51 protein-coding genes and 1 pseudogene (2 of these 52 running past the window's edge) are annotated in these 57,671 nt (G+C 53.4%); 40 read left to right on the forward strand and 12 right to left on the reverse strand.

Features of this window, described 5'->3' with window-relative positions; translation table 11 throughout:
- The 21 genes and pseudogenes from tssH to HED65_RS00635 form a co-directional block, all read left to right on the forward strand.
- Positions 1–696, forward strand: the end of a protein-coding gene (tssH, locus tag HED65_RS00540) for a type VI secretion system ATPase TssH (RefSeq protein WP_114976970.1). 1,920 nt of this gene lie to the left of the window's left edge; only the last 696 of its 2,616 coding nucleotides appear in the window; the start codon falls outside the window, past its left edge; the stop codon is at positions 694–696.
- Between the two features lie 24 nt (positions 697–720).
- Complete coding sequence (locus HED65_RS00545) at positions 721–2,154, forward strand: serine/threonine protein kinase (RefSeq protein WP_114976971.1); 1,434 nt, start codon at positions 721–723, stop codon at positions 2,152–2,154.
- A 36-nt stretch (positions 2,155–2,190) separates the two neighbouring features.
- Entirely contained in the window at positions 2,191–3,609 is a 1,419-nt protein-coding gene (locus HED65_RS00550) for a Tle-like phospholipase domain-containing protein (protein ID WP_114976972.1), read from the forward strand.
- On the forward strand, positions 3,606–4,367 hold the full coding sequence (locus tag HED65_RS00555) for an ankyrin repeat domain-containing protein (RefSeq protein WP_114976973.1): 762 nt from the start codon (positions 3,606–3,608) through the stop codon (positions 4,365–4,367). The genes HED65_RS00550 and HED65_RS00555 overlap by 4 nt, the downstream gene beginning before the upstream one ends.
- Before the next feature lie 3 nt (positions 4,368–4,370).
- Complete coding sequence (locus tag HED65_RS00560; protein ID WP_114976974.1) at positions 4,371–5,126, forward strand: ankyrin repeat domain-containing protein; 756 nt, start codon at positions 4,371–4,373, stop codon at positions 5,124–5,126.
- 14 nt (positions 5,127–5,140) lie between these two features.
- Positions 5,141–5,896 carry an ankyrin repeat domain-containing protein gene (locus HED65_RS00565; protein WP_114976975.1) on the forward strand — a complete coding sequence of 252 codons (756 nt, stop codon included), beginning with the start codon at positions 5,141–5,143 and terminating at the stop codon, positions 5,894–5,896.
- A 14-nt stretch (positions 5,897–5,910) separates the two neighbouring features.
- Positions 5,911–6,678 carry an ankyrin repeat domain-containing protein gene (locus HED65_RS00570; RefSeq protein ID WP_114976976.1) on the forward strand — a complete coding sequence of 256 codons (768 nt, stop codon included), beginning with the start codon at positions 5,911–5,913 and terminating at the stop codon, positions 6,676–6,678.
- Positions 6,675–7,136, forward strand: a complete 462-nt coding sequence (locus tag HED65_RS00575) for a hypothetical protein (RefSeq protein ID WP_114976977.1) — start codon at positions 6,675–6,677, stop codon at positions 7,134–7,136. Before HED65_RS00570 ends, HED65_RS00575 begins: the two co-directional genes overlap by 4 nt.
- Positions 7,137–7,177: 41 nt before the next feature.
- The gene (locus HED65_RS00580; RefSeq protein WP_114976978.1) at positions 7,178–7,525 is read left to right on the forward strand and encodes an immunity protein Tsi6 family protein; all 348 of its coding nucleotides are present in this window, start codon (positions 7,178–7,180) and stop codon (positions 7,523–7,525) included.
- Between the two features lie 96 nt (positions 7,526–7,621).
- Positions 7,622–9,544 (forward strand): type VI secretion system Vgr family protein, encoded by a 1,923-nt coding sequence (locus tag HED65_RS00585; RefSeq protein ID WP_114976979.1) that lies wholly within the window; start codon positions 7,622–7,624, stop codon positions 9,542–9,544.
- A 10-nt stretch (positions 9,545–9,554) separates the two neighbouring features.
- The gene (locus tag HED65_RS00590) at positions 9,555–10,031 is read left to right on the forward strand and encodes a hypothetical protein (protein ID WP_223256793.1); all 477 of its coding nucleotides are present in this window, start codon (positions 9,555–9,557) and stop codon (positions 10,029–10,031) included.
- A 76-nt stretch (positions 10,032–10,107) separates the two neighbouring features.
- Positions 10,108–10,653, forward strand: coding sequence for a hypothetical protein (locus HED65_RS00595; RefSeq protein ID WP_223256794.1), 546 nt, complete (start codon positions 10,108–10,110; stop codon positions 10,651–10,653).
- Positions 10,654–10,655: 2 nt separating this feature from the next.
- Positions 10,656–11,735 carry an Ivy family c-type lysozyme inhibitor gene (locus HED65_RS00600; protein WP_114977451.1) on the forward strand — a complete coding sequence of 360 codons (1,080 nt, stop codon included), beginning with the start codon at positions 10,656–10,658 and terminating at the stop codon, positions 11,733–11,735.
- Between the two features lie 69 nt (positions 11,736–11,804).
- Positions 11,805–12,245, forward strand: coding sequence for a DcrB-related protein (locus HED65_RS00605; RefSeq protein WP_114976981.1), 441 nt, complete (start codon positions 11,805–11,807; stop codon positions 12,243–12,245).
- A gap of 3 nt (positions 12,246–12,248) precedes the next feature.
- Positions 12,249–16,628 (forward strand): RHS repeat-associated core domain-containing protein, encoded by a 4,380-nt coding sequence (locus HED65_RS00610; protein ID WP_223256795.1) that lies wholly within the window; start codon positions 12,249–12,251, stop codon positions 16,626–16,628.
- Positions 16,607–17,077 (forward strand): Imm26 family immunity protein, encoded by a 471-nt coding sequence (locus HED65_RS00615; protein ID WP_114976982.1) that lies wholly within the window; start codon positions 16,607–16,609, stop codon positions 17,075–17,077. Before HED65_RS00610 ends, HED65_RS00615 begins: the two co-directional genes overlap by 22 nt.
- A 43-nt stretch (positions 17,078–17,120) precedes the next feature.
- Positions 17,121–17,564, forward strand: a complete 444-nt coding sequence (locus HED65_RS00620) for a DUF6386 family protein (protein WP_114976983.1) — start codon at positions 17,121–17,123, stop codon at positions 17,562–17,564.
- 720 nt (positions 17,565–18,284) lie between these two features.
- Positions 18,285–18,767, forward strand: coding sequence for a competence protein ComJ (gene comJ / locus HED65_RS00625; RefSeq protein ID WP_114976985.1), 483 nt, complete (start codon positions 18,285–18,287; stop codon positions 18,765–18,767).
- Between the two features lie 137 nt (positions 18,768–18,904).
- A pseudogene (locus tag HED65_RS22975) lies at positions 18,905–18,997 on the forward strand (RHS repeat domain-containing protein); the annotation flags it as partial.
- A 60-nt stretch (positions 18,998–19,057) separates the two neighbouring features.
- The gene (locus tag HED65_RS00630) at positions 19,058–19,576 is read left to right on the forward strand and encodes a hypothetical protein (protein ID WP_114976986.1); all 519 of its coding nucleotides are present in this window, start codon (positions 19,058–19,060) and stop codon (positions 19,574–19,576) included.
- 392 nt (positions 19,577–19,968) lie between these two features.
- Entirely contained in the window at positions 19,969–20,262 is a 294-nt protein-coding gene (locus HED65_RS00635; RefSeq protein WP_114976987.1) for a YciI family protein, read from the forward strand.
- A 54-nt stretch (positions 20,263–20,316) separates the two neighbouring features.
- Here the strand turns inward: HED65_RS00635 and ychF are convergent, their stop codons facing one another.
- Together ychF and pth are read right to left on the reverse strand one after the other, a co-directional pair.
- Positions 20,317–21,411: a redox-regulated ATPase YchF gene (ychF, locus tag HED65_RS00640; protein ID WP_010432886.1), complete on the reverse strand. Its 1,095-nt coding sequence runs from the start codon at positions 21,409–21,411 to the stop codon at positions 20,317–20,319.
- Positions 21,412–21,537: 126 nt separating this feature from the next.
- Positions 21,538–22,122, reverse strand: coding sequence for an aminoacyl-tRNA hydrolase (pth, locus tag HED65_RS00645; RefSeq protein WP_023336005.1), 585 nt, complete (start codon positions 22,120–22,122; stop codon positions 21,538–21,540).
- A 274-nt stretch (positions 22,123–22,396) separates the two neighbouring features.
- On the opposite strand from pth, the gene ychH reads away from it, so the two are divergent.
- Both ychH and HED65_RS00655 read left to right on the forward strand, forming a co-directional pair.
- On the forward strand, positions 22,397–22,672 hold the full coding sequence (gene ychH / locus HED65_RS00650; RefSeq protein ID WP_114976988.1) for a stress-induced protein YchH: 276 nt from the start codon (positions 22,397–22,399) through the stop codon (positions 22,670–22,672).
- 120 nt (positions 22,673–22,792) lie between these two features.
- A complete protein-coding gene (locus HED65_RS00655; protein WP_114976989.1) occupies positions 22,793–23,851 on the forward strand; it encodes a MerR family transcriptional regulator in 1,059 nt (352 codons plus the stop codon).
- Here HED65_RS00655 and dauA read toward each other — a convergent pair.
- From dauA to lolB, 4 genes are all read right to left on the reverse strand, one after another.
- Positions 23,837–25,516: a C4-dicarboxylic acid transporter DauA gene (gene dauA, locus HED65_RS00660; protein WP_114976990.1), complete on the reverse strand. Its 1,680-nt coding sequence runs from the start codon at positions 25,514–25,516 to the stop codon at positions 23,837–23,839. The two genes, HED65_RS00655 and dauA, sit on opposite strands and share 15 nt — an antisense overlap.
- Before the next feature lie 124 nt (positions 25,517–25,640).
- Positions 25,641–26,588, reverse strand: coding sequence for a ribose-phosphate diphosphokinase (gene prs / locus HED65_RS00665; protein WP_003856663.1), 948 nt, complete (start codon positions 26,586–26,588; stop codon positions 25,641–25,643).
- A 125-nt stretch (positions 26,589–26,713) separates the two neighbouring features.
- On the reverse strand, positions 26,714–27,583 hold the full coding sequence (gene ispE / locus HED65_RS00670) for a 4-(cytidine 5'-diphospho)-2-C-methyl-D-erythritol kinase (protein ID WP_114976991.1): 870 nt from the start codon (positions 27,581–27,583) through the stop codon (positions 26,714–26,716).
- Positions 27,580–28,191: a lipoprotein insertase outer membrane protein LolB gene (lolB, locus tag HED65_RS00675; RefSeq protein ID WP_114976992.1), complete on the reverse strand. Its 612-nt coding sequence runs from the start codon at positions 28,189–28,191 to the stop codon at positions 27,580–27,582. Before lolB ends, ispE begins: the two co-directional genes overlap by 4 nt.
- Positions 28,192–28,392: 201 nt before the next feature.
- Here lolB and hemA point away from each other — a divergent pair, with 201 nt between their 5' ends.
- Genes hemA through kdsA form a run of 6 tightly spaced genes read left to right on the forward strand, consistent with a single transcriptional unit; the run spans position 28,393 to position 33,696 of the window.
- Complete coding sequence (gene hemA / locus HED65_RS00680; RefSeq protein ID WP_028018745.1) at positions 28,393–29,649, forward strand: glutamyl-tRNA reductase; 1,257 nt, start codon at positions 28,393–28,395, stop codon at positions 29,647–29,649.
- 41 nt (positions 29,650–29,690) lie between these two features.
- Complete coding sequence (prfA, locus tag HED65_RS00685; RefSeq protein ID WP_114976993.1) at positions 29,691–30,773, forward strand: peptide chain release factor 1; 1,083 nt, start codon at positions 29,691–29,693, stop codon at positions 30,771–30,773.
- Entirely contained in the window at positions 30,773–31,600 is an 828-nt protein-coding gene (gene prmC, locus HED65_RS00690) for a peptide chain release factor N(5)-glutamine methyltransferase (protein ID WP_114976994.1), read from the forward strand. The genes prfA and prmC overlap by 1 nt, the downstream gene beginning before the upstream one ends.
- Positions 31,600–31,992 carry an invasion regulator SirB2 gene (gene sirB2 / locus HED65_RS00695; protein WP_114976995.1) on the forward strand — a complete coding sequence of 131 codons (393 nt, stop codon included), beginning with the start codon at positions 31,600–31,602 and terminating at the stop codon, positions 31,990–31,992. The genes prmC and sirB2 overlap by 1 nt, the downstream gene beginning before the upstream one ends.
- Positions 31,993–31,995: 3 nt before the next feature.
- Complete coding sequence (gene sirB1 / locus HED65_RS00700; protein ID WP_114976996.1) at positions 31,996–32,805, forward strand: invasion regulator SirB1; 810 nt, start codon at positions 31,996–31,998, stop codon at positions 32,803–32,805.
- A 36-nt stretch (positions 32,806–32,841) separates the two neighbouring features.
- Positions 32,842–33,696 carry a 3-deoxy-8-phosphooctulonate synthase gene (gene kdsA / locus HED65_RS00705; protein ID WP_114976997.1) on the forward strand — a complete coding sequence of 285 codons (855 nt, stop codon included), beginning with the start codon at positions 32,842–32,844 and terminating at the stop codon, positions 33,694–33,696.
- A 47-nt stretch (positions 33,697–33,743) separates the two neighbouring features.
- On the opposite strand, the gene chaA is transcribed toward kdsA, so the two are convergent.
- Positions 33,744–34,844, reverse strand: a complete 1,101-nt coding sequence (gene chaA, locus HED65_RS00710) for a sodium-potassium/proton antiporter ChaA (protein WP_008499517.1) — start codon at positions 34,842–34,844, stop codon at positions 33,744–33,746.
- A gap of 270 nt (positions 34,845–35,114) precedes the next feature.
- Here chaA and chaB point away from each other — a divergent pair, with 270 nt between their 5' ends.
- Both chaB and HED65_RS00720 read left to right on the forward strand, forming a co-directional pair.
- Positions 35,115–35,345, forward strand: a complete 231-nt coding sequence (gene chaB / locus HED65_RS00715) for a putative cation transport regulator ChaB (protein ID WP_114976998.1) — start codon at positions 35,115–35,117, stop codon at positions 35,343–35,345.
- Positions 35,346–35,522: 177 nt separating this feature from the next.
- Positions 35,523–36,218: a gamma-glutamylcyclotransferase gene (locus tag HED65_RS00720; RefSeq protein WP_028018752.1), complete on the forward strand. Its 696-nt coding sequence runs from the start codon at positions 35,523–35,525 to the stop codon at positions 36,216–36,218.
- 30 nt (positions 36,219–36,248) lie between these two features.
- Here HED65_RS00720 and HED65_RS00725 read toward each other — a convergent pair whose 3' ends face one another.
- The 3 genes from HED65_RS00725 to HED65_RS00735 all read right to left on the reverse strand — a co-directional run bounded on the left by HED65_RS00725 (position 36,249) and on the right by HED65_RS00735 (position 38,944).
- The gene (locus HED65_RS00725) at positions 36,249–36,488 is read right to left on the reverse strand and encodes a DUF1883 domain-containing protein (RefSeq protein WP_010432930.1); all 240 of its coding nucleotides are present in this window, start codon (positions 36,486–36,488) and stop codon (positions 36,249–36,251) included.
- Positions 36,489–36,699: 211 nt separating this feature from the next.
- On the reverse strand, positions 36,700–38,484 hold the full coding sequence (locus tag HED65_RS00730; protein WP_114976999.1) for a methyl-accepting chemotaxis protein: 1,785 nt from the start codon (positions 38,482–38,484) through the stop codon (positions 36,700–36,702).
- A gap of 106 nt (positions 38,485–38,590) precedes the next feature.
- A complete protein-coding gene (locus HED65_RS00735) occupies positions 38,591–38,944 on the reverse strand; it encodes a DsrE/DsrF/TusD sulfur relay family protein (RefSeq protein ID WP_114977000.1) in 354 nt (117 codons plus the stop codon).
- Positions 38,945–39,015: 71 nt separating this feature from the next.
- Between HED65_RS00735 and nasR the strand changes: the two genes are divergently transcribed.
- From nasR to HED65_RS00770, 7 genes are all read left to right on the forward strand, one after another.
- Complete coding sequence (gene nasR / locus HED65_RS00740) at positions 39,016–40,200, forward strand: nitrate regulatory protein NasR (protein WP_114977001.1); 1,185 nt, start codon at positions 39,016–39,018, stop codon at positions 40,198–40,200.
- Positions 40,201–40,430: 230 nt separating this feature from the next.
- Positions 40,431–41,678, forward strand: a complete 1,248-nt coding sequence (locus HED65_RS00745) for a CmpA/NrtA family ABC transporter substrate-binding protein (protein WP_114977002.1) — start codon at positions 40,431–40,433, stop codon at positions 41,676–41,678.
- Positions 41,679–41,680: 2 nt separating this feature from the next.
- Positions 41,681–42,559 (forward strand): nitrate ABC transporter permease, encoded by an 879-nt coding sequence (gene ntrB, locus HED65_RS00750; protein ID WP_114977003.1) that lies wholly within the window; start codon positions 41,681–41,683, stop codon positions 42,557–42,559.
- Between the two features lie 9 nt (positions 42,560–42,568).
- Positions 42,569–43,357 (forward strand): ABC transporter ATP-binding protein, encoded by a 789-nt coding sequence (locus tag HED65_RS00755; protein WP_114977004.1) that lies wholly within the window; start codon positions 42,569–42,571, stop codon positions 43,355–43,357.
- Between the two features lie 13 nt (positions 43,358–43,370).
- Positions 43,371–47,357, forward strand: a complete 3,987-nt coding sequence (gene nirB, locus HED65_RS00760; RefSeq protein WP_114977005.1) for a nitrite reductase large subunit NirB — start codon at positions 43,371–43,373, stop codon at positions 47,355–47,357.
- A complete protein-coding gene (locus HED65_RS00765) occupies positions 47,354–49,843 on the forward strand; it encodes a nitrate reductase (RefSeq protein ID WP_114977006.1) in 2,490 nt (829 codons plus the stop codon). The genes nirB and HED65_RS00765 overlap by 4 nt, the downstream gene beginning before the upstream one ends.
- Before the next feature lie 146 nt (positions 49,844–49,989).
- The gene (locus HED65_RS00770; protein ID WP_114977007.1) at positions 49,990–51,396 is read left to right on the forward strand and encodes a YchO/YchP family invasin; all 1,407 of its coding nucleotides are present in this window, start codon (positions 49,990–49,992) and stop codon (positions 51,394–51,396) included.
- 3 nt (positions 51,397–51,399) lie between these two features.
- Here HED65_RS00770 and narL read toward each other — a convergent pair whose 3' ends face one another.
- The gene (gene narL / locus HED65_RS00775; RefSeq protein WP_028018756.1) at positions 51,400–52,050 is read right to left on the reverse strand and encodes a two-component system response regulator NarL; all 651 of its coding nucleotides are present in this window, start codon (positions 52,048–52,050) and stop codon (positions 51,400–51,402) included.
- Positions 52,043–53,839, reverse strand: a complete 1,797-nt coding sequence (narX, locus tag HED65_RS00780; RefSeq protein ID WP_114977008.1) for a nitrate/nitrite two-component system sensor histidine kinase NarX — start codon at positions 53,837–53,839, stop codon at positions 52,043–52,045. The genes narL and narX overlap by 8 nt, the downstream gene beginning before the upstream one ends.
- Before the next feature lie 309 nt (positions 53,840–54,148).
- Here narX and HED65_RS00785 point away from each other — a divergent pair, with 309 nt between their 5' ends.
- Together HED65_RS00785 and HED65_RS00790 are read left to right on the forward strand one after the other, a co-directional pair.
- Positions 54,149–55,546 (forward strand): NarK family nitrate/nitrite MFS transporter, encoded by a 1,398-nt coding sequence (locus tag HED65_RS00785; RefSeq protein ID WP_114977009.1) that lies wholly within the window; start codon positions 54,149–54,151, stop codon positions 55,544–55,546.
- A gap of 379 nt (positions 55,547–55,925) precedes the next feature.
- A protein-coding gene (locus HED65_RS00790; RefSeq protein WP_114977010.1) for a nitrate reductase subunit alpha crosses the window boundary here: on the forward strand, positions 55,926–57,671 show its 5' end (the start). Its footprint extends 1,998 nt past the window's final position; 1,746 of the gene's 3,744 nt are visible here — the first part of the coding sequence; it begins with the start codon at positions 55,926–55,928; its stop codon lies beyond the right edge, outside the window.

Genomic DNA, 57,671 nt, shown 5'->3' on the forward strand with positions numbered 1-57,671 from the left:
AGTGAGTTTCAGGAAGCGCACACCGTTTCCACCTTAAAAGGTGCGCCTCCGGGATACGTAGGGTATGGTGAAGGCGGAGTGTTAACCGAGGCCGTACGCCGCCGCCCGTACAGTGTGGTGTTGCTGGATGAAATTGAAAAAGCGCACCCGGACGTACACGAGATCTTCTTCCAGGTCTTCGACAAAGGCTGGATGGAAGATGGCGAGGGGCGCCACATTGATTTCCGTAACACCATAATTATTCTGACGTCTAACGTTGGCACCGATCTGATCAGCGCCATGTGTGCCGATCCGGATCTGATGCCGGAGCCAGACGCCCTGAGCGGCGCGCTTCGCCAGCCACTGCTGGAAGTATTCCCGCCAGCGCTGCTGGGCCGCCTGCTGGTGGTGCCGTACTACCCGCTCAGCGACGAGATGCTGGGGTTGATTGTTCGCCTGCAGCTCAAGCGCATTCAGCGTCGTCTGGAAGAGAATCACAGCATTATTTCTGAGTTTGACGACAGCGTGGTGGAACAAATTGTTCAGCGCTGTACCGAGGTGGAGTCTGGTGGTCGCATGGTGGACGCTATCCTGACCAATACCCTGCTGCCTCAGATGAGCCAGATCTTACTTACCGCCAGCCGCAGCGACGAGCAGTACCGACGTCTGCATGTCACCTGCGAGCAGGGCGAGTTTCACTGTCAGTTTGCCGCGTAATAATCATCAAGAGAACTGTAAAAGATGACGGATAATGATAACAATCGGACTGTTCCAAACGCGCTCCCGGTCGGGTATCGCTTCAACGAGTTTGAAATCAAAGAGGTGATCGGCGGCGGTGGATTCGGCATCGTCTATCGCGCGTGGGATCACCAGCTCGAACGCACTATCGCTATCAAAGAATTTATGCCTTCTTCGCTCGCCGTGCGTGGCGACGACATGACCCTCGTGCTGCGCAGTGAGCGCTTTGGCAAAGCCTTTTCCGCAGGCCTGAACAGCTTTATTCAGGAAGCCCGTCTGCTGGCGCGTTTTAACCACCCGAACCTGCTGCACGTCCTGCGTTTCTGGGTACAAAACGACACAGCCTATATGGGGACGCTGTTTTACAGCGGTACCACGCTTTCTCGCCTGCGTGAAGAAAAGCCGGAGCTGATTAACGAGGCCTGGATCCGTCGTACGCTGCCGATGCTGTTTGGCGCGATTAAGACCATCCATGACGAGGGCTATCTGCACCGCGACATCTCCCTGGATAACATTCAAATTCAGGAGAACGGTCTGCCGGTACTGCTCGATTTCGGCTCCGCACGTCGCACTATTGGTAACCTTTCTGACGAAACGGAAACCATGTTGCGCCCGGGTTTTGCGCCGATTGAGCAGTACACCGACGACAACGAAAGCGAGCAGGGCCCGTGGACAGATATTTATGCCCTCGGCGCGGTGTTGCGTACGCTAATCGTGGGATCACCGCCGCCAGTCAGCGTGGTGCGTTCGATCCAGGACACCTGCAAACCGCTGGTCGAGTTGATGCCGCAGGGCTATTCCATTCCACTGCTGCAGGCCATTGACCGCGCGCTGTCGCTGCACATGGAAGACCGTCCGCAGTCAATCGACGAGTTCGCCGCGCTGATTGAGATGCCGGTCGCCGGTATCAACGACGTACTGACGGCGAAAAAACCTGGCACGATGCTGGTTCCGGTGGAAGAGGAAAAACCGGCTTCTGTACTCGACTGGCGTCGCTACAAGATCCCTGGGATGGTTGCCGCAGGTGTGCTGGTGGGTGTTGTCGCCGGAGCGATGCTGTTTAGTGGCGGCCATGATGCGCCGGAGCAGGCTGCGCAAGCACCGGAAGCGTCTCGCCCGACGGAAACCGCATCTAACGCGCCAGACGTAAAACCGGAAACCGAGAAGGTGAGCGAGCCAGCGGCAACGCCTGAGACCGCGCAACCGAGCCCGCCACCAGTTGAAGCCAGCCCGATAGCTCTGGTTTACATTCGCATTCTTGATGGCGAGACGTTGAAAGTGAACGGCGAGACAAAAGCGCTGCGTCCGGCGACTAACGGCTATGCATCGCTGAAATTGCCGGCGGGTGAGATCAGAATTGAACTGGAAGGGAATGGAAGAACCCGTACCCAGACGCTGGATATTGCGAAGCCTGGCACCTGGCTGGTGAATCCATAAGTAAGGTAGACAGGGACAGGTAACAGGACGGAGCGAATGTATAACATTAAGTTTGTCTATCTTTTCAACGAGAATGTCTCGCCAGCGCTTTTTGCGAAAATTATCCGCCCGTCCGTTGCCGGGCAGTGGATTATGTCGGTTCCTGACAATTCGCTGCGCTCCCTGTTCACACGCTACGATTTGCTGCACGCCATCACTGGCGCGAATCCTTATCAGTCAGGGCGTGATACCCGTAAGCTGATTGTGCAGGATCTCGATATGGGCAGGGTCGTTGCTATCGACGAAAGCTATCGCAACTGGTCGTCGGTGACGGAGATGTTTTATATCAATTCTGATGGCCGTCTGCAGGCCGCCTCGTTGAACGGTCTGGGCTGGTACCCGGTAAGCACTATTGTCGATCGTTACGAAACGATGGTGCGAACCTATGGTTCTCGCCCTGCGCCAACAGTGCTGCCGAAGCAGGTTGTGAAATCCAAAACGGCACAGATGCCGGATAAGCCGACACCGGGCAAAGACGGTAAAACCTACGCGGCGCAACTGCAGGAGATGACCAAGGCAGAGCGTTGGCAGGCACGTAAGGATCTGATTGCGAAGGGAAGCAATAGCGTGTATCCCGACGCGCAGATTGCGGCTAAACGCCTGGCGGCGAATAATATCGCGGTAGAAAAAGCGAAACTCGCGGAGAATGTATATAAGACCGTGAACCCGCTGGAAACCACGCCTGGGGTGCCTGAGGGGTGGAAGGATATTAGTAATGATGCAAATGCGTTGAAGAAATATGGTCTGGAAAAGGAAGTTCTTTTTGATCATGCTGATACGCCTGATTTCCTGGCGCGAGTTTATCAACCTGATTCTGCGGTTTTTGGCAGTGACATGAACCCAACATTAGTGTTCAGAGGATCAAGGCAACCTGAGTTTTTTCCCACGAAGAACATGTCTGACTGGATAAACAATGGTGCGCAGGGTTTAGGTATGGAGTCGGATTATTATAAGCGGGCAGTACGTTTGGGATCACGTCTAGCTAAGTCGGTATCCAAAATTGATATCGCAGGCCACTCTCTGGGAGGTGGGTTGGCTTCTGCTACCTCTATTGCAAGCGGTCAAGCGGGATGGACATTTAATGCAGCTGGTTTGCATTCAAGCACTGTTGAAAAATATGGCGGAAGCTTGCTGGGTGAGTCGGATAATATTCAGGCTTATCGCGTTGAAGGCGAACTGCTGACAAAAGTACAGGAAGTTAATCTTGCGGAAGACTATAAAATGTTGAAAGGTCACATACCAACACTTATAGCCAAAGAAGAAATCTCTGCCATTATGCCCAATGCTGCCGGTGTCGTACACGATCTTCCCGGTGGGACAGGAGGTCCGTTGGATCGCCATGGGATTGGTCAGGCAATAGATTGCATTGAACAGCAAAAGGATGAAGACATTTCAATTATCAGGAGTCGAGTATGAAATCATTCTTATCGGGCTGGATAATGCTTTGTTTGATTTTAATGGTTCAGGGGTGTAAACAAAATATGGATTTAAAACCAGATAATTATTTTAGCGGACAACAGCTCACATTAGCTCGTGCAATCCAGAATGGTGAAGTTGATGGGGTTATTAAATTAGCTTCAGAGGTGGATTTAAATAAGCCCGGTAAAGAAGATATGACATTGTTATTTTGGGCTGTAATGAATTCGATAAATAATAAAAAAACACCGAAGCAGTTAAGCATTATCACCAGTCTGATTAAAGCGGGTGCAGATCCTCTGCAACCGAGACCACAAGGAAAAAATAGTCCAGCTGAGTTCGTTTTAATGGCAGATAGTGCAGACTGGATCAAGGCGATGTTGGATGCAGGGTTATCGCCTAATGCAGTTGATAAAACCTTCGACAAACCGATAATTTTCCAAACTCTTGAAGCCAAAAATACTGAGACGTTGCAGGCTATGCTTGATAAAGGTGCCGATATAAATGTCACCGATTCTTTAGGAAATACGTTACTTATTGATGCCCTGGATTTCCACTCGTATGATCATGTTCTTCTTTTACTTGAACGTGGAGCTGACCCTGAAATCAAAGCAGATAATGGATGGACGATGGGTAATCAATTGCAGCGTTTCCTGAGCAGGGCGAAGGAAGGCAGCGACGAATATAAAAAACTTAACGAAATTAAAGAGGCTCTTATTCAACATGGCGGGAAATGGCCGCCGGCTCCGGTTAGATAGCATATGCATTTCACTGCTCGCCTGATGCTGATTTTCATCGTTCTGTTACAGGGATGTAGACAGAATTCAGATCAAAACCCACAAGACTACTTCAGCGGCCAGCAACTTGTTCTGGCTCAGGCTATTGAAAGCGGCAAGATAGATGAAGTTAAAAAACGTCTAACGGGAACCGATCTCAACAAGCCTGGTCAGCGTGATATGACGCTGCTTTTTTGGGCGCTGATGAATACGCTCTATGATAAGAAAACGCAACCGCGCCTACAGATTGTCACGGAGCTGATAAGGGCTGGAGCCGACCCGCTTCAACCAAGGCCTAATGGAAAAAGTAGCCCGGCAGAATTTGTTCTTATGGCGGACAGTGGGGAGTGGATAAAGGCAATGCTGGATGGTGGGTTATCCCCGAATGCGAAAGATAAAATATTTGATGAACCCATTATCTTCGAAACCATTAAAGCCAAAAATACCAGAACGTTGGAAGTGATGCTTGATAAAGGAAGCAATATTGATGTTGCTGATTCATTAGGAGAAACGCTGTTGATTGATGCCCTTGATTACGGAGCCTATGATCATGTACTTCTTTTGCTGCAGCGTGGAGCAAACCCTGAGATAAAAGCTGAAAGTGGCTGGTCGATGGGAAATCAATTGCAGCTCGAACTGGATAGAGCGAAAGAGGGGAGCGAGTTGTACAAGAAGCTCAACGAAATTAAAGAGGCGCTTATTCAACATGGCGGGAAATGGCCACCGACTCCAGTTAAATAGGATATGTATAGCATATGCATCTCGCTGTTCGTCTGATGCTGATTTTTATCGTTTTGTTTCAGGGATGTAGACAGAACACAAATCAAAATCCGCAAGACTACTTCGGTGGCCAGCAACTAGTTATGGCTCACGCTATTGAAAGTGGCAAGTTCGAAGAAGTTAACAAACTTGCCCCAAAAACCGAGCTCAACAAACCAGGGCAACATGATATGACTCTGCTGTTCTGGGCTGTTGGATGCTCAATAAACGATCGAAATTCTGTCTCGAAATTAAAAATAATAACTGATCTGGTAAAGAGTGGAGCGGATCCACTCCAGCCACGTTCTAAAGGTAAAAGTAGTCCTGCAGAGTTCGTCCTCAGAGCCGATAGCGGTGTATGGATTAAAGCGCTGCTTGATGGTGGATTGTCGCCTAATGCAAGGGATAAAACATTTGACAAGCCAATCGTTTTCCAGTCAATAAAGGCTAAAAATACTGAAACGTTAAAAGTAATGTTGGACTATGGTGCAGATATAAACACAGTTAACTCGTTAGGCTGTACGCTGCTATTTGAAGCCTTGAATTATCATGCGTATGATCACGTTTTCCTTTTATTAGAGCGTGGTGCTGACCCTGAGATTAGGGCCGATAATGGATGGACGATGGTAAATCAATTGCAGAGACTGCTTAATGTGGAAGAAAAAGATAGTGATGAATATAAGATGTTAATAAAAATAAAAGATGCTGTCGTTGCGCATGGCGGGAAGTGGCCGCCTGCACCGGTTAAATAGGCAACATAAAGAACATGAATCTCACCACTCGTCTAATACTGATTTTCATCCTTCTGTTACAGGGATGTAGACAGAATACAGATCAAAATCCACAAGACTACTTCAGCGGCCAGCAACTGGTTCTGGCTCAGGCTATTGAGAGCGGCAAGATAGATGAAGTTAAAAAACACCTAACGGGAACCGATCTTAACAAGCCTGGTCAGCGTGATATGACACTGCTCGTTTGGGCGCTGATGAATACGCTCTATGATAAGAAAACGCAACCGCGCCTACAGATTGTCACGGAACTGATCAGGGCTGGTGCCGACCCGCTTCAACCAAGGCCTGATGGAAAAAGTAGCCCGGCAGAATTTGTTCTCATGGCGGACAGTGGTGACTGGATAAAGGCGATGCTGGATGGTGGATTATCACCCGTTGCTGAAGACAAGACATTTCATGAACCCATAATATTTGAAACCATCAAAGCTCAAAATACTGACACTCTTGTTGTTATGTTAGATCGGGGGGCTGACATTAACGTCACCGACTCACTTAATAGCTCATTATTGTTTGAAGCTTTAAATTACCATGCTTATGAGCACGTCATGCTACTATTGAATCGTGGTGCTGATACTGAAATCAAAGCCAAGAATGGCTGGACGGTGGGTAATCAACTTCAACGTTATCTGGATAGGGCTAAAAAAGACAGCGACGAGTATAAAGATCTTATTGCTATTAAAGAATCACTTATTCGACATGGTGGTAAGTGGCCACCAGAGCCGGTCAAAAGAGGGATTGAGTGAATATAACCGCGAAAAATAAAATATTCTATTTCTGGGGCATTATGGATGTCATTGGTATTGTGTTTTATTCAATTGGCCCATACCACTTGCTTCAGTCATGGTGGGGTTCTACTGGCGGGAACTTTGGTGTCATTATTTTTATGCTGATAGCAGGAGGGGTAAACGGTTTATTGGCGGGGCTTTTTTACCTCGTTTACCTTCTGTGGCCGGTTTCATTATGCTTCTCTGCCTGGTTTTTTTTCACAACGCACCGATATGCCGTCCGGTTTGCTCTGGCGCAGGAAGTACTGCGCCTGCTCACCATGAGTTGTTCGGTGACCTTGTTCCCAATGATTATAGTCGGTCTGGGAATGAGTGTTATCCCTCTCAATATTACGCTGTTTGTTTTTTCTGAAATAGTGAAAATTGGTTCGCTCATATTTGTAATGAAAAGATGTGGTACTGGTGACAGGGTCTAAACAAAATAGTATCTACCAAGTTTGGAGTTTAAATGAGATACATGGATAAACAAACCTGCACGGCGATGGATTATATTGAAAATGCACTCGGCGTTATTCAAGGACGACTGTCTACCCATCCTGATTTTTCTTTGTATACAGCGGCTGAAAATCAATTGATTTATGTCAGGAATGTTCTGACAGGAAAGGAAAAAGATAAAAGCAAACTCCACGCGTTAAATCTTGGTGCTATGGCTTCAAAAGAATTTGAAACTACCGATGAAGAACTTGCCAGGCATCTTTCAAATGTAAACTACATCGCTTCGCAGATGGCTCGAGGGGTAAAGGTGATTCTTCCTCATGAGCAAGACAATGAATATCTAAAAAGGCAAAGGCGGTATCGAAATTAAGCAGATGATGACTTGTACATATCTCAAAACATCTTGTCAGAAATCTCGTCTTTGTTAATACATTCATTTGGCATAAAACATTACGGAATAAAGATTATGCTCAACCGAATTACCGTTCAGCTCCCGGTGGAGGGGCTTCTTTTCTGGAAACTGACGGGCCGCGAGGCGATGTCCGAATCGTTCGCGCTGACGCTGACGCTGCTCGGCAAGGATGCGCGCATTGACCGCAGTAAACTGCTGGGGCAGCCGGTCACGGTCACCATTCCGACGCAGAATCTGCTCACTTCCCGCTACATCAACGGCAAAGTCACACGTGTGGGGGTTAGCGCCGTTGAACTGACGGGCACCCGCTATGCGGTCTATCAGTTGACGGTAGAGCCAGATTTGTGGCCGATGAAACGTGACCGTAACCTGCGAATCTTCCAGGGCCAGACGGTGCCACAGATTGTGAAAACCCTACTGGGTGAGCATCAGGTCAACGTTGAGGATAAACTCACCGGCAGCTACCGGGTGTGGGATTACTGCGTGCAGTATCAGGAGTCCAGTCTGGACTTCATCAGCCGTCTGATGGAGCTGGAAGGGATTGCGTATCACTTTAATCACGAAGCGGACAAACATACGCTGGTGCTGACCGACGCCGCGACGCAGCATCAGCCGTTCAGTGGCTATGAGGTCATTCCTTACCACCAGACACCTTCGGGTGGCAGTACGGACGAAGAGGGCATCAGCCAGTGGGCGCTGGAGGACAGCGTCACGCCGGGGATTTACAGCCTCGATGACTATGACTTCCGCAAGCCGAATGCGTGGCTGTTCCAGGCTCAGCAGAACCCGGCGTCACCGAAACCGGGCAGCATCGACGTCTACGACTGGCCGGGTCGCTTTGTGGAAACTGGGCATGCGGAGTTCTATGCCCGTATACGCCAGGAGCGCTGGCAGGTGGAGCATCAGCAGATTCAGGCCACCGCGACGGCGGCAGGAATTGCACCAGGCCACACCTTCACGTTAACCAACGCGCCGTTCTTCAGCGATAACGGTGAGTATCTGGTGACGGCCGCAGGTTACCACCTTGAAGAGAACCGCTACGCCAGCGGCGAGGGGGAAACCATTCACCGTACTGATTTCACGGTCATCCCGTCGGCGGTGGTCTACCGTCCGTTGCAGTCCACGGCGTGGCCACGTACCTACGGTCCGCAGACCGCGAAAGTGGTGGGACCGCAGGGAGAAAGTATCTGGACAGATAAATATGGCCGCGTGAAGGTAAAATTCCACTGGGACCGTCTGGCGAAGGGCGATGACACCAGCTCCTGCTGGGTACGCGTGTCGAGTGCCTGGGCAGGCCAGGGCTACGGCGGAGTGCAGATCCCGCGCGTCGGTGATGAGGTGGTGGTGGACTTTATCAACGGCGACCCGGACCGTCCGATTATTACCGGCCGTGTGTATAACGACGCGAGCATGCCGCCGTGGGCGCTACCGGCTGCGGCTACGCAGATGGGCTTTATGAGCCGCACGAAAGACGGTTCCGTCGACAACGCCAACGCCCTGCGTTTTGAGGACAAAGCAGGTGCAGAGCAGGTGTGGATCCAGGCCGAGCGCAATATGGATACCAGCGTTAAAAACGATGAAACGCACAGCGTCGGCGGGGAACGCAGCCATTATGTTAAGAAAAATGAATTGCATCGGGTGGAAGCAAACCAAATCCAGGCTGTAAAAGGCGGAACCGAAATCCTGACGGGTAAAGGCAAGCTGGATGCGGCGGTAGAGCAGTATGTCATTGCTTCCGGGACGAAGTTGCGGCTGGTCTCTGGTGAAAGCGCCATTGAGCTGAATGCTAACGGCAAAATCAACCTAATCGGGAAAGAGTTTAACTTCTTTGTTGAGGGCGATGGTTATATCACCACAGGCGGTAAGCTGCATCTGAATACCTCCGGCACAAATCCAGGTACCACGGCACCGGGGGCGGGACATAAAGGGGATATTGATGCGGCGGTGCAGGAGAAATTTACGACCAAAGGTGAGTAAGGCAGGAGCGGTGCTTGTCACGTTATTAACGACGGGAATGGCTGGAGGAGACGCACAAATAAAGGATGTTTGGAAGTTCATTTCCATGATGAGTGATTCACTCAGAACGTTATCCGTTATGAATCTGAGTGCTGCACCGCTTCAGTTTAAAATGATAAAAGATAATGAATATATTAACTTCTACAATACTGAGGATATCCAACTCGCTGATGGAACGAACATAACCGATATTGGTTTACGTTTAAGTAAAGAAAGTGGTGGTGCAGCTCCTTTACTCAATTTTTCGCCAACTGGTCAATGTATAACACTCGATACCGTTAAAAAGCACCATCCGCAACTGGTGTTAACAGACTATCCGCGAGGCCGCTCTGAGAACGAAGTGACCAGTTATACAGCACCAAAAGATATGAATGGACAAAAAGTGAGCTTCAGTTTCACCATGAAAAAACCTGACTGTCTTGATTCAGTCGTCATTAGCGCCGACTAAGAAATATTGCCTCCATGTTCCACTGTTTTCTCCTGTGGTGAGAAACGCAATACACATTCCGTAAGTGGCAAATAACGTGAAAAAGTGCATCCCGACATATCTCTGCTGTGCCCTGATGTTGACCTGTCTGAGCAGCTATGAGGTATTGGCTCAACAAGTTTTAGTAAAACAGGATTTTTCTGTGCAGGTAAAAGACCATACTGTCGCATTGGGCGACAGGTGGACTCATGACGTTGCGCGTAAAATCGAGGTGCCGATTGAAGGTAATTTTGTTGGTGAGGTTCCTTTTGACGGAACCAATTATAAATTCTACCAGCATCAAAGGGCTGGGTTAGAAATATTCAGTTCCAATCTCTGGTGGGATAAAGCGGAAAGACGCGTTGATGATTATATCGTGTCGCAGATTACGCTGACGGTAGCGGATATCAAAATGCCGCGTGGTATCCATGTGGGTTCAACGACGACGGAACTGAATAAAGCATACGGTGACGGTCTGGTCGAAAATGATTCCGGGGAACGGTGGGTTTCCTATGAATCAGGCAACAAACTGCTCTCTTTTGAGATTAAAGACAGCAAGATCGCGAAAATAACAATGAATTACGATAATGGTACTTCAGAGTGATTATGACCAGAAAATATTTGGCACCTGCCTTGCTCGCAGCTTTATTGACAGGCACTGTTGAACCGTCATTTGCGCTTGAATTATCGCAATACAATAACCTCGATACGGTAAGTCGCATCGTTGACGACAGTGCAGTGACAGACAATCTCAGGAAGGCGCTGGGTCGAGATTACGAGACGTTTATTGATAACTTTGATGTCTTTGGTGAACCGCATACCACCACAGGTGGAGGATTGTTTGTTGAAGGTTGGCTAAAAGATCTTTATCAGGAGAACGCATCAGCTCTGGTCATCAATCCTGACGGCAAAATCTTTGCGGCCTGGGTGGTTCCGGAGTCTGACGTTATTCATTATCGGTCATCTGATAATAGTCCGGATATTCATGCCGATATTCGGCAATGGGCCGCCAGATTCAAGACGATGCATTTTGCAACGCACAGCCATTCAAAACTCGCTTTTGATGGGGAGTGGGTTGGCGAAATCGGGAACGATTCGACGTTAACCCTGCGGTTAGCTGAATCAGGCAACCGTATCACTGGCTCTTATTGCTATATCTCCCGGCAGGGAAATCGCATAGATTGCCCGGAAGATGATGAGCGTAATCTTAGCGGTACAATCGCTGGCAATCGTGCGAACGTTGAGTTCAACTCATCGTTTGGCGGTACGGGCGGACATGCTGTTCTGGAAATAAAGGGGAGTGAAATGGAATGGCGTTTAGCTACTCCTCCTCAAAATGGACATTATTATACTCCGCAGCGTTATACGTTACGTAAAACCGCTTCGGTTCATAACGCTGAAACCAGAAAACTGGATACCGAAAAATTCGCTATTTCACTGGTAAATAAATGCGGTCAGTTTGATAGTGAATGTGACCAGATGTATTACCTCGGCGTACGGAAAAGTGATAACAGTACGATCTCTTTAAAGGGAAAAACGTTGCGCGATCCCGCAGGTAAAGTTATTGGCTCAACGTACAACAATGGCGAGATCGTTTACACCGTGACGTATTCACCCGCGAAATTGATTGTCAGCAAAGGCAGCCATATTTTAGTCGACCAGTCAGGTCATTGGCTTACAAAATAATATAGCCAGCCAACAGGCCAGCGTGGATTGGCCATTCCTCTCTCAATAGTCATCATCCCGAGTTCACTTATGAAATACACCCTTCAGGAAGGTTCGTTTTCCCTATTCCCTGCTGCCTGGCAGGATAACAGCATGAACATTATTCGTGATGACGAAAGCGGGTTGTCCGTGGTGGTCAGCCGCGGCGTGATTCCGGACGGCAGCGACTATGAACAAGAGTTCCACCGCCAGTGGGATGCGCTGCGTCCTCAGATGGGTGAGATTGCCCAGAGTGAATTCCGGAACGTAAAAGCGGGTCCTGACGGAAAAATTAATGGGCTGGAAGTTGAGACCACCTTTGACCGTAATGGCCAGCGCCTGTGGCAAAAACAGCTGGCCGTTCAGGCACCGGGCAAACCGGTATTGATGATTTTTACCCTCTCGGCACTCAGAGCCTTCACCGAAGAGGACGAGGTGCGCTGGGGCGCGCTTAAGCAGAGTCTGACGCTAAACGACAACCGGAATGTGTAAGGCATGAGCGATAGCAACGCAGCCCGTAAGGGCGACGAGATTATTCACTCCAGCATTTTTGCTGACATCACCAGCATTGTGGCGGAAGGTGCCGCCTATGCGGTGATCGGTGCGGCGGTGGGCGCGGCAGCCACCGTGGCTGCACCATTGCTGGGGGCGGGGGCTGCTGCCGCAGGTGTGGCGGCGATTGGTTCCAGCTGTTTGCTGAGCGGCATCATTGGCGGCGTGTTGGCAAACGTGGCGGGCATCACCGACGATATCAGCAACGCTGCGGAGGGATTGGGTAATGCACTTTTCCCGCCATCACCTGCGGGTAAAATCACCACCGGCTCGAATAACGTTCTGACGAATGCGATCCCTGCTGCACGCGCGGCGGGCACGCTGACACCCGCGGATACCCCTTCACCAGAACCGCAGTCCCCGGGTAGCTTTGCCGATTACGCGGGCATGCTGCTTTCCGCTGCCGGACAATTCGGCAGTGAAATGTGGCAGCCGAGTGTGGCATCTGCCGCAGCGGGGACTTCGCCGCTGGAAGAGGACAAGGTGGCGTGCGAAAAACACTCCGGGCCGCAGTATCTGGCTGAAGGTTCCAAGAGCGTCTTCATCAACGGACAACCCGCTGTGCGTGCGAAAGATCGCACCACTTGCGAAGGCACCGTTTCCGACGATGTCTCCCCGAACGTGATCATTGGCGGCGATACGCTGACGGTCCGCGATATCAAAAGCGGTAAAACGCCGGGGCTGGCGCTGGGGATGATTGCGCTATCCTTGCTGCGTGGGCGTCCGGGCAAGATCCTGAAAAACATGCCCTGTGCGCTGGCGGCAGCCGGCGGCGGGATGCTGGCAGATATGGCCGTCAATGCCGTGTTTGGCTCCTCGCATCCGGTTCACGCCGCCACCGGCGTGAAGGTGTTGAATGACGACGACGAACTTGACTTCTCGCTGCCGGGGCGTTTCCCGCTTCGCTGGCAGCGCAGCTATAACAGCCTGACCACCCGCGAAGGGTTGTTCGGTCTGGGCTGGGCAACGACTTTTGACAGCTATCTGACGCTGGAAGAGAACAACGCCACCTGGTTCGATGAAACCGGACGAGAGCTGACTTTTGAGCTGCCGTCGGTTGACCACGCGTTTTACAGCATCAGCGAAGGCATCATTATCCGCCGTAATGAGAGCGGCGACGTGGCGATTGCCGACGATGACGGTGCGGTGTGGCGTCTGTATAAACCAACCCGGGCGGAGCCATCTATCCTGCGTCTGGCCTCTCTCAGCGACGAATACGGTAACGCGCTGCTGACGGAGTGGGACGATCACAGCAGGCTGGTCGGTCTGCACGATGAGTTGCGGGCGATAGACGTCACCCTGCGCTATGAAGATGAACGTTTCCCGCAGCGCGTTACCGCTGCCAGTCATTTTGACGGTAACCAGACATGGCCGCTGATGCAGTGGCGCTACGATGCGCGCGGACAGCTGGTGAGTGCGACGGATGCCTCCGGCGTGGTGACGCGTGAATACCGCTATAACGACCACGGCCTGATGGTCTGGCATCGCCTGCCGGGCGGTCTGGAAAGTGAATACCGCTGGAAAAAATTTGACCACTGGCGCGTAGTGGAAAACCGCACCAGCACCGGGGATGGCTGTCGCTTTACCTATGATCTGGACGCCGGGCTGACCACCGTTGAACACTACGATGGTCAAAAACGTCAGCACTACTGGAACGCGCAAAATCTGATAGTCCGCTACGTTGACGAGCGCGGCGAGAACTGGCGCTACGCGTGGGATGACAACGAACTCCTGACCCGACGCATCGATCCGCTCGGGAACGTCGTCACCTTCGTCTACGACGACATGGGCAACCGGGTGCAGGAGATCGACGCCGACGGCAATGCCCGCACCACGACCTGGCTGGAGCACCGTGCGCTGCCGTCAGCCATCATTGAAGCCGACGGCAGCGCCACCCGGTTCTGGTACGACGAACATCACGGCCTGAAGCGTGTGGTGGACCCGATGGGGCAGACCACGCAGCTGCGACGGGATGAGTTCGGTCAGGTGGTTGAAGAGGTGGACGCCGCCGGGAACAGCCGCTACCAGGAGTACAACGAGGCCGGACAAGTCGTGCGTGCTACGGACTGCTCTGGCCGCACGACCCGCTATCGTTATCATCCGCTGGGCTGGCTGACGGCTGAGATAGGCGCTGACGGTGAAGAGACCCATTACCGCTACGACGCGGCAGGGCGTCCGGTGCAGCTTGATCGCCCGGAAGGCTGGACGGAGTCGCTCAAATGGAACGAACGTGGCCTGCCGGTGAAGCATGCTGGCGCAGACGGGAAAGAAAGTGAGTTCAGATACGATGAGGCAGGGCGCTTAACCGCCACCCGCAATACCCGGGGCGAAGAGGTTCGCCGCCGCTGGGACAGCCGCGGGCGTCTGATTGCTCTGGAAAACGAAAACGGCGAAGCGTATCAGTTCCGCTGGGGCGCAGACTCGTTGCTGCTGGAAGAGGTGGGGCTAGATGGGGTGGCCTCGCAGTATCGCTACGACGCCTGCGGGCGCACGATAGCGCGTACCTTTGCCGCCGGTCATCCCGAAGCCATTTCTCACGCCTTTGCCTGGAGCGCGAGCGGCCAGCTGGTGGCCCGCACTACGCCGGAAGGGCAGACCCGCTACCATTACACCCCGTCCGGGCTGTTAAGCCGGATTGGACTGCACCCTGCGCTTTCAGCGGACGCCTGGACCACCGAGGCAGAGCAGGAACTTGCCTTTGAGTATGACGCACTCGGTCGCGTGACGCGCGAGGCGGGCGAGCACGGCGAGCTGGCGTGGCAGTACGACGCGCTGGGCAACCGCACGTCCGTCACGCTGCCCGATGGCCGCGAGCTGAAGCAGTTCTACTACGGCAGCGGGCATCTGCTCAGCATTGCCCTCGATAAGCTGTCGGTCTCTGACTTTACCCGCGACGAACTTCACCGGGAGACCAGCCGCACCCAGGGGCTGCTGACCACCCGCAGCGAGTACGACCGCCTCGGTCGACTGCACCGCCGGGACGTCTTTACCGGCAATGCGCAGCGCCCGTCGCCGCGCCGCTGGTCCCGCCGCTGGGATTACGACTACCGCAATAATCTGGTGCGCGAAGAGCGGGACGATAACCCGTTCAGCTGGTACCGCTGGCAGTACGACAGCGCCGGGCGCCTGCTCGTTCAGGACGGCACGCTGCCTGGCCAGGAGCAGTGGCGCTGGGATGCAGCCGGTAACCCGCTCGAAGGATCTGCTGAGAAGGTCACGCACAATCGCCTGACGCAGCTGAACGGCATTCGCTGGCGGTATGACATTCACGGCCGCACCGTGGAGAAGGATAACGGCCAGACCCGCTGGCACTACCGCTACGACGGCGAACATCGCCTGACGGAAGTCATCAGCCAGCCGCGGGATCGCAACAAACCGCAGACGCAGGTGAGCTTCCGCTACGATCCGCTCGGACGCCGCATCAGCAAAACACGCCGCCAGATGCTGGGTGGACAGCCAGTCGGTAAGCCGGTCACCACCCGGTTTGTCTGGGAAGGGTTCCGCTTGCTGCAGGAGCTGCACGGAGATGTGCCGCTGACCTATGTCTACAGCGACCAGGACAGCTACGACCCGCTGGCACGTATTGATGGTGTGGATGCGCCGGAGATTTTCTGGTTCCATTGCCAGCCCAACAGCACGCCGGAGCGGATGACGGATATCGAGGGGCAGGTGCGCTGGGAAGGGGTGAACAGCGCCTGGGGCAAGCTGTTGCGGGAAAGCGAGACGCAGCTATCAGGATATTCTCAGAACCTGCGGATGCAGGGGCAATACCTGGACCGTGAGACAGGGCTGCACTACAATCTGTTCCGGTATTACGACCCGGACTGCGGAAGGTTTACGCAGCAGGACCCGATAGGGCTGGCGGGGGGGATAAATCTTTACCAGTATGCGCCGAATGCGCTGGGGTGGGTGGATCCTATAGGTTTAACCGCTTGCAAAAATGGGAGCCCTAAACGGTCAGTGAGAAACATGTCTTTTGCTGACTGGATTAAAAGAAAGGCAAAAGGTGGGAATAATACCCATGTGTATTTAGGATATAGAGATGGTAAACCTGTCTATGTAGGTATCAGTAAGGATGTAGATATTCGTGCTGTACAGCATGGTGAAAGATTCGACAAATTAGTTAGAATCACTGAAGAACCGTTAAATCGCGGTCATGCACGGAGCATAGAACAAGCAGTTATTCATAATAATCCCCATTTTGAGAATTCTATCAATAGCATAAGTCCGACAAGAAAGTTATACTCGGATGCTGTTTCGTGGGGTGAAAATTGGCTTAAAAAGAATGGGATTAATGTAAAATGGCCGACAAACTTACAGTAGTGTCAGGAAATGAAAAGCAAAAAAAGTGGCCTAAAGAAGGCGATGTTTTTTACTTTCAGTTAAATGATGGTCGATTAGGCTATGGTATGGTCTCCTTGGGTAAAATAGATGTCGGCCCATTCAAAAATGCTATAGTTATATATATATATAACTATTTTACATCTTCGCTTCAGGAAGATGCAGTATTGGCAAGAGATAATTTGCTATTGCCGCCAATTATTACTGATAATTCATGCTGGAAAAACGGTTACTTCGTAACATTTAAAACTATCGAAACGAGCGAAGTGGATATCTTACCACAACATTATTTTAAAAATCCTGTCAGAAATAAAATATATGATCAGCATGGAGTGGCAATTGACTCACCGACTGAGAATATACCAATCGGTGAAGAGTCGATTCAATTCTATAAAAGCGTTATAAAATCTATAGAAAGCTTTGTTAACTAATAGACTAGGCCGGGGGGGATATTTCCGGCCTTTTGCTTACGCCATGAGAAAAATCATAAGCATACAAACAGATACTGCCACATTAGTTATTTATGATTTGATGTCATTAAAGCATAGAATTAATGATGATGCAGATTGGTGGAGTCTTCCAGAAGATGAAGTTGAAGAAATAAATAAAGGGAATGTATTATTTCTAAATCTTGGAGATGATGGTGCCTATAAAGTTCATATTAAAAATGATGTTGATGAATATACCGGGTCACTATTTTTAAACGTACCTTCTGGAAAGGTTTTCATTGGGGCGGGAGAAGATGTCACGGGCGGAGATCTTGAGCCTGATGACTCAGATGTTATATCAGGTGAGTTTATTACTTTAAAACCTGATAGTTACAATGTTAAATATAAAAAGCATGGTTCAGATGTTCTAATTTCCTTTGCAAAAACAACGTGTACCGAAAACTCATTAGAAGAGGGAGTTTATCTCTGAATGAAAATCCACGCCCTTGTGTGGATTTTTTCATCCAAAAAAATATTAAATAATTAATTAGTTCACCACGTAGCCGTTTTTAACACTATTCTTTTTTCCTTCTGCACGCATCTTGCTTGCTTTTTTCGCGCCTTGCTTACCCTTGTCTTCAATAAGCTGTCCGTATACTCGCGACAACAACTCTACCCTGAGAAAAGCCCCCAGTGGCGGCTGATCTCCGCAGCGAGTAAGACCGCCTTGCGCGACGGCATCGCCGGGACGTCTTTACCTGCAATGCCAGGTGCCGTCGCCGCGCCGCTGGTCTCGCCGCAGGGATTACGATTACCGCAATAACCTGGTGCGGGAAAAGCGGGACGATAACCCGTTCAACTAGGACAATAGCGCTGGCGGCTACTCGTTCAGGACGGCACGCTGAGGGACAGGAGCAGTGGTGTTGGGATGCTGTCGGGAATCCGATCGGAGGATCCCCTGAGAAGATAATCCATAACCGTCTGCTGAAGGAAGTGCATAGGGATACTCTGCTTACCTATGTTTACAGCAATCAAGACAGCTACGATTCGCTGGCGAGTATCGATGACCCGGAGATTTTCTGGTTCCAATGCCAACTCGACTGCACCGTTGACGGATATCGAAGGGCAGTAACTAAGGTACAGGTTCAAGTATTAGTAATGTATTATCAGAACTGCCAGATGGAACAAGAATAAAAGTCGAGGTAATATAATGAGTGATAAGAGCATGCAAACAGTAGACCTACTGATCTCACATAGTCAAATAGTGTTACGATCCCGAGACTATGACGAAAAACTGAGTCAGTGGGGAAAAGGCAATGTTTCTCAAGGTGCTGTTCTACACAAGGATTATGTTATATTCGATCCATTACCAGAGGACGCGTTTGGAGCAAACGTCAATATCAAAATAGAGAATGCTTTCAAATTGGATGAAAATGCTCAGCGCTGTATTGTTGTACCATTTTTCATTACGGATAAACATAAACTGCAAATCGCTTCTGTAACTGAGAAATTCGATTTAAATATAGATATGAACGATAAAGTTTATTCACTTTTTTATGAGATTTGTGAAGGGGATGAAATTTACTATAATTTCACTCTTGTACCGACGAAAGAAGCTATTACTGCTAAGTTTTTGCTAGATGACCCTTGGGGAGGAATAAAAGATTATCCTCTCAAAGAAGGTTTTTTTTAAGTTAATATAAAATAAGTTAAAATTGGTATATAAAAAAACTACGTCACGCCACTGTATGGAGTTTTCGTTAAAAATAAATCAAAAGTAAAACAAGAAGTTAATCACATCGCTGTCTGTGGCGATGTAATCTTTCCCACCGCCCCCAAGGGCTGCTGACCAGCCGCAGCGAGTACGACAGCCTTGGCCGATTGCATCGCCGCGTCTTTACCGGCAATGCGCAGAGCCCTTCACTTTATGGAGCTTGAAGAAGTAGCGATTCCAGGCTCGGGGAATGTAAATTAGGTTGCTATATGAATGTTAATAAAGATGATGAACTCCTTGTAATAGTAAAGAACGAAGGAAGATTTTTTTGGTTTGTTGCCTTTAAAGAAAAGTGGGTTTTGGACAGAGTTAAATGGGTAGACGATTTTGTGAAAAGCGGGGTAGAAATAAACCTACAGGATATCCATAAGGAAAGATATGACATACCAGTAGTAAATGAAGAAAACGTACAGATATTCATTGATAACTTAATTAAAGATGGTTATTTATACGATAAGGATGATATAGCTGAGGCGTTTTACAATAGACTTTCAGAAAAAACAACCTGGTGGGATATATATGATCTAATGCCGGATTTATTTATAGACTTTGATAGTAAGCGACTATTTTCTGAATATGTTGAGAGTATGCATTATCACAAATATGTTTCTGATGGGTGGTTAGGTGAACTTGTTGGTTTCTGCAGTGATGGATCGTTACCTCAAGATGAAATGTTCTGGATAAAAAATGAAACAGATTATAGAAGCGTTGTGATCGCTAAAGGGTAAAAATATACTTTCGGCATATCATTTTTAGACTATGCAATGTTCTATTCAACACGTTAATTATTCTTTATATTAAATGAACAAAAGCCGTTACCAGCCGTTTTGACAAACTTCAATGCACTGTGTTAAAAATATATTTCTCTGCACCTCCCCAAGGGACTTTTTTATTGCTTAACACCCACTCTCCCAAGGGAAGTCGTCATTGTCAGTAACTGTGCGGTAAAAAACGGCTGGCATGATTGGTTTTTTCCTATGATTCTTAACGTGTTGTCCCAATCCGGACCCGCGTATTAAGATTAAAATACACATAAACGTTATACCAATACTGGGTGGCAAAAGAGGAGCTGCATAAGCAGTTCCAACAAGCGGTTTAAAACAGAGCTAAGAGGCAAAGGATGAGCACGGTTTACATTGTCATTTTGACCTATATAAAACCCCTTGAAGAGGTTGACGCAGCGATACCTGCTCATGTTGAGTGGCTTAAAAAGGGGTACGAAGAAGGGATATTCCTGGCGTCCGGTAGACGGATCCCAAGAAACGGTGGGGTCATTCTCGCGAAATGTGAGAGCCTTGCCTCTCTTGAAGAGCGCTTACGCGAGGATCCTTTTCAGAGGTTAAAGCTTGCGACTGCCGAAATCATTCCCTTTGAACCCAGCATGAAAACAGAACTCCTGGAAAATGTGTTTTGACCCCGCAATAAAAAAATCCACGCCAAAGCGTGGATTTTTTTCATTCAAAACAAATCAAACGTTAAACAGGAAGTTCATTACATCGCCATCTTTAACGATGTAATCTTTCCCTTCTGCACGCATCTTGCCTGCTTCTTTCGCGCCTTGCTCACCCTTGTAGGTGATGAAGTCTTCAAAAGCGATAGTCTGCGCACGAATAAAGCCTTTCTCGAAGTCGGTGTGGATCTTACCGGCCGCCTGAGGCGCAGTCGCACCCACAGGGATCGTCCACGCACGCACTTCCTTCACGCCAGCGGTGAAGTAGGTCTGCAGGTTCAGCAGCTCGTAGCCTGCACGGATCACGCGGTTCAGGCCCGGCTCTTCCAGACCCAGCTCAGCCATAAACTCTTCACGGTCAGCGTCGTCCAGCTCAGCGATGTCGGATTCAACGGCAGCGCAAACCGCCACAACCACAGAACCTTCAGCCGCTGCGATTTCACGGACTTTGTCCAGGTACGGGTTGTTCTCGAAACCGTCTTCATTAACGTTGGCGATGTACATGGTTGGCTTCAGGGTCAGGAAGCTCAGGTATTTGATTGCCGCCTTGTCTTCTTCCGTCAGATTTTTCAGCGCACGCAGCATGCCCGCGTTTTCCAGCTGTGGCAGACATTTTTCCAGCGCAGCCAGTTCCGCTTTCGCATCCTTGTCGCCGCCTTTGGCTTTCTTCTGCACGCGGTGAATAGCGCGTTCACAGGTGTCGAGGTCAGAGAGTGCCAGCTCGGTGTTGATAACGTCGATGTCGTCAGCCGGATCCACTTTGTTGTTTACGTGGATAATGTTGTCGTTCTCGAAGCAACGCACAACGTGGCCGATCGCTTCGGTTTCACGAATGTTGGTCAGGAACTGGTTACCCAGGCCTTCACCTTTGGATGCGCCTTTTACCAGGCCCGCGATGTCCACGAACTCCATGGTGGTTGGCAGAATGCGCTGAGGTTTTACGATTTCCGCGAGCTGGTCCAGACGCGGGTCCGGCATTGGCACAACACCGGTGTTAGGTTCGATGGTACAGAACGGGAAGTTCGCCGCTTCGATACCCGCTTTGGTAAGCGCGTTAAACAGGGTGGATTTGCCCACGTTTGGCAGACCGACGATACCGCATTTGAATCCCATTTCTAAATCACCTTAATATCTTGATAATCAATCCGTTAACGATAACCGATTGATGAAAAGTAAATAACTATGCCTATTATACACGTAACCCGCATGCCGCGCGGTAAAAAAGCCGTATCGGGCGGATTATTGCGCTTTGAAAGCGTGTAAGCGGTTTGTCGCTTTGGTTAACCCATCTTTCAGCCAGATTTCAGTGCAGCGAGCCGCTTCGTCTACCGCCTCGTCAATCAGTTTCTGCTCAGAAACCGGTGGTTTACCAAGTACGAAACCAACAACTTTGTTTTTATCGCCCGGATGACCGATTCCTACGCGCAAACGGTGGAAATTCGGGTTATTGCCCAGCTTGCTGATGATATCTTTTAGACCGTTGTGGCCGCCATGCCCGCCGCCCAGTTTGAATTTTGCCACACCAGGTGGGAGATCCAGCTCATCGTGAGCCACCAGAATTTCATCCGGATTGATACGATAAAACGTTGCCATTGCCGCCACGGCTTTACCGCTCAGGTTCATAAAGGTGGTTGGTACGAGCAGACGAACATCAGCGCCAGCAAGGTTGATACGTGAGGTATAGCCAAAGAATTTAGGTTCTTCACGCAGGGGAGCACGTAACCGCTCGGCCAGGAGATCGACGTACCATGCCCCGGCATTATGGCGTGTTGCCGCATACTCTGCGCCTGGGTTGGCGAGGCCGACAATCAGTTTAATCGTCACGATTCAATTCCTAATGGGTTCCAGATCTGGCGCGTAGTTTACTGTCTGACGAGCCGCTTGACAAAATTCTGCGATCTCCACAGCGGAATACGAATAATTTCTTATTTGAACAATTAGAATTTCAAGCTGTTCAAAGTCTTATTTGTAAACTTTTGTTTGGACGTTATCGGTAATTGTGATCATTCACGCAACTCATAAAAGGGGCGTTGTCTATACTTTACACACAAGGATTAGGGGCTTTTCCCCTGACAACCCAAAGTTCCGGAGGTGACACATGAAACGCAAAAACGCTTCGTTATTCGGTAACGTGCTGATGGGGTTGGGACTGTTCGTGATGGTAGCTGGCGTGGGTTATTCAATTTTAAACCAACTGCCGCAGCTTGATCTCCCGCAATACTTCGCGCATGGCGCGATATTGAGCATCTTCATTGGTGCGGTATTGTGGCTGGCAGGGGCTCGCATGAGCGGCCGTGAGGAAGTGTGTGACAAATACTGGTGGTTGCGCCACTACGACAAACGCTGTCGTCGCGACCAGCATAAGCACAGCTAGTGCTACGATAAAGAACACCGAAACGGTTCCCTGGGGAGCCGTTTTTTTTTGCATCAAGGATTGACCCTCACGTAACGTAAGGCTCCAGAGTGGCGCCACTGGCAAAGAAAAGGAGCAGTTATGTTGATTCAGGTGGGTGAGCTGGCGAAACGTGCCGGGATCACCGTGCGGACTTTGCACCACTATGAGCAAACAGGGTTGTTGCTACCTTCTGCCAGAAGCGCGGCAGGTTACCGGCTTTACAACCTGGCGGATGTCCAGCGTCTGCATATGATCCAGGCGCTGGCAAAAGCGGGGCTGGAACTTGCTGAAATCAGGGATTTCCTGGAACAGGAGTCGCTGTCGTTAACCGAGTTACTCGATGCGCAAATCACGTTGCTGGATAAACAGCTGCGCAGTATACATACGCTGCGCGACCGGCTGGTGGAGCTGCGAACTGGGCTTCTCGACGATGCGACACCGGATCTGGAATCCTGGCTACAGACTCTGGAGTTAATGAATATGTACGATCGCTGGTTTAGCAAAGAAGAGTTACAGCAACTGCCGTTTGCGGTGCAGAAGGATGCGCTGGCGGCTATCTGGTCAGGGCTGGTTAAAGAGGCCAACACGCTACTGGAGCACCATATACCCGCTACGGATGTGCGGGCGATGGAGCTGGCGACGCGCTGGATGGAACGTCTGGAGCAGGACACGGCGGGCAAGCCGGAGTTTCTCACCCGGCTGAACGAGATGCACAGCGTTGAACCGCAGATGCAGGCGCAGACCGGCATCACGCCGGAAATGACGGATTACATTACGCGTGCTTTTGCTGAATCTAAGCTCAGCATATGGGAGAAGTATCTTACTGCCGAAGAGATGGCCTTTACCCGGGCACATTACTTTGACCGCATGATGGAGTGGCCGCCGCTGGTGGCGAAACTGCATCAGGCGCAGCGGGAAAATATCGATCCTGCCACGGAGGAAGCGCAAAAGCTGGCTGAAAACTGGCTGGCATTGTTCCAGTCTTACGCGGGCACCAACCCGGAGACCCAGCAAAAGTTTCGCACTGCCATGCAGCAGGAACCGCATATCATGAAAGGAACATGGATGACGCCTGCTGTGCTTGAATGGCTCCAGCAGGCGATTGGAGTGATGATGCAGAGACGTTACTCTGCATCAGGCCACTCACAGATCCGCTAATGCGGCTTCCCGGTTAGGGTAGAAGGAGAGTCGGCCAGGGATTGGCTGCACACCTGCGCGCGCCATGGTGCGCAGGGGCTGGAATTCCAGGTTACTCACGCGCAGTTCACAGCCTTCCGGGAGACGTTTCACAAAGCGCTGGAAGGCATCCAGTCCACCGGCATCCAGCACCGGAACGGCATCCCATTTCAGCACCACAATCCGTTTCCCCGCGATGCGGGATTCGAGATCGCTGAACAGCCCCTCTGCGGCGGCAAAGAACAGTGGACCAATCACACGCAGAACCAGCACATCGTCAGGCACCTCGACGTTCACCGGGGAAAGACGCGTCATCTGCGCAATGCGACGCATAAACAGCAGGGAAGCCAGCACAATCCCGACGCTGATGGCGATGACCATATCAAACAGCACGGTCAGCGACATACAAAGCAGCATCACGATAATGTCGTCTTTCGGCGCGCGACGCAGCAGGTTCACCACCTTATGCGCCTCACTCATGTTCCAGGCCACCATCAGCAACAGGGCGGCCATGGCAGAAAGCGGCAGCCAGGAGAGCAGCGGAGCAAGGATAAGCAGGGCGAGGATCACCAGCACGGAGTGGATCACTGCCGAAATAGGGGATGTTGCCCCGGCACGCACGTTCGCCGCAGAGCGTGCGATGGCTGCCGTTGCAGTGATGCCGCCAAAGAACGGTGCGATAAGGTTGCCCAGGCCCTGACCAACCAGCTCGCTGTTGGCTTTATGCTTCGTTCCTGTCATGCCGTCCAGAACTACCGCACAGAGCAGAGATTCAATCGCCCCCAGCATGGCCATTGAGAAGGCCGCAGGAAGCAGGGCGCGCAGCGAATCCCAGCTTAACGTAAAGCTGGAACCGGGCATATCCCACGGCAGCACCAACTGTGGCAACAGCTGCGGAATACCGCTCCCCTTTGAACCATCAGCCAGAATATAGTGGAACTGCGAGCCGATAGTGGCGACATGGCCACCGAACATATTGACGATAGCCATCACCGCGCAGCCCAACAGCAGCGCGGGCAGATGGCCCGGGAGACGAATGCCCAGACGAGGCCAGATAATCAGCGTCCCCAGCGTCACAATCCCGATGGCGGCGTCGCCCAGGTTGGCGGTCGGTAGCGCCATAAACAGCGCCCCCACTTTTTGCAGGTAGTGCTCCGGTACGTGGGGCATCTGCAGACCGAGGAAGTCCTTGATCTGCATGGTCCCGATGGTGATACCAATCCCGGAGGTGAACCCCAGCGTCACGGAAAGGGGGATGTATTCAATCAACCTGCCAAAACGGGCAAGACCAAACAAAATCAAAAAGACGCCGGACATCAGGGTGGCAACCAGCAGGCCTGCCAGACCAAACTGCTGAGAAACCGGGTAGAGGATCACCACAAAGGCAGCGGTCGGGCCAGAGACGCTGAAGCGTGAACCGCCGGTCAGGGCAATGACGATCCCGGCAACGGCCGAGGTATAAAGGCCATACTGCGGTGCAACGCCGCTGCCAATCGCCAGCGCCATTGCCAGCGGAATGGCGATAATGCCGACGGTGATCCCGGCTATCAGGTCACGTAGAAAGCGTGACGAGGTGTATTTCTCTTTCCAGCAAGCGTCGATGAGGGCGCGAAAGGGCAGAACATGTGAGGAGGTTACGTTTTTCACAATTATCTATCTTCCAGATGCGCATCATCTGTCATGTGAATGGCAGGTGAAGGAGGCATTAATCATACAAATAAATATTAAAGACAAAAAAACCCGCCGCAGCGGGTTTTTTGGCCGTGCTCGATTAGTGTTCGAACATAGCTGAGATGGATTCTTCGTTGCTGATACGACGAATCGCTTCGGCCAGCATCCCGGACAGGGTCAAAGTACGCACGTTTGGCAGCGCTTTGATTTCGTCACTCAGTGGGATGGTATCGCACACCACAACTTCGTCAATAACGGAGTTACGGAGGTTGTTTACCGCGTTACCGGAGAAGATCGGGTGAGTTGCGTAAGCGAATACGCGCTTGGCACCACGTTCTTTCAGTGCTTCAGCAGCTTTACACAGCGTACCGCCGGTATCGATCATGTCGTCAACCAGCACGCAGTCACGGCCAGCTACGTCACCGATGATATGCATCACCTGAGAAACGTTAGCGCGCGGACGACGTTTGTCGATGATCGCCATATCGGTATCGTTCAGCAGCTTCGCGATAGCACGAGCACGTACCACGCCGCCGATGTCCGGAGAAACCACAATTGGGTTGTCCAGGTTCAGCTGCAGCATGTCTTCCAGCAGAATTGGGCTGCCGAATACGTTATCAACCGGGACGTCGAAGAAGCCCTGGATCTGCTCTGCGTGCAGGTCAACGGTCAGTACGCGGTCAACGCCGACGCTGGACAGGAAGTCAGCAACAACTTTGGCGGTGATAGGTACACGTGCAGAACGAACACGACGGTCCTGACGGGCATAGCCGAAGTAAGGGATTACAGCAGTGATACGGCCTGCTGAAGCGCGGCGCAGAGCGTCGACCATAACAACCAGTTCCATCAGGTTGTCATTTGTTGGAGCACAGGTGGACTGGATGATGAAAATATCACCACCGCGTACATTTTCGTTAATTTGTACGCTGACTTCGCCGTCGCTAAAGCGACCTACGGCGGCGTCGCCGAGGGAAGTGTACAGGCGGTTGGCAATACGTTGTGCTAGTTCCGGGGTGGCGTTACCAGCAAAAAGCTTCATATCAGGCACGAGAAGAACCTCAGGCATGCGTCCAGTGGTGGATAGCGTTCGCCGCAAACTGTGCGGGCCAGGCGAATACTACCCAGGCGGTGTATTAAAGAGCGCGATGCAACGTCTGGAACAGGGTGACGTTGTCACCGAAACTCAGTCTGCGCCAGAATGGCCTGCTGTAGGGGAGACGTGTTCATCCCACGCGCTACAAAACCATGCAGCCAAACCGGCGCTTGCTCAAGCACCTGACGAGCGGCGGATTCGGTGTCAAATTCAGCAAAGACACAGGCCCCTGTACCAGTCAGGCGCGACGGCGCGTATTCTAACAGCCAGGAAAGCACCGCATCAACCTCGCGAAAACGTTTTCTTGCGATATCCTCGCAATCGTTGCTGAATTCACAATTTAATAACGTTTCTATTGACCGAACCGGAGTATCTCTTTTCAGGTCAGGATCTTTAAAGATGACCGGGGTCGGAATGCTCACGCCGGGGTGGGCAACGAGATACCATTTTTCTGGCGGCTCGACCGGAGTGAGGATCTCACCTACACCTTCGGCAAATGCTGCATGACCACGAATAAACACCGGTACATCCGCGCCCAGGGTCAATCCTAAGGCTGCCAGTTCGTCCGTTGACAGCCCACAACCCCAGAGATGGTTCAGAGCAACCAGCACGGTGGCGGCATTGGATGAGCCTCCACCGAGACCGCCACCCATTGGCAGACGTTTCTCAATGCGGATATCTGCGCCGCTTCCTGCCGGTAGTCGTCCGGAATCAGCAGCCGCTTTCATCAGCAAACGCGCCGCGCGAACAATCAGGTTGTCCTCATGCGCCACACCTTCGACAGGCGTCAGCAGGCAAACCTGTCCGTCCTGACGCAGCTCAATCGAGATCGTGTCACCATAATCAACAAACTGAAATAGCGTCTGCAGGGTGTGATAGCCATCAGCACGCTGGCCGGTAATGTATAAAAACAGGTTCAGTTTTGCCGGAGAGGGCCAGTGGGTCATCATTTAACGATCCAGTTGTCCATTTTCAGCTTGATACGTTGGCTGCCCTGAGTCAGTTCCATATTCGATGGCAGCGAAGGTTTACTGTTGCTGTCATAGGCGTTGTACACCACTTTCCAGGTTTTGCCGTTCTGCGCGTAGTTCACCTGGCTCAGACGGTACTGATCGTCAAGCTGGTAGTCGGTGGCATCCCCCGGCAGGCCAAGGATCCACTGACGCAGGCTATTGAGCGGGATAGGCATCCCCGTCAGCTTACCAATCATCTCTTCGGCATCGGTCGCGGTGTAGTGCTGGCCTTTGTTATCGGTGATCTGGGCTTCACCTGGTTTCGCGATAAGCTCCAGTTCGGTGCTGCCCAGCGGGTTCAGCAGCAGCAGACGGTAGTTGTCCTGACCTGTTTGCTGCCAGAAGAAACGTGCATAAACCTTTTGTTCGTCAGAGAGATACGCGAAAGCGCCACGAGTCTGGTACTGGCTCAAATTACGAACGTCCTGCTGGTGTTGACGCCACTGCGGAGAGTCAGGGCTTTTGCCTGGGCCTTTTGGTTGGGTGACAGTACAGGCGGTCAGAACCAGTGCGGCCAGCGGCAGCAGGCGAATCAGTCGGGTCATAATGAGGACAAATCCTTGAGATACGTTGCAGTTATAACTGTTAATGCTAGCGTTGAAGGGCCCCACCGTCTACGTTCAAATTATCTCAAAGCGCGATGTAACCTATTACTCCGAAAGGGTGCAGTCTCTTTTATTGATCTCGCGCATCCTGTATGATGCGTTCTGCTAACCTTATTAACGCTGGTACTACTCCCGCTCAACATGACCTTATTAGCACTCGGCATTAACCACAAAACAGCCCCGGTTTCGCTGCGAGAACGCGTCACGTTTTCGCCAGACACGCTTGACCTGGCGCTGGACAGCTTGCTTGCACAACCTATGGTGCAGGGTGGCGTGGTGCTCTCGACGTGCAACCGTACCGAGCTTTATTTGAGTGTGGAAGAGCAGGATAACCTGCACGAGGCGCTGATCCGCTGGTTATGCGACTACCACAATCTCAACGAAGACGAACTGCGCAATAGCCTTTACTGGCATCAGGACAATGATGCCGTCAGCCATCTGATGCGCGTGGCCAGCGGGCTGGATTCGCTGGTTCTCGGCGAGCCGCAAATTCTGGGGCAGGTGAAAAAAGCGTTTGCAGATTCGCAGAAAGGGCATCTGAAGGCCAGTGAACTGGAACGTATGTTCCAGAAGTCATTCTCTGTGGCTAAGCGTGTGCGAACCGAAACCGACATTGGTGCCAGTGCGGTTTCTGTTGCTTTCGCGGCCTGCACCCTTGCACGCCAAATCTTTGAATCCCTGTCGACCGTTACCGTGATGCTGGTGGGTGCGGGCGAAACCATCGAACTTGTCGCGCGCCATCTGCGCGAACATAAAGTGAAAAAGATGATTATCGCCAACCGTACCCGCGAACGTGCTCAGGTGCTGGCGGACGAAGTGGGCGCAGAGGTGGTGGCGTTAAGCGACATTGATGAACGCCTGAAAGAGGCGGACATTATTATCAGCTCTACCGCCAGCCCACTGCCGATCATCGGTAAAGGGATGGTGGAGCGTGCGCTGAAATCCCGTCGTAATCAGCCGATGCTGCTAGTGGATATCGCCGTCCCGCGCGATGTTGAGCCAGAAGTCGGTAAACTGGCTAACGCCTATCTTTACAGCGTGGATGACCTGCAAAGTATAATTTCGCACAACCTTGCCCAGCGTAAAGCGGCGGCAGTGCAGGCGGAAACCATTGTTGAGCAGGAAACCAGTGAGTTTATGGCCTGGCTGCGCGCGCAAAGCGTCAGCGAGACCATCCGCGAGTACCGCGGGCAGGCGGAGCAGGTGCGTGATGACCTGACAGCCAAAGCGTTAGCGGCCCTGGAACAGGGTGGCGACGCACACGCTATTATGCAGGATCTGGCATGGAAACTGACCAATCGCTTGATCCATGCCCCAACCAAATCTCTTCAGCAGGCTGCCCGTGACGGGGATGATGAACGCCTGACTATTCTGCGCAACAGCCTCGGGCTGGAATAGCGCCCTATACCCATTTTCTAAGACAAGGTGCACTTACGCCTATGAAGCCTTCTATCGTCGCTAAACTGGAAGCTCTGCACGAGCGCCATGAGGAAGTACAGGCGCTGCTCGGTGATGCCGGGACCATTGCGGACCAGGAACGTTTTCGCGCGCTCTCCCGTGAATACGCGCAGTTAAGTGATGTTTCTAAATGCTTTACTGACTGGCGACAGGTTCAGGAAGATATCGAAACTGCGCAGATGATGCTTGATGACCCTGAAATGCGCGAAATGGCGCAGGAAGAGTTGCAGGATGCGAAAGCGCGTTCAGAAGAGATGGAACAGCAGCTTCAGGTGCTGCTGCTGCCGAAAGATCCGGACGATGAACGTAACGCGTTTGTGGAAGTCCGCGCCGGTACTGGCGGTGATGAAGCGGCCCTGTTTGCCGGGGATCTGTTCCGCATGTACAGCCGCTACGCTGAATCGCGCCGCTGGCGTGTGGAGATCATGAGCGCCAACGAAGGTGAGCATGGTGGCTTTAAAGAAGTGATCGCGAAGATCAGCGGCGACGGTGTATATGGCCGTCTCAAGTTTGAATCTGGCGGTCATCGTGTACAGCGCGTACCTGCCACCGAATCGCAGGGGCGTATTCATACGTCAGCCTGTACCGTTGCGGTCATGCCGGAACTGCCGGAAGCGGAACTGCCGGACATCAACCCGGCCGATCTGCGTATCGACACCTTCCGTTCCTCCGGAGCGGGTGGTCAGCACGTTAACACCACCGATTCCGCTATTCGTATTACCCACCTGCCAACCGGTATTGTTGTCGAATGTCAGGACGAACGTTCGCAGCATAAAAACAAAGCCAAAGCGCTTTCTGTGCTCGGTGCACGTATCCACGCGGCAGAAATGGCAAAACGCCAGCAGGCAGAAGCGTCTACCCGCCGTAATCTGCTGGGCAGCGGAGACCGCAGCGACCGTAACCGCACCTACAACTTCCCGCAGGGGCGCGTGACCGACCATCGCATCAACGTGACGCTTTACCGTCTGGACGAAGTGATGGAAGGTAAACTGGATATGCTGATTGAGCCTATTGTGCAGGAATACCAGGCCGATCAACTGGCGGCGCTGTCCGAGCAGGAATAATGGATTTCCAGAGCTGGTTACGCCAGGCCGTCGGTGAGCTTGCAGAAAGTGAGAGTCCTAAACGCGACGCCGAAATCTTGCTTGAGCATGTGACGGGGAAACCGCGCACTTATCTGCTGGCTTTCGGGGAAACACAGCTGGCTTCTGAGCAGGAAGCGCAACTCGCCATACTGCTTGCCCGTCGCAAGACTGGTGAGCCGGTGGCACATCTGGTTGGAGAGCGTGAATTCTGGTCGTTACCTTTGTACGTCTCGGCTGCGACTCTGATCCCACGCCCGGACACCGAGTGTCTGGTAGAGCAGGCGCTGGCGCGTTTACCGGCTAGCGCCAGTCGAATCCTTGATCTTGGCACTGGCACGGGCGCTATTGCACTGGCGCTTGCCAGTGAACGCCCGGACTGTGATGTGACGGCAGTGGATGTGATGCCAGACGCGGTAGCGCTGGCACAGCGTAACGTGAACCGGCTCGGCCTGAATAACGTCACCGTATTGCACAGCAGCTGGTTTAGCGCGCTGGAAAATCACACGTTTGGGATGATTGTCAGCAACCCACCTTACATTGACGAACATGATCCGCATCTTGCGCAGGGAGATGTCCGTTTCGAACCGCTGACGGCCCTGGTCGCGGCTAACGAGGGACTGGCCGATCTTGATCACATTGTGACAACGTCACGGCAACATTTAGTTCGCGGCGGCTGGCTGCTGGTGGAGCACGGCTGGACGCAGGGAGAAGCCGTGCGGGCGCTGTTTACGCAAGCAGGCTACACCGCAGTGGAAACCTGCCGCGACTACGGCGGCAACGAACGTCTGACGCTGGGGCAGTGGTGATGAGCCTGTTTACTGTGCTTATTTCTGCTCACCTGATTTCCGTTGCGCTGACCATCGGTTTTTTTATCGTGCGCTACTGGTGGCGTTACAGCAACAATCCGCTGATAGATGCCCGCTGGGTGCGTGTCGCACCGCACTGTATCGATACGGTACTGTTCCTGACTGGCGCCGGACTCATGTGGAAGACCGGCTATCTGCCATTTACTGATAAAGGCGCATGGCTGACTGAAAAGCTGTTTGGCGTTATCATCTATATCGTTTTGGGTTTTATCGCGCTTGGGCGTCGTCGTCCGCGCAGCCAGCAGGTGGGATTTATTGCCTTTCTGCTGGGTCTGGTGGTGCTGTACATCATCATTAAACTCGCCACCACAAGAATACCGTTACTGGGGTAAGTCATGAAGTCCTTAGCCGATTTCGAATTTAATAAAGTGCCGCTTTGCGATGGCATGATCCTGATTTCGGAGATGATCCGTGACGATTTTACGTCGCAGTATGTCTACGATGAGCTGGAGAATCTGGTCAGCCTGGCGCGTGAAGAGATCAATCAGGCACGCCCGCAAGACTGGCAATTAGAAAAGTTGATCGAGCTTTTCTACGGCGAGTGGGGTTTCTGCGACACGCGTGGCGTGTATCGCCTGTCTGACGCATTATGGCTGGACCAGGTCTTAAAGAATCGTCAGGGCAGCGCCGTTGCGCTGGGCTCTATTTTGCTGTGGGTCGCACACCGTCTGGATATTCCACTGGTGCCGGTCATTTTCCCGACGCAGATGATACTGCGTGCCGAGTGGCTGGATGGTGAGATGTGGCTCATTAATCCATTTAATGGCGACACGCTGGATGAACATACGCTGGACGTCTGGCTGAAAGGCAATATCAGCCCGGTGGCCGAGCTCTTTAACGAAGATCTCGACGAGGCGGATAACTCAGAAGTGATCCGCAAGCTGCTGGATACGCTGAAATCAGCGCTGATGGAAGAGCGACAGATGGAACTGGCTTTGCGTGCCAGTGAAGTGCTGCTGCAGTTTAATCCGGAAGATCCGTATGAAATTCGCGACCGCGGGCTTATATATGCTCAGCTCGATTGCGAACACGTCGCACTGAATGATTTGAGTTATTTCGTGGAACAATGTCCGGAAGATCCGATTAGCGAAATGATTCGCGCGCAGATCAATGCGATCTCGCACAAACAAATTACACTGCATTAATCTTAATTCCGATTCACACCTGAATAAGGCGATCCTATGAAACAAAAAGTGGTTAGCATTGGTGATATCAACGTGGCAAACGACCTGCCGTTCGTGCTGTTTGGCGGTATGAACGTGCTGGAATCCCGCGATCTCGCTATGCGTATCTGCGAACACTACGTGACTGTGACCCAGAAACTGGGTATCCCGTACGTGTTTAAAGCCTCTTTTGATAAAGCCAACCGCTCCTCCATCAACTCTTACCGTGGCCCGGGCCTGGAAGAGGGAATGAAAATTTTCCAGGAGCTGAAACAGACCTTTGGCGTGAAAGTGATCACCGACGTGCATGAAGCCTCTCAGGCGCAGCCTGTGGCAGACGTGGTAGATGTTATCCAGTTGCCGGCATTCCTGGCTCGCCAGACCGACCTGGTTGCCGCGATGGCGAAAACCGGTGCGGTTATCAACGTGAAAAAACCACAGTTCGTCAGCCCGGGTCAGATGGGTAACATCGTCGATAAGTTTATTGAAGGTGGCAACGACAAAGTTATTCTGTGCGACCGTGGTTCAAACTTCGGTTACGACAACCTCGTTGTGGATATGCTGGGCTTCAGCGTGATGAAGAACGTCTCTAATCAGTCTCCGGTGATCTTCGACGTGACGCACGCACTGCAGTGCCGTGATCCGTTTGGTGCAGCGTCTGGCGGCCGCCGTGCCCAGGTTACCGAGCTGGCGCGCGCCGGTATGGCAACCGGCCTGGCAGGTCTGTTTATCGAAGCGCACCCGGATCCGGCTAACGCAAAATGCGATGGTCCATCCGCGCTGCCGCTGGATAAACTGGAGCCGTTCCTGAAACAGATCAAAGCGATTGACGATCTGGTGAAGAGCTTCGAAGAGCTGGATACCAGCAACTAATAAAAAAACCCGCTTCGGCGGGTTTTTTATGGGGCATGGTAAAAAGACTACGCAAAAATCGTCATCAAATAGGCGACAAACAGTGCCATATGCGCCGCACCGTTTAACACATTGGTGCGTCCGGTCGAGAACGAAATCTGACACAATAACAGTGATGCCACCATCACGATCATCTCTGGCGCACCCAGCGCAAACTGCAGCTCGTTACCCGTCATAAACGCAATCAACGTCACCACCGGAACGGTAAGTGAAATGGTGGCCAGCACGGAGCCGAAGAACAGGTTCATCGCACGCTGTACCTGATTATTCAGTACCGCTTTCAACGCGCCCAGCCCTTCAGGGGACAGAATCAACAGCGCTACCAGGAAGCCGGTAAATGCCACCGGTGCGTTCAACTCGGTTAACAGTGTCTCCAGCGGATTGGCGTTCATCTTGGTGACCGCGATAACCGCAATCAGATGCACGATCAGCCAAACCGTGTGCCACGCGCTGCTGTGGGCCGACGGTTTACCGTGATGCGGGTCGTCATCGTCGCTGTCGTCTTCATGCTCATACACAAACAGACTCTGGTGCGTTTTGGTCTGAATCAGCAGGAATACGCCGTACATGGCCGCAGAAATCAGCGCAACCAACAATGCCTGACCGGTGGAGAAGTTCGCGCCCGGCAGCGCCATCGGGAACACCAGCACGATAATCGCCAGCGGGAAGAGGGCAATCAGATACTGTTTAATGCCGAACAGGTTCATATACTGGGTCGCGAATTTACGGCCACCCAGTAACAGCGAGAAGCCCACCAGGCCGCCCGTCACAATCATAATGATTGAGTAGAGCGTATCGCGCATCAGCGTCGGTGCGGCATCACCGGTCGCCATCAGCGCAGAGATCAGGCTAACTTCGAGAATAACAACAGAAAGACTAAGAATTAACGAACCGTACGGCTCACCCAGACGATGGGCCAATACGTCCGCATGGCGAACGACGCTAAAGGCGCTGGTTAAAATACCAACCAGAGCAAGAATATTGATACCGACCACCACTGGCAGTGACTGGCTACTTCCCCAGAAGAGCAGCACAGCCAGTGCCAGAACCGGGAAAATGAGTGACGTCTCCTTGTGGCGGGTTTTTACCGCCTCGTGTGTTGCTGTCATGTGCTTCTCCATCAATGCAGGTGCTTGTAATTATAGATAGATTTTTGAGGCCATTAAATTAACAGATATCTGTTAAATACCCTTTATTTTTTACTTATTTTTACCCTTTTCGCTAACTTTTCACTTTACTGCATATAATATGCAGTCTTCATTAAATATATTATAAATATCATTGCATTATGAATGTAATTTCTTCAGGAATTTTTACCGGCTGGCACCATGACATATCATCGTCCACACTTATCTCTTTAACCAAAAGAGAGGTTAGCGATGCCCTATAAAACGAAACGCGAATTACCTGATAACGTACAAAACGTGCTGCCCGCGCATGCGCAGGATATCTACAAAGAAGCGTTTAATAGCGCCTGGGAACAATACAAAGATAAAGAAGATCGCCGGGATGATGCGAGCCGTGAAGAGACGGCGCACAAAGTCGCCTGGGCCGCAGTAAAACATGAATATGAGAAAGGAGACGACGATAAATGGCATAAAAAGAAATAGCCGTGAAATTATTCGCTGCCTTCATTTTGACTTTTCAGGCGGTTGAACTTCCGTTGTATTGCAACTGGTCCGCTAATTGCTTATCGTTATTTGACTGCTGGCAAAATGACCAGCAAATAATGCCGGGAAGGCGAATTACAGATGTCGCAAGGAAGCATGCAGTGGCGGAGGTGTAAAGTGTTAACGCGTGATTTCTTAATGAAGGCAGATTGTAAGACGGCATTTGGTGCTATTGAGGAATCGCTTCTCTGGTCGGCTGAACAACGTGCGGCATCACTCGCTGCCACGCTTGCCTGCCGCCCGGATGATGGCCCGGTATGGATTTTTGGCTACGGCTCTCTGATGTGGAACCCGGCTCTGGAATTTGTCGAATCGGCAACGGGAACGCTGCCGGGCTGGCACCGCGCATTTTGCCTGCGTCTGACGGCCGGGCGTGGCAGTGCGTGTCAACCTGGGCGCATGCTTGCACTGAAAGAGGGCGGACGCACCACGGGTGTGGCATATCGCCTCCCGGATGCCACGCTGGAAGAGGAGCTCACGCTGCTCTGGAAGCGCGAGATGATCACTGGCTGCTATATGCCAAGCTGGTGCAAACTGGAACTCGATGACGGACGCACCGTCAATGCGCTGGTCTTTATTATGGATCCTCGCCATCCGCTGTATGAAGCGGACACCCGTACGCAGGTTATTGCCCCGCTGATTGCTGCCGCCAGTGGCCCGCTGGGTACTAACGCGCAGTATCTTTTCTCTCTCGATGACGAGCTGACCCGCCTCGGTATGAAGGACGACTGTCTGAACGAACTGGTGGTGAAGGTGAAGGCGCTACTGGAAGGGAACCCGCTCAACAGCTCGCTGCGACCGGGTTTTGCCTGATAATACGCCCGGCTCGCCGGGCGTTTAATGTTATGCTGCTACGTAGCTGACAGAATGCTCCAGTGACTGACTGTGGCTGTCAATCAGAACATCCCATGTGCCAGTATAAGGTACCGTAAGCCAGGCTTTATCATCCTGCACGGTCAGAATATCTGCCTGCGATTGTTTTTGTGCTTTCGAACTCATCAGATGAATACGGCAGCGCTCTGAGCAACGAACCACTACCGTATCCCCGCCAAACAGTTTCAAACTTGTTTTTACCAGTGCCATTTTTTACCCCGTAGTCTTAAACAACGCTCTCCCTGCAGCCATATCCGAGCGTGATGTTGTTCACAATTCACTCATTGCATAACACCAAAGGGGAGGGGTCGGGATGCTGATTTTGATCAAAAAATGGCATAACGATTAAACAAAAATGACAAAATCCCTAAAAATTTCAGCTGGCGCGCGTTTTACCCGCTAAACGCGCGCCGGAAGAAAATTAAATGCGGAAATGTCCGGCGGTTTCAGCAAGGTCACCCGCCTGGCTCTGCAGGGCACCCGCAGCAGCGGCGGATTGCACGACCAGCTCGGCGTTCTGCTGCACCATCCTGTCGAGATGGGTCACCGCATGGTTGATCTCATGGATACCTTTCATCTGCTCGCTGGTGGCGATGGAGATTTCACGCATGATGCCCGAGACGCTGCTGATGCTGGAACGGATCTCATTCATGCTTTCCCCTGCCAGATGCACGTAACGGGAGCCCGTTGCCACGCTGTCAGTGGTGGAGTCGATAAGCGATTTGATCTCTTTCGCCGCCTGGGCGCTACGACTGGCCAGGTTACGTACTTCGCCTGCCACCACGGCAAACCCACGGCCTTGTTCCCCGGCTCGTGCTGCTTCCACCGAAGCGTTCAACGCCAGAATATTGGTCTGGAAGGCAATGCCGTCAATCACGCTGGTGATATCGCCAATTTTTGCGGAAGCCACTTCGATGGACTGCATGGTACTGATTGCCTGAGATACCACCTCTCCACCACGTGCCGCTGCCGCTGAGGCTTTGCTCGCCTGGTCGTTCGCTTCTGCGGCAGACTCATTCGATTGGGTCACGGATGCGGTGATCTGCTCCACGGCACTGGCGGTCTCGCGCAGGCTGGACGCCGCCTGCTCGGTGCGTCCGGAAAGATCCTGGTTACCTGCCGCAATTTCCTGCGCGGCATTTTTCACCGATGCGCTGGCATCACGGAGCTGTACCATGACCACTGAGAGTTTATCGCTGAAGGCGTTAAACGCCTGGGCAATCTGCGCGACTTCGTCTTCACCATTATCTGGCAGGCGCTGCGACAGATCGTTGGTCCCGTTGGCAATGTTGTGCATCGCGTCGCGGATGTCGGACAGTCGCTTCAGCAGACGGGCAATCAGGAAGTGAACAATAGCGGCACTCAGCAGAGCCAGGATCACCAGCGAGATAGCCGACGCTTTAAGCAGGGAACGCATGCCGGATGTCGCATCACCATTGTCGAGGGCGACGACTAACATCCAGTTAGTGCCTGGCACGGCCGTCGCAACAAAGGTTTTTTCTTTGTCATCGAACGTACCGTCAACCGGATTACCGCTTTTAAGCGCCGCAAAGTCGATGCCCTTGATCGTCTCGGCAAACGGTTTAAGCGTCAGAGCCGGATCATTGGCGGCAATCACGGTGCCATCACTGGTCAGGAGTAATCCACTACTTGCCGGAGTCGGATGGATCCCGCGCACGTTAGCGACCACGCTATCCATGGCGACATCGCCTGCCACGACGGCTTTCAGGGTGCCATTTTCTTTTACCGGCACGGCAAACGTCACCACCAGTTTCCCGGTACCGGCATCAACGTAAGGTGCGGTGACGACCGGGGCGTCCTGGCTTACCACCTGCTGATACCAGGGGCGAATAGTCGGGTCATAATCCGCGGGGACGCCCGCAGGTTCAGAGAATTTAGCTGTTTTGCTGGCATAGCCAACATAGACGTTAGTGAATCCCCCCGCCTGCGCCAGTTGTTTGAAAACCGGAACCGGATCCTCACTCAGCGCCACGGTTTGAGCGGAAGCAATCACCGTCATTTTGCTTTTTACCCAGTCGGCAATCGCCATGTTATGGCTGGCGCTGGTACTGGTCAGGATATCGCGTTGTGACTGCTGGTTATCCTGACGTGTGACCTGGAAGTTAATAACGGTATTAAGGAGAAGGGCGACGACCAGACAGCCTGCCGTCGCGACGATGATGCGTGCACGAATGGATCTGAACATAAGTGGAATACCTGCTGTGTTGTTTCCATGCCTATCGGCAATCTCGCAGGTAAACTTGATGCTGAAACCGCGTCCATAAGAAAATAATATTTTTACGGATTTATTATCAAAAAGTTAATACTTTATCAGCGCGTAGAGTCCATTCGGCCAGTTCAACCAGCGTACCAATTTCTACACCATCAATTAGCGCCAGCCCGGTAATGCCACGCCCGTCGGTGCAGGTCTTGCACAGTTTGACCGGAACATTTTGCGCGGTGAGGATCTCCAGCATTTGCTGGATGTTGTAGCCTTCTGCGGGTTTCTGCCCCTTTAGCCCGGCAGTGACCGCGTCCGACATTAAAAAGAGCCGTAACTCCAGTTCGCTCTCTTTATCGCGGAGTGCAATAGCCAGACGCAGGCTGTTAAAAAGGGATTCGCTGCCGTAAGCCGCACCGTTAGCGATGATGACTATCTTCTGCATGTTGACTCCTGTTCTTATAAAGGCACGAATATTGCTTAGATTCCCGAGGTTTGTTGTCCGGGAGAGTAAGCATGACATTAATGGCTGGCAGTTCGCCAGGTGCAACCGAATGGCTCCAGCGCGCACGAGCGATGCGCCGGGAGCAGCTCAGCAAGCTGGCACAGTTGGGGGTGCTGGTGCATGGTATTAGCCACCTGGTGCACATGCTCCAGTGCGAGCGCGGGGCATCCAATGTCTGGCTCTGCTCACAGGGTAAGCTCTACGCGCCAGAATGCAAAGCCAGCCGGGCGCTGGTGGATGAATACCTTGCGGCACTTTATGGCATTCTTGAAAAACAATCTCCGATCCCGGGAAGTGCCGTCTGCGAACGTATCGGTGGGGCACTGCGAAGTCTGGATACGCTTTCCGTCCTGCGTGATGCTGTTATCCAGCAAACCATTACGGCACCGCAGGCGATGGAACATTACTGCCGCATGCTTCGCCATCTGCTCAGTATCGTGCCGCAACTTAATGACAGCATTGACGATCCGCAAATCGCAGGCCGTTTTGTTGCTCTTTATAGCCTGATGCAGGGCAAAGAGCTGGCGGGACAAGAGCGAGCCCTGGGGGCTATTGGCTTTACACAGGGTTTTTTCGATGATGTGACCCGCCAGAGGCTGGTTGACCGTATCGACGGACAACAGGCCTGTTTTGACATTTTTCTCTCACACAGCCACGCAGACGTACAGACAACCTTTTCCCTGAACTGCCAGCCCGATCGCGAAACAGAGCAATTGAGGCGCGTGGCCTGTACCCGCCAGCCTGCTGCAGATGATGGCCATACTGCACTGACCTGGTTTGCCCTGCAAACTGCGCGCCTTGAACATCTTCGCGCGCTGGAGGAGATAATCATCGCTGACCTGGTAGTCGCAGTGGACGAACGTATCCATCATGACGATGACTACGCATTGCCTGCTGATGAGCAGGACGATCTGCTGACACTTTACCCGGATAAACCGCTGCTGACTTTGGTTCGCCAGCAGGCTCGCGAGATAGAACAACTCTCCCGTCAGCTCGCGTCGCTGCGCGATACGCTTGAAGAACGTAAAACTATAGATAAAGCGAAAAGCGTACTGATGAGCCACCAGAATATGAGTGAAGAGCAGGCATGGACGGCGCTGCGCAAAATGGCGATGGACAAGAACCAACGCATGGTGGATATCGCCCGCGCGCTGCTCACGGTGAAGAGTTTGTGGCAGGTAACACCAAAGGAGTAGTTGCACAATCAGTGGGCATTTAATGCCTGATTGAGGTGCGTGAACATGAGGAGATCCCGCTCATCACCGCGAAAATCACGCATTAAAACCTGGCATTCACTTTGCATTATCTGATTAACCATTTTTGACGATGCGCCAACGGCGGTGCATCAGTCTTCGGGATAAAGGCGTCCAACGGTGCTTCGGCACTGTCGGGCGCTTTTTTTTTTGGCTTTTTTTCAGGAGTGGTCATGGCGGATTTGTCGAGACGGCGGTTTTTGCAGGCCAGCATGCTGGCGAGTGGGGCGATGCTGTTACCGGGTGTCATGCAAGGCGCATGGGCGGCGGGTTCGGATAAACCGGAACAGGAAACAGTGCGCATTGGGTTTATCCCGCTGACTGACTGTGCTCCGGTGGTTATCGCGGCCCTGAAAGGCTTTGATAAAAAATACGGCATCACCATTGTCCCCACCAAGGAAGCGAGCTGGGCGGCGGTGCGCGACAAACTGGTCGCGGGAGAACTGGATGCTGCACACATTCTGTATGGCTTGCTGTACGGGCTGGAGTTGGGGATCGCCGGAAAGCCACAGCAAATGGCGAACCTGATGACGCTTAATCAGAACGGACAGGCCATTACGCTTTCCAGCGATCTGGCCGACAAGGGCGTGCGTGACCTCGACGGATTGAAAAAACACATCGGGAAGCAGGCGCCGGGGACGTACACCTTCGCGCACACTTTCCCGACCGGGACCCACGCCATGTGGCTCTACTATTGGCTGGCCAGTGCAGGCATTCATCCGTTCGACGATGTCCGTACCGTGGTCGTACCGCCACCGCAAATGGTGATGAATATGCGCATTGGCAACATGGTCGGCTTTTGCGTCGGTGAGCCGTGGAATGCGCGGGCCATCAACGACCGCATCGGTTTTACCGCCGCAACGTCGCAGTCGATCTGGGCCGATCACCCCGAAAAAATACTCGGCACGCGCCGGGACTGGGTTGAGAAAAACCCCAATACCGCCCGTGCGCTGGTGAGTGCTGTACTGGAGGCTTCTCGCTGGATAGACGCCTCACCGGAAAACAAACGTGAAACCGCGCAGATCCTCTCGCGTCGGGCCTGGCTTAACACCAAAGAGCAGTACCTCACCGGGAGAATGCTCGGCGAATACGACAACGGCATTGGCAAGCGTTGGCAGGATGCCAACCCACTCCGCTTCTTCAATGACGGGGCGGTCAGCTATCCGTACCTGTCAGACGGTATGTGGTTCTTAACCCAGTTCCGCCGTTGGGGATTACTCAAAACCGCACCGGACTACGCGGCCATTGCCGCACGCATTAATCAGACCTCGGTCTGGCAGGACGCCGCCACGGCCGTGGGCGGGATCTCTGCACCATCATCACCTGTTCGCAGCAGCACTCTGATGGACGGCACCGTCTGGAACGGTACCGAGCCGGAAGGTTACGCCAACCGCTTCGCTATTCACCGTAAAGGAGCTTGATTATGCAGCATCTGCACAAGACGAAATCACAAGCGATACCGGAGAGCGGGGAAGTGATTACCCTGCCTCCGGTGCAGGTTCGCCGCCGTCCACCGTCATTTTCCCGGCGGATCAACGGCCTTTTACAGCGCCTCATCCCGGCACTACTCGGGCTGGGGCTACTGGTGGTGCTCTGGCAACTGGCTGCGATTAACAGCAAGGGGTTTCCGACACCGCTCAGCACGCTGGATTCAGCAATCACGCTGTTTGCCGATCCGTTTTACCGTGACGGGCCTAACGATATGGGCATCGGCTGGAACGTACTCGCGTCTTTGCAGCGTGTGGCAGTGGGCTTTGGCCTCGCGGCGCTGGTGGGTATTCCGCTGGGCTTCCTGATCGGTCGTTTCACCTTTTTCTCGCGCATGTTTACGCCGCTGATTGCGCTGCTGCGCCCGGTCAGCCCGCTGGCGTGGCTACCAATCGGTCTGCTGTTGTTCCAGAAAGCCGAGCCTGCATCGAGCTGGACCATTTTTATCTGTTCCATCTGGCCGATGGTGATTAACACCGCTGAAGGGGTGCGTCGTATTCCGCAGGACTACCTCAACGTCGCCCGTGTGCTGCAACTTTCCGAGTGGACCATCATGCGCCGCATTCTCTTCCCGGCCGTGCTGCCCGCTGTGCTGACCGGGGTACGCCTTTCTATCGGCATTGCCTGGCTGGTGATTGTCGCCGCCGAGATGCTGACCGGAGGTTTAGGGATTGGTTTCTGGATCTGGAACGAGTGGAACAACCTCAACGTTGAAAACATTCTCATCGCCATTGTCATCATTGGCGTGGTCGGGTTGCTGCTGGAGCAGGGGTTGATGCTGATCGCCCGTCGCTTTAGCTGGCAGGAAAAATAAGGAGCGAAGATGAAACCTTTAATTCAGGTCCAGGCTGTTAGTCAGCGTTTTTCCACGGCCAGCGGAGAGTTTCTGGCGCTGCAAAACGTCTCTTTTGATATTCACGAAGGCGAAACCGTGAGCCTGATTGGCCACTCCGGTTGCGGTAAATCGACGCTGCTGAATCTTATCGCCGGGATCACGCTGCCCACCGAAGGCGGGTTGATCTGTGATAACCGGGAGATTGCCGGGCCAGGGCCGGAGCGTGCGGTTGTCTTCCAGAACCATTCCCTGCTGCCGTGGTTGACCTGTTTCGACAACGTCGCCCTGGCAGTGGATCAAGTGTTTCGTCGCACCATGAGCAAGGCCGAGCGCAAAGAGTGGATTGAGCACAACCTTGATCGCGTGCAGATGGGGCACGCCCTGCATAAACGACCGGGGGAAATTTCCGGCGGTATGAAACAGCGCGTGGGTATCGCCCGGGCGCTGGCGATGAAACCCAAAGTCTTGCTGATGGATGAACCGTTCGGCGCGCTGGATGCGCTCACCCGGGCCCATCTGCAGGATTCAGTGATGCAGATCCAGCAGGCACTCAACACCACCATTGTGCTCATCACGCATGACGTGGACGAAGCCGTGCTGCTTTCAGATCGGGTATTGATGATGACTAACGGCCCGGCGGCCACCGTCGGTGAAATCTTGCACGTTGATCTGCCGCGTCCGCGCAATCGGGTTCACCTGGCTGACGACAGTCGCTATCACCATATGCGTCAGCAGATCCTGCATTTCCTCTATGAAAAGCAGCCCAAAGCGGCGTGAAGGAGCGGAGACGATGCGACTGATCATTATCGGCAATGGGATGGCAGCAACACGGCTGATTGCATCGCTGACTGAGCGTGCGCCAGGTCGTTTCGCTATCACCGTGTTTGGCGATGAACCAGAGCATGCCTATAACCGCATCCAGCTTTCGCCGGTGCTGGGTGGCGAAAAAACGGCTGCGGGTATCTGTCTTCAGGATGACGAATGGTACCAGCAGCGCGGCGTGACGGTGCTGCGGAGCGAAAAGGCGATCGCCGTGAACGTCGACACGCGGGAAGTGCAAACCGCCGCCCGCACGCTGGGTTGGGATGCGCTGGTGTTTGCCACCGGATCAACACCCTTTGTTCCGCCAATCCCCGGCGGCGATGCACCGCATGTGTTCACGTTCCGTACCCTGGCAGATACCCGGGCTATTCAGGCGATCGCTGGCCCGGCGGTGGTACTGGGGGGCGGCGTACTCGGGGTTGAGACGGCGGCAGCGCTGGCACGTAAAGGTGACAATGTCACTCTTGTTCATCGCGGTCCGTGGCTGATGGAGCAGCAGTTGGATCGGCAGGCGGGAATACTGCTGGAAGAGGCACTGGCGGCGCGGGGTGTGCGTTGTGAGCTTACCTCCGGCATCGCGGAGATAAGCGGAAATAGCGTGACGTTGCTCAACGGGCGCAGCATCGCCGCCACGCGCGTGGTACTGGCAACCGGCGTACAGCCCAACATCGCGCTGGCGGAGGCCAGCGGCATTCGCTGCAAGCGCGGCATCGTGGTGGATCACCAGATGCAAACCTCCGAGCGGAACGTCTACGCCATTGGCGAGTGCTGTGAAATTGACGGTCAGACGTTTGGCCTGGTCGCCCCCTGTCTGGCGCAGGCGGATATGCTTGCCGCCCGACTGACCGGCGACGTCACCGCGCCATTTGCCCGGACCGACAACGGCGTGCGCCTCAAGGTGACCGGCGTGGAGCTGTTCAGCCTTGGTCGTGCGGCGGAGCAGGAGGGCGATGTCGTCTGGAGCGCATGGGACCCGCTGTCCCGTCACTATCGACGTTTACTGATCCATCAGGGGGCGCTGGCTGGCGTGTTGCTGATGGGCGACTGCCGCAGCGCGGCAATGTTTACCGATTTACTGGCAACGGCGGCTCCTGCTCACGCGGACTGGCTGTTCGATCGATTCACTACGCAGCCACAGGTTGCAGGACGGAATGTTATGACAAAACCTACTCTGGTGGTGGTTGGACACGGTATGGTCGGCCACCATTTTCTTGAAGAATGTGTTAACCGCAATTTACACCAGCAATACCAGATTATCGTCTTTGGGGAAGAGCGCTATGCCGCCTACGACCGGGTGCATCTGTCCGAGTATTTTGGCGGGCGTAGCGCAGAGTCGCTCTCACTGGTGGCAGGAGATTTTTTTGCTGAACACGGTATTGAGCTGCGTCTGTCCCGGCAAATTGTCGATATCGACCGGGACGCGCATGTGGTTCGTACCGCCAGCGGACACGAAACCCACTGGGACAAACTGGTTCTGGCAACGGGTTCGTATCCGTTTGTCCCGCCGGTGCCGGGCAACACGCTGCCGGGTTGCTTTGTTTACCGTACCCTTGATGACCTGGACAACATTGCGGCCCATGCGGCGGGTTCGCGCCGCGGTGTGGTGATTGGTGGCGGCCTGCTGGGGCTGGAGGCGGCGAATGCCCTTAAACAGCTCGGGCTGGAAACCCACGTGGTGGAGTTTGCGCCGAATCTGATGGCGGTACAGCTCGACAACGACGGTGCGGCAATGCTGCGTAAAAAAATTGAAGCGCTCGGCGTAGGTGTCCATACCAGTAAAGCAACCACCGAAATTGCGCCGACAGATACCGGGATGGTATTGCGCTTCGCCGATGGTGAACAGCTGGAAACCGATATGGTGGTCTTTTCTGCCGGGATCCGCCCGCAGGATGCGCTGGCTCGCAGCAGTGGGCTAACCATTGGCGAACGCGGCGGGATTTGCATTGATACCCACTGTCAGACCTCCGATAAAGACGTGTTTGCGATTGGGGAATGTGCCCTGTGGGAAGGGAAAATTTTCGGTCTGGTGGCACCAGGCTACCAGATGGCGCGCATTGCGGCGGCGACGCTGGCCGGGGAGGAAAAATCATTTACCGGGGCTGATATGAGCACCAAACTGAAACTGCTTGGCGTGGATGTGGCTTCGTTTGGCGATGCGCATGGCCGGACGCCGGGTGCGCTGAGCTATCAGTGGACGCACGGTCCGCAGCAGGTCTACAAAAAAATCGTGGTCAGCCATGACAGCAAAACGCTGTTAGGTGGCGTGCTGGTGGGCGATGCCAGCGAATACGCCACGCTGGTGCAGATGATGCTCAACGGGATAGTTCTGCCGAAAGAGCCAGAGACGTTGATTTTACCCGCCGTGGCGGGCAGTGCGCCGAAAGCGCTCGGCGTGGCGGCGCTGCCGGAAAGTGCGCAGATTTGCTCCTGTCATAACGTCAGCAAAGGTGATATCTGCCGGGCTGTGAGCGCCGGTGCGACGGACATCGGGGCCATCAAGCAGTGCACGAAAGCGGCGACCGGCTGCGGCGGCTGCAGTGCGCTGGTCAAACAGGTGATGGAGTACCAGCTTGCTGAGCAAGGCGTGGAGGTGAAAAAGGATATCTGCGAACACTTCCCATACTCGCGCCAGGAGATTTATCACCTGGTACGTGTTAACCACATTCACACGTTCGATCAGCTGATTAGCCGTTACGGACAAGGTCACGGGTGTGAAATCTGTAAGCCGCTGGTGGGCTCTGTGCTGGCGTCCTGCTGGAACGAATATCTGCTGAAACCGGCGCATCTGCCACTGCAGGATACCAATGACCGTTATTTTGCCAACATTCAAAAAGATGGAACTTACTCCATCGTACCGCGGATGCCGGCAGGAGAAGTGACCGCTGACGGGCTGATCGCCATCGGCCAGATTGCCAAACGTTATCAGTTGTACAGCAAAATTACTGGCGGGCAACGTATTGACCTGTTTGGCGCTACGCTCGAGCAGTTGCCGGAGATCTGGCAGGCGCTGGTGAATGCCGGATTTGAAACCGGGCATGCCTACGGCAAATCACTGCGCACGGTGAAATCCTGCGTCGGGTCAACCTGGTGTCGTTACGGCGTGCAGGATTCCACCAGGCTCGCGGTGAAACTGGAACACCGTTACAAAGGTCTGCGCGCGCCGCACAAAATCAAAATGGCGGTGTCTGGCTGTACCCGTGAGTGCGCAGAGGCGCAGAGCAAAGATGTTGGGGTGATTGCAACCGACAAAGGCTGGAACCTCTATCTGTGCGGTAACGGCGGCATGAAACCGCGCCATGCAGATCTCTTTGCCAGCGATCTGGACGATGAAACGCTGATTCGCACGGTTGACCGTTTCCTGATGTTTTACATCCGTACGGCGGACCGTTTGCAGCGTACCAGCACCTGGATGGACAACCTGGAGGGCGGTCTCGACTATCTGCGTGAGGTGATCCTCAATGACAGCCTGGGCATTGCCCACGAGCTGGAGCAGGAGATGGCCCGTGTTGTGGAAACCTACCAGTGCGAATGGCAAACCACGCTTAACGATCCAAACCGTCTGGCGCTGTTCCGCACCGCAGTGAACGACGCCGCAGAGGATCAAAGCAAACGCTGGCAGGAAATTTGTGGTATCGACGATATCCCTGAGCAGGCAGGTATTGGTGCGCGTCTGGGACGCAAAGCGATCGCGCTGTTCCGCTTTGGTCAGTCTGTTTACGCCCTCGACGATCTGGAGCCAGGCAGCAGTGCAAATGTGCTTTCACGAGGCATTCTGGGGGATGCGGCGGGTGAGCCTGTTGTCGTCTCTCCACTCTATAAACACCGCATTCGTCTGCGTGATGGATGCCAGGTTGATAACGGCGAGCCAGCGGTTCGTGCCTGGCCGGTGAAAATTGAAAACGGCAAGGTATGGGTCGGGAATGATGCGCTGCTTTTACGTGCGGAGGCCTCATGAATGAAACGCGAACAACGTGTCCGTACTGCGGGGTAGGCTGTGGCGTAATCGCCAGGGTCGAAGGCGGAAAGGTCACCGTGCGTGGGGATGACCACCATCCCGCCAATTTTGGCCGCCTGTGCGTGAAAGGTTCGGCATTAGGTGAAACCACAGGGCTGCAGGGGCGGCTGCTTCACCCGGAGGTTGACGGCCAGGTGGTGCTCTGGTCGCAAGCGTTAAGCACGGCAGGCGAGCGGTTGCGGGCGATCATCGACACCTGGGGGCCGCAGGCGGTGGCGTTTTACGCGTCGGGTCAATTGCTTACCGAGGACTATTATGTCGCCAACAAGCTGATGAAAGGGTTTATCGGCGCGGCCAATATTGATACCAACTCCCGACTCTGCATGTCGTCGGCGGTGACGGGCTACAAACGCGCGTTTGGTGAGGATGTGGTTCCGTGCAGCTACGAGGATGTGGAAAACAGCGATCTGGTGGTATTGGTCGGGTCGAACGCCGCATGGACGCATCCGGTGCTGTATCAACGGTTGGTGCAGGCGCGGCGCAACAATCCTGAGATGAAAGTGGTGGTGATTGATCCGCGCAAAACAGCCACCTGCGATATTGCGGATTTACACCTGGCACTCGCACCCGGCAGTGATGCCGGGTTGTTTGTCGGTTTACTCAATGTTATTCAGGGAACTGACGCATGGCCAATTACCCGTGTGGCGGAGTTCTGCGGTCTCTCGACAGAGGATATAGGGCGCTTTTACGACTGGTTTGTAACTGCTCCCCGGGCTATCACGCTTTACACCATGGGGATCAACCAGTCCTCCAGCGGCAGCGACAAATGTAATGCCATCATTAATGTCCATCTCGCCAGTGGGAAGTTTGCCCGTCCGGGCTGCGGTCCGTTTTCGTTGACCGGGCAGCCCAATGCGATGGGCGGGCGGGAAGTCGGTGGGCTGGCAAATCAACTGGCGGCACACATGAATTTCGAGCCGGACGATCTTTCACGTGTGTCGCGTTTCTGGGGAACGGAAAGGCTGGCGCAGACGCCGGGCCTGATGGCAGTAGAGTTATTTGACGCCATCGCCCGGGGAGAGGTGAAGGCGGTCTGGATCATGGGCACGAATCCTGCCGTCTCTCTGCCGGACAGCCATGCGGTGTGTCAGGCGCTGGCAAACTGCCCACTGGTAATGGTGTCTGAAGTGATGCAGGAAACGGATACCAGTCGGTTTGCCCATATTCGTTTCCCTGCGCTGGGATGGGGAGAGAAAGACGGTACGGTGACTAATTCCGAGCGGCGTATCTCGCGCCAGCGCGCGTTTCTTCCTGCGCCGGGTGAGGCAAAGCCGGACTGGTGGATAATTTCTCAGGTCGCGAAACGGTTAGGTTACGGGTCAGCGTTTTCCTGGGAACATCCTCAGGCGATCTTTTGCGAACATGCTGCGCTCTCTGCCTTTGAGAATAACGGCGCGCGGGCGTTTAATTTGCACGAACTTGCGGCGCTAAGCCGAGACGAGTGGGATCGAATGGAGCCTTATCAGTGGTCTGCGGGGCGTTTTTCGCAACGAAATGTTGTACCCGTCGATCCCTTGTCGCATGGTGCGACGGTAAGCCCTCTTTACCCGTTGATTCTCAACACCGGACGTATCCGCGATCAGTGGCACACCATGACCAGAACGGGGTACGTACCCAGACTGATGCAGCATATTGCCGAGCCCTTTGTTGAGGTTTGCGCCGCAGATGCCATTCGATTTTCACTGTGTGACGGGCAGTTGGTACGCATCAGTTCACCGCGTGGGGTGATGGTTGCCAGGGTGCTGGTAAAAGACGGGATTCGGGAAGGTGAGGTGTTTGCACCGATGCACTGGAATAACCAGTTTGCCCGTCAGGGAAAGGTTAACGTGCTGGTGGAAGGGCGTTGCGATCCGGTCTCGGGTCAGCCAGAGAGTAAACAAACCGCTGTCAGGATCATGCCCTGGCGACCACAGTGGCAGGGGGAGTTTTATGCCCGTGATCTGCCGGAGCTGCCGTCTTACGTCTACTGGTGGCGTAAAGCCACACGGTTGACCGTGGCTGGGGATAACCCCCTGCTGGAATGGGTGATGGCACACTGCACCGGGCAAGGATGGCAACTGCAGATCGCCCAAACCAGTGAGCGCAGCAGCGTGCTGGCATGGCATAACGGCGAACTCATGCTTGGGTTCTGGGAAGGTACCGCGTTGCCGGTGCTGTCACATCCGGTGATTGAGGCCGCTTTTCAGTCGCCGCCCGAGCAACCAGCAGCGCGCCATGCATTGCTGAACGGGGAGGGTGTGGGGAAGACTGTCGATCCGGGACGCATTATCTGTAGCTGTTTCTGCGTCGGGGAAAATGCGATACGGGAGGCCATTGTCGGAGGGTGTGGCTCCGTCGCAGAGTTGGGGGTGAAACTACGGTGTGGCACCAACTGCGGCTCCTGCGTGCCGGAACTGAAAGGGCTGTTTGGGATGTCAGGGGTATGAATTTGTAAGTCGGGTAAGGTGAAACCGCCACCCGACAATCAGGTTCAGGATAATCCTGAAATTTGCGCTAAGACTGCATTTCACAACTTATCGCGTTAATATTAAAAGCGTTACCTTATAAACACAGGTTCTTATTTACGACGTTGATGGCTGTATCGTCCTGCATTCGCTTTCTGTTATTACTCCCTCTTCTTACGGTGGGAGCCGTTCACGGTGCCCCGAATTCCTTTATGCATCAGGCAGAAAATCCCTTTGATAACAACGGGGATAGTTTGCCCGATCTCGGAATGGCCCCCCCAACTGGCGAGGGAGAAAAACACCTGGCCGAAATGGCAAAAGCCTTTGGTGAAGCCAGTATGACCGATAACGGTCTGACCACGGGCGAGCAGGCGCGCCAGTTCGCGTTTGGTCAGGTACGTGATGCGGTGAGTGGGGAAGTGAACCAGCAGATTGAGTCCTGGCTCTCGCCCTGGGGCAACGCCAGCGTCAATTTACTGGTGGATGACGACGGTAAATTTAACGGTAGCAGCGGGAGCTGGTTTATCCCCTGGAATGATAACAACCGTTACCTGAGCTGGAGTCAGTTTGGCGTGACGCAGCAGACTGATGGCCTGGTCAGTAACGCCGGGGTAGGTCAGCGCTGGGTCGCCGGCAAGTGGTTGCTGGGCTACAACACGTTTTACGATAACCTGCTGGATGAAAACCTGCAGCGTGCCGGGCTGGGCGCGGAAGCGTGGGGTGAAAATCTGCGTCTGTCAGCTAACTACTATCAACCGTTTGCCAGCTGGCGTGGCAGCTCTGACATTCAGGAGCAACGCATGGCGCGCGGGTACGATGTCACCGCCAAAGCCTGGTTGCCGTGGTTCCATCATCTGAATACCAGCGTTAGCTTCGAGCAATATTTTGGCGATAATGTCGACCTGTTCAACACCGGAACCGGCTATCACAACCCTGTCGCGGTAAATCTGGGGCTCAACTATACCCCTGTTCCGCTGCTTACCTTGACGGCGGCACATAAGCAGGGAGAGAGTGGCGTCAGTCAAAATAATCTCGGGCTGAAACTTAACTATCGCTTCGGCGTACCGCTTGTAAAACAGATCTCTGCCGGTGAAGTCGCCGCCACGCGCTCCCTGCGCGGGAGCCGCTATGACTCGCCGGAGCGGGACAACCTGCCGGTTATGGAGTTCCGCCAACGCAAAACGTTATCCGTGTATCTGGCGACGCCACCGTGGGATCTGAAAGGGGGCGAGACCGTGATGCTGAAGCTGCAAGTTCGCAGCACGCATGGTATTCGTCAGATCCGCTGGCAGGGCGATACCCAGGCACTGAGCCTGACTTCACCGACGAATAGCAACGGCAGCGACGGCTGGAGTGTGATTATGCCGGCCTGGGATGACCTTCAGGGGGCAACTAACCGCTGGCACTTGTCGGCAGTGGTAGAAGATGAGAAAGGTCAGCGCGTCTCTTCCAATGAGATCACGCTTATCGTGGTGCAACCGCTGGTCGCATTACCTAACGACGACCCGCGCTGGAGGCTGCTGCCGGATGAGTAATGCTTAAAAAATCCGTTCCTGATGTACCCACACTGCGGCTTCAACCCTGGATTTTAACTTCATTTTCTTCAGCATGTGTTTCACGTGTACTTTGACTGTGCTTTCGGTGATATCCAGGCGGCGGGCAATCATCTTGTTTGGCAGACCCTGAGCAATCAGCTTGAGAATGTCACGCTCGCGTGGCGTTAACTGACTGACGTCGCGGTCAGAGGTGGCACGGTTCGCACGCAGGCTGGCGGCCAGTACCGGCGTTAATGCTTCGCTCAGCACCATCTCTCCTGCGGCAGCCTGTTGCAGCGCTTTAAGCAGATCTTCCGGCTCCATATCTTTCAGCAGATAGCCGTCCGCGCCACGCTTCAGTGCCGTGACCACATCTTCTTCATGGTTCGACACGCTAAAGACCACTACGCGACCGGAAAGAGATTTTTCCCGCAGCTTGTCGAGGGTTTCCAGACCGTTCATGCCGGGCATATTGAGATCAAGCAGGATCAGATCAGGATCAAGCGCTTCGGCAAGCTCAATGCCTTGTTCACCGTTGCTGGCTTCGCCTACGACGGTGATATCGGGTGCCATGCTGACCAGCTGTTTCACGCCAGTACGCAGCATCGGATGGTCGTCGATCAACAGAATTGATGCCGGTTCCTGATTAGTCATGGGTTTCTCCTTGAGCAGTTGTGAGCGGTTTCTCGGGAATAAAGGTGACAACAACTTCCGTGCCACCAGTCTCTCTCCGGCGAACCTGGCAATCACCGCGCAGGCTTTGGGCGCGGTCTCGCATGATGATTAAACCATAGTGGTTAGTTCGTTCGGCATTTTCCGGCACGCCGCGGCCGTTGTCATGAACCGTGAGCCTGACCTGATTATCGTGCTGGCTGACGGTGACGGTTACCGCCGTCGCGCCGGCATGTTTGAGCACGTTACTCAACGCCTCACGGGCGATCTGCAGTAAATGAATGGCCTGATGCGACGGGACAAACCGTGGCGGTAACTGGTAATCCAGTTTCACCGGGAACCCCAATCGGGCGCTAAATTCGTGACAGCTGGATTCCAGGGCAGGGCGCAGGCCTGGTTCAGTGAGCTGCAGACGGAAAGTGGTCAGCAGTTCACGAAGTTGCACCCAGGAGGTATTCAGCTCGTTGCGGATCTGGCTCAGCAGTTGTTTATTACTTTCCGGCATCTCCGTATCCTGCATTTGCAGGCAGCTCACCTGCATTTTCATACAGGAGAGCGACTGGGCGATGGAGTCGTGAAGCTCGCGGGCGATGGTTGCGCGCTCTTCCATGACGATCAACTGCTGCTGTTTTTCCTGATGACGGTCGAGTGCCAGTGTGGCCGTCAACTGTTCAACCAGCGTATCAACCAGTTGCTGCTGGTCGTGGCTAAGGTGACGACCGGCCGGCAGGGTTGCCAGCAGAATGCCGTACTGGGTGTGGTTGTCCGTCAACCGCCACTTCAGCGTGGTGCCACTCGACGTCAACGGCGGCAAGCCGCGAGGACAAAGATGGCAACCTTTGTCATCACAGGACATATCGGACTGGCAGGTAAACTCCTGATGGTTTTCTTCGTCTTCCACATCGTAGACCCGCAGCTCCAGGTCGTGAAGCAGGGTCAGATTTTGCAGGCCATTCAGTACCGGCGAGAGACGCTCGCAGAGCGGCACTTGCATATGCAGACGACGGTTGGCTTGCCACAGGAAGGAGAGCATCTCGTTTTTCTGCTCCAGCCCGGCCGTTTTTTCCTGAACGCGCTGCTCCAGTACCGCGTAGCTTTCGGAGAGTTCTGCCGACATGGTATTCAGGGCCTGGCCGAGCATCGCCATTTCATTGCGCCCGCTGATATGGGTACGTTGAGTAAAATCTCTTGCGGTGACCGCGCGGGCCATCGCCAGCAACTGTTTCCAGGGATTCAGCAACCGTGCACGGAGCCAGACAATCGTGAAGATGAGTAATAACCCCATACACAGCGCCATTGCACGGTGCATCATCACTACCCGGTCAATACGCAATTCGGTGGTTTGGTCAAAAGAGGAGACCAGGACATCAATGCGTGATACGAAACCCGCAACGTCCTGCGCAACAGACTCTGGACCGCGCGCCTGTTTCAGTCCCGGCTGCAGTTGGGTATGCCAGTAGCCCTGGAGTGCTTTAAGCTGAGATTGCTGACCGGCGCGAATGGCGGCGTTTTCCAGTTCCGGGCTGAACGCCGTGCGTTCCATTTCATCGATGAGGGGCTGATCGCCCTGCGTCAGGGGAACCGATGCCAGCAGACGGTAACTCTGCATACGTAGCGAGCCTGCCTCATTGATGGCATGCGCGTTACCCTGTACTCCCTGTACCAGCCAGCCGGAGATCGCCATGCCCGTCACACCGAGGGCGGTGGACAGCAAAACGATCAGCGCGACCTGATTCACGAGTGTCAGCGGAGATAAACATCTTTTTAACATAGAGTTGCCGTGCTCCTGACGTGGCCTGCTTGCAGGAATGGCGCTATTCTGGTGCATACCCTGGAGTATACCCATACCAATAAAGGATTACTCCCAAATTGCCAACGGAGTAACGGAAAGGGGGTGGGGGTAGCAAGGAAACGTCAGTACCGTGAAAAACCACATCTTTTTTACCGTAATAACCTACTCATTAAGGATGAGAGCTTTTTTTTCGCCGCAAATCCTCCCACTTTTCCTTTGATTTATATCAACTTACCGCCGCTCTAAAACCCTAATGTTTGCAGCATCATTCGAGAATCAGAGGTGTCTATGAGTCACTCATCCGCTCCCGAAAGGGAAAATGGTGCCGTTATTACAGACTGGCGTCCAGAGGATCCGGCGTTCTGGCAACAGCGCGGTCATCGTGTAGCAAGCCGGAATCTGTGGATTTCCGTTCCGTGTTTGTTGTTAGCGTTTTGCGTATGGATGTTGTTTAGTGCTGTGGCGGTGAACCTGCCAAAAGTCGGTTTTACCTTTACAACCGATCAGCTGTTTATGTTGACCGCGCTGCCGTCCTTGTCCGGCGCATTGCTGCGTGTGCCTTACGCATTTATGGTTCCGGTGTTTGGCGGTCGTCGCTGGACGGCATTCAGTACCGGTATCATGATCGTGCCATGTGTCTGGCTCGGTTTCGCGGTGCAGGATACGTCAACCCCGTTTAGCGTGTTCGTGATTATCTCCCTGCTGTGTGGCTTTGCGGGGGCGAACTTTGCCTCCAGTATGGCGAACATCAGCTTCTTCTTCCCGAAAGCGAAACAGGGCGGTGCGCTGGGCATTAACGGTGGCCTGGGCAACATGGGCGTCAGTGTGATGCAGTTGATCGCACCGCTGGCGATCTCTGTCTCCATTTTCGCAGCGTTTGGCGGCGCTGGCGTTGAGCAAGCGGATGGCTCTTCCCTGTATCTGCAAAACGCCTCCTGGATCTGGGTTCCGTTCCTGGTGCTCTTCACCCTGGCGGCCTGGTTCTTTATGAACGATCTGTCAGCGTCAAAAGCGTCTCTGAGCGAGCAATTGCCGGTGCTGAAACGCGGGCATCTGTGGGTAATGGCGCTGCTGTATCTGGCAACGTTCGGTTCGTTTATCGGTTTCTCTGCAGGCTTCGCTATGTTGTCGAAAACGCAGTTCCCGGACATTCAGATCCTGCAATTTGCCTTCTTTGGGCCATTTATTGGTGCACTGGCGCGTTCGCTGGGTGGCATGGTGTCTGACCGTCTGGGCGGGACACGCGTAACGCTGGTGAACTTTGTGGTGATGGCTGTCTTCTGTGCGCTGCTGTTCCTGACGCTGCCAACTGACGGACAGGGAGGGAACTTCACCGCCTTCTTCGGTGTGTTTATGGTGCTGTTCCTGACTGCCGGGCTGGGAAGTGCTTCTACTTTCCAGATGATTTCCGTGATCTTCCGTAAACTGACTATGGATCGTGTAAAAGCGCAGGGCGGAACCGAAGAACAGGCGATGCGTGAAGCGGCAACGGACACGGCGGCAGCGCTGGGCTTCATCTCTGCCATTGGCGCAATTGGTGGCTTCTTTATTCCGAAAGCGTTCGGTATCTCTCTTGACCTGACCGGCTCTCCGGCGGGGGCAATGAAAGTCTTCCTCGTCTTCTATATCGCCTGCGTTGTGATCACGTGGCTGGTATATGGCCGTAATACTAAGAAAAATAAGTAAGTTTGATTATCCGTTTACGCGGCCTTCGGGTCGCGTTTTTTTTGGCTCGCGAATAGTTACAACATACTGACGATTTGCAGAGGAAATCTGCGGGTAACACTGTGATCGCCATCGCTTTGCAGGGGGTTCTACCCCTTAATACCTGGGATGTTAAATCCTCTCCGTCTTTTTGTACGGCAAAATAAAAATATTCATATAAATCAATATAATATTAATAATAAAAAGCTACCGCTTTGGTGGTATTTGCTCTAATACCTCGCCTGAAAGTCCCTCGTCGTCTTGATCGTTATCAATTCTCCCCCTCTTTCAGGGCGTTACCTTCGCTGCAAATCAGCAATGTCGATTTAGAGAGCCACAGGCTCCACACAGGAGATACCCGATGAGCAAATTTTTGGACCGGTTTCGCTACTTCAAGCAGAAGGGCGAAACTTTTGCCGATGGGCACGGCCAGGTTCTGGAGACTAACCGGGACTGGGAAGACGGTTACCGCCAGCGCTGGCAGCATGACAAAGTCGTCCGTTCGACCCATGGCGTGAACTGCACCGGCTCATGCAGCTGGAAGATTTTCGTTAAAAACGGTCTGGTGACCTGGGAAATGCAGCAGACCGACTATCCGCGCACTCGCCCGGATATGCCAAACCATGAGCCGCGTGGCTGCCCGCGTGGGGCGAGCTACTCCTGGTATCTCTACAGTGCTAACCGCCTGAAATACCCTCTGATGCGTAAACGCCTGATGAAAATGTGGCGTGAAGCGAAAGTTCAGCACAGCGATCCGGTTGATGCCTGGGCATCTATTATCGAAGACGCTGACAAAGCGAAAAGTTTTAAGCAGGCTCGTGGTCGCGGTGGCTTTGTGCGCTCTTCCTGGAAAGAGGTGAACGAGCTGATTGCTGCCTCTAACGTTTACACCGTTAAAACTTACGGTCCGGACCGCGTGGCGGGCTTCTCGCCAATCCCGGCGATGTCGATGGTTTCTTATGCGTCAGGGGCTCGTTACCTCTCTCTGATTGGCGGTACCTGCCTGAGCTTCTACGACTGGTACTGTGACCTGCCGCCGGCATCTCCACAGACCTGGGGTGAGCAAACCGACGTGCCGGAATCTGCTGACTGGTACAACTCCAGCTACCTCATTGCCTGGGGCTCTAACGTGCCGCAGACCCGTACGCCAGATGCGCACTTCTTTACCGAAGTCCGTTACAAAGGCACCAAAACCGTGGCGGTGACCCCCGACTACGCAGAAATCGCCAAACTGTGCGATCTGTGGCTGGCACCGAAACAGGGTACCGATGCTGCGATGGCGATGGCGATGGGCCACGTCATGTTACGTGAATTCCACCTTGATAAGCCTAGCCAGTACTTCACCGACTACGTGCGTCGTTACACCGACATGCCGATGCTGGTGATGCTGGAAGAGCGTGATGGCTACTACGCCGCAGGTCGTACGCTGCGTGCTGCCGATCTGGTGGACGCGCTGGGCCAGGAAAATAACCCTGAGTGGAAAACCGTTGCTTACAACAACAACGGCGATCTGGTGGCACCAAACGGCTCTATCGGTTTCCGCTGGGGTGAGAAGGGTAAGTGGAATCTTGAACAACGCAACGGCACGACCGGCGAAGAGACGGAACTGCGTCTGAGCATGCTGGGCAGCCAGGACGAGATCGCCGATGTGGGCTTCCCGTATTTCGGTGGTGAAGGTTCCGAACACTTTAACAAGGTCGAGCTGCAGAACGTTCTGATGCATAAGCTGCCGGTAAAACGCCTGCAGTTGGCTGACGGTTCCACGGCGCTGGTCACCACTGTTTATGACCTGACCATGGCGAACTATGGTCTGGAACGTGGTCTGGGCGACGAAAACTGCGCAACTCACTACGATGAGGTGAAAGCTTACACCCCAGCGTGGGCGGAGCAGATCACTGGCGTTCCTCGGGCACAAATCACCCGTATCGCACGTGAATTCGCAGAAAACGCCGACAAGACGCACGGTCGTTCGATGATCATCGTCGGTGCCGGTTTGAACCACTGGTATCACCTCGATATGAACTATCGTGGTCTGATCAATATGCTGATCTTCTGTGGCTGTGTCGGTCAGAGCGGCGGCGGCTGGGCGCACTACGTGGGCCAGGAA

The sequence above is a fragment of the Pantoea sp. LS15 genome, from assembly GCF_012241585.1.
Classification (GTDB): Bacteria; Pseudomonadota; Gammaproteobacteria; order Enterobacterales; family Enterobacteriaceae; genus Enterobacter.

Excerpts from the sequence above, each read along its gene's own strand:
- HED65_RS00545 (WP_114976971.1), top strand. The coding sequence starts at position 721 with ATGACGGATAATGATAACAATCGGACTGTTCCAAACGCGCTCCCGGTC.
- HED65_RS00550 (WP_114976972.1), top strand. The coding sequence starts at position 2,191 with ATGTATAACATTAAGTTTGTCTATCTTTTCAACGAGAATGTCTCGCCA.
- HED65_RS00555 (WP_114976973.1), top strand. The coding sequence starts at position 3,606 with ATGAAATCATTCTTATCGGGCTGGATAATGCTTTGTTTGATTTTAATG.
- HED65_RS00560 (WP_114976974.1), top strand. The coding sequence starts at position 4,371 with ATGCATTTCACTGCTCGCCTGATGCTGATTTTCATCGTTCTGTTACAG.
- HED65_RS00565 (WP_114976975.1), top strand. The coding sequence starts at position 5,141 with ATGCATCTCGCTGTTCGTCTGATGCTGATTTTTATCGTTTTGTTTCAG.
- HED65_RS00570 (WP_114976976.1), top strand. The coding sequence starts at position 5,911 with ATGAATCTCACCACTCGTCTAATACTGATTTTCATCCTTCTGTTACAG.
- HED65_RS00580 (WP_114976978.1), top strand. The coding sequence starts at position 7,178 with ATGGATAAACAAACCTGCACGGCGATGGATTATATTGAAAATGCACTC.
- HED65_RS00585 (WP_114976979.1), top strand. The coding sequence starts at position 7,622 with ATGCTCAACCGAATTACCGTTCAGCTCCCGGTGGAGGGGCTTCTTTTC.
- HED65_RS00600 (WP_114977451.1), top strand. The coding sequence starts at position 10,656 with ATGACCAGAAAATATTTGGCACCTGCCTTGCTCGCAGCTTTATTGACA.
- HED65_RS00605 (WP_114976981.1), top strand. The coding sequence starts at position 11,805 with ATGAAATACACCCTTCAGGAAGGTTCGTTTTCCCTATTCCCTGCTGCC.
- HED65_RS00610 (WP_223256795.1), top strand. The coding sequence starts at position 12,249 with ATGAGCGATAGCAACGCAGCCCGTAAGGGCGACGAGATTATTCACTCC.
- HED65_RS00615 (WP_114976982.1), top strand. The coding sequence starts at position 16,607 with ATGGCCGACAAACTTACAGTAGTGTCAGGAAATGAAAAGCAAAAAAAG.
- HED65_RS00620 (WP_114976983.1), top strand. The coding sequence starts at position 17,121 with ATGAGAAAAATCATAAGCATACAAACAGATACTGCCACATTAGTTATT.
- comJ (WP_114976985.1), top strand. The coding sequence starts at position 18,285 with ATGAGTGATAAGAGCATGCAAACAGTAGACCTACTGATCTCACATAGT.
- HED65_RS00630 (WP_114976986.1), top strand. The coding sequence starts at position 19,058 with ATGAATGTTAATAAAGATGATGAACTCCTTGTAATAGTAAAGAACGAA.
- HED65_RS00635 (WP_114976987.1), top strand. The coding sequence starts at position 19,969 with ATGAGCACGGTTTACATTGTCATTTTGACCTATATAAAACCCCTTGAA.
- ychF (WP_010432886.1), bottom strand. The coding sequence starts at position 21,411 with ATGGGATTCAAATGCGGTATCGTCGGTCTGCCAAACGTGGGCAAATCC.
- ychH (WP_114976988.1), top strand. The coding sequence starts at position 22,397 with ATGAAACGCAAAAACGCTTCGTTATTCGGTAACGTGCTGATGGGGTTG.
- HED65_RS00655 (WP_114976989.1), top strand. The coding sequence starts at position 22,793 with ATGTTGATTCAGGTGGGTGAGCTGGCGAAACGTGCCGGGATCACCGTG.
- ispE (WP_114976991.1), bottom strand. The coding sequence starts at position 27,583 with ATGATGACCCACTGGCCCTCTCCGGCAAAACTGAACCTGTTTTTATAC.
- lolB (WP_114976992.1), bottom strand. The coding sequence starts at position 28,191 with ATGACCCGACTGATTCGCCTGCTGCCGCTGGCCGCACTGGTTCTGACC.
- hemA (WP_028018745.1), top strand. The coding sequence starts at position 28,393 with ATGACCTTATTAGCACTCGGCATTAACCACAAAACAGCCCCGGTTTCG.
- prfA (WP_114976993.1), top strand. The coding sequence starts at position 29,691 with ATGAAGCCTTCTATCGTCGCTAAACTGGAAGCTCTGCACGAGCGCCAT.
- prmC (WP_114976994.1), top strand. The coding sequence starts at position 30,773 with ATGGATTTCCAGAGCTGGTTACGCCAGGCCGTCGGTGAGCTTGCAGAA.
- sirB2 (WP_114976995.1), top strand. The coding sequence starts at position 31,600 with ATGAGCCTGTTTACTGTGCTTATTTCTGCTCACCTGATTTCCGTTGCG.
- sirB1 (WP_114976996.1), top strand. The coding sequence starts at position 31,996 with ATGAAGTCCTTAGCCGATTTCGAATTTAATAAAGTGCCGCTTTGCGAT.
- kdsA (WP_114976997.1), top strand. The coding sequence starts at position 32,842 with ATGAAACAAAAAGTGGTTAGCATTGGTGATATCAACGTGGCAAACGAC.
- chaA (WP_008499517.1), bottom strand. The coding sequence starts at position 34,844 with ATGACAGCAACACACGAGGCGGTAAAAACCCGCCACAAGGAGACGTCA.
- chaB (WP_114976998.1), top strand. The coding sequence starts at position 35,115 with ATGCCCTATAAAACGAAACGCGAATTACCTGATAACGTACAAAACGTG.
- HED65_RS00725 (WP_010432930.1), bottom strand. The coding sequence starts at position 36,488 with ATGGCACTGGTAAAAACAAGTTTGAAACTGTTTGGCGGGGATACGGTA.
- HED65_RS00730 (WP_114976999.1), bottom strand. The coding sequence starts at position 38,484 with ATGTTCAGATCCATTCGTGCACGCATCATCGTCGCGACGGCAGGCTGT.
- HED65_RS00735 (WP_114977000.1), bottom strand. The coding sequence starts at position 38,944 with ATGCAGAAGATAGTCATCATCGCTAACGGTGCGGCTTACGGCAGCGAA.
- nasR (WP_114977001.1), top strand. The coding sequence starts at position 39,016 with ATGACATTAATGGCTGGCAGTTCGCCAGGTGCAACCGAATGGCTCCAG.
- HED65_RS00745 (WP_114977002.1), top strand. The coding sequence starts at position 40,431 with ATGGCGGATTTGTCGAGACGGCGGTTTTTGCAGGCCAGCATGCTGGCG.
- ntrB (WP_114977003.1), top strand. The coding sequence starts at position 41,681 with ATGCAGCATCTGCACAAGACGAAATCACAAGCGATACCGGAGAGCGGG.
- HED65_RS00755 (WP_114977004.1), top strand. The coding sequence starts at position 42,569 with ATGAAACCTTTAATTCAGGTCCAGGCTGTTAGTCAGCGTTTTTCCACG.
- nirB (WP_114977005.1), top strand. The coding sequence starts at position 43,371 with ATGCGACTGATCATTATCGGCAATGGGATGGCAGCAACACGGCTGATT.
- HED65_RS00765 (WP_114977006.1), top strand. The coding sequence starts at position 47,354 with ATGAATGAAACGCGAACAACGTGTCCGTACTGCGGGGTAGGCTGTGGC.
- HED65_RS00770 (WP_114977007.1), top strand. The coding sequence starts at position 49,990 with ATGGCTGTATCGTCCTGCATTCGCTTTCTGTTATTACTCCCTCTTCTT.
- narL (WP_028018756.1), bottom strand. The coding sequence starts at position 52,050 with ATGACTAATCAGGAACCGGCATCAATTCTGTTGATCGACGACCATCCG.
- narX (WP_114977008.1), bottom strand. The coding sequence starts at position 53,839 with ATGTTAAAAAGATGTTTATCTCCGCTGACACTCGTGAATCAGGTCGCG.
- HED65_RS00785 (WP_114977009.1), top strand. The coding sequence starts at position 54,149 with ATGAGTCACTCATCCGCTCCCGAAAGGGAAAATGGTGCCGTTATTACA.